Source organism: Butyrivibrio sp. X503, from assembly GCF_003625475.1.
GTDB lineage: Bacteria > Bacillota > Clostridia > Lachnospirales > Lachnospiraceae > Butyrivibrio.
This window is the reverse complement of record NZ_RAIQ01000003.1, coordinates 115,344-173,014: the sequence shown is the minus strand read 5'-3', so window position 1 is coordinate 173,014 and position 57,671 is coordinate 115,344. Positions and strand designations below refer to the sequence as shown.

The 57,671-nt window shown below is 42.4% G+C and carries 51 protein-coding genes and 1 other RNA gene (2 of these 52 cut by a window edge); 47 read left to right on the top strand and 5 right to left on the bottom strand.

From position 1 onward, the window contains the following. The 5 genes from dnaG to D6853_RS06195 all read left to right on the top strand — a co-directional run. On the top strand, nucleotides 1–354 hold the 3' end of the coding sequence (gene dnaG / locus D6853_RS06215) for a DNA primase (RefSeq protein WP_120657174.1). Its footprint begins 1,425 nt before the window's first position; only the last 354 of its 1,779 coding nucleotides appear in the window; its start codon lies beyond the left edge, outside the window; it ends in the stop codon at nucleotides 352–354. Nucleotides 355–1,088: 734 nt separating this feature from the next. Further along, a complete protein-coding gene (rpoD, locus tag D6853_RS06210; protein ID WP_120657440.1) occupies nucleotides 1,089–2,264 on the top strand; it encodes an RNA polymerase sigma factor RpoD in 1,176 nt (391 codons plus the stop codon). Then, nucleotides 2,264–3,091 (top strand): class I SAM-dependent methyltransferase, encoded by an 828-nt coding sequence (locus D6853_RS06205; RefSeq protein ID WP_120657173.1) that lies wholly within the window; start codon nucleotides 2,264–2,266, stop codon nucleotides 3,089–3,091. Before rpoD ends, D6853_RS06205 begins: the two co-directional genes overlap by 1 nt. Before the next feature lie 33 nt (nucleotides 3,092–3,124). Next, the gene (locus D6853_RS06200; RefSeq protein WP_120657172.1) at nucleotides 3,125–4,780 is read left to right on the top strand and encodes a nucleoside kinase; all 1,656 of its coding nucleotides are present in this window, start codon (nucleotides 3,125–3,127) and stop codon (nucleotides 4,778–4,780) included. A 22-nt stretch (nucleotides 4,781–4,802) separates the two neighbouring features. Beyond that, a complete protein-coding gene (locus D6853_RS06195) occupies nucleotides 4,803–5,840 on the top strand; it encodes an NAD-dependent epimerase/dehydratase family protein (RefSeq protein ID WP_120657171.1) in 1,038 nt (345 codons plus the stop codon). Between the two features lie 8 nt (nucleotides 5,841–5,848). Here D6853_RS06195 and D6853_RS06190 read toward each other — a convergent pair whose 3' ends face one another. After that, nucleotides 5,849–6,565 (bottom strand): S1 family peptidase, encoded by a 717-nt coding sequence (locus D6853_RS06190; RefSeq protein ID WP_120657170.1) that lies wholly within the window; start codon nucleotides 6,563–6,565, stop codon nucleotides 5,849–5,851. A 97-nt stretch (nucleotides 6,566–6,662) separates the two neighbouring features. Between D6853_RS06190 and D6853_RS06185 the strand changes: the two genes are divergently transcribed. From D6853_RS06185 to rnpB, 3 genes are all read left to right on the top strand, one after another. Continuing rightward, entirely contained in the window at nucleotides 6,663–7,064 is a 402-nt protein-coding gene (locus D6853_RS06185; RefSeq protein WP_120657169.1) for a hypothetical protein, read from the top strand. A gap of 156 nt (nucleotides 7,065–7,220) precedes the next feature. Next, the gene (locus D6853_RS06180; RefSeq protein WP_120657168.1) at nucleotides 7,221–8,318 is read left to right on the top strand and encodes a Fic family protein; all 1,098 of its coding nucleotides are present in this window, start codon (nucleotides 7,221–7,223) and stop codon (nucleotides 8,316–8,318) included. 82 nt (nucleotides 8,319–8,400) lie between these two features. Continuing rightward, an RNA gene (rnpB, locus tag D6853_RS06175) (RNase P RNA component class A) lies at nucleotides 8,401–8,751 on the top strand. 105 nt (nucleotides 8,752–8,856) lie between these two features. Here the strand turns inward: rnpB and D6853_RS06170 are convergent. From D6853_RS06170 to D6853_RS06160, 3 genes are read right to left on the bottom strand one after another with little or no spacing between them, the layout of a single operon-like run. Next, on the bottom strand, nucleotides 8,857–9,516 hold the full coding sequence (locus D6853_RS06170; RefSeq protein ID WP_147367717.1) for a hypothetical protein: 660 nt from the start codon (nucleotides 9,514–9,516) through the stop codon (nucleotides 8,857–8,859). After that, a complete protein-coding gene (locus D6853_RS06165; RefSeq protein ID WP_120657166.1) occupies nucleotides 9,509–9,991 on the bottom strand; it encodes an RNA polymerase sigma factor in 483 nt (160 codons plus the stop codon). Before D6853_RS06165 ends, D6853_RS06170 begins: the two co-directional genes overlap by 8 nt. A 49-nt stretch (nucleotides 9,992–10,040) precedes the next feature. After that, nucleotides 10,041–11,645, bottom strand: coding sequence for a vWA domain-containing protein (locus D6853_RS06160; protein WP_120657165.1), 1,605 nt, complete (start codon nucleotides 11,643–11,645; stop codon nucleotides 10,041–10,043). A gap of 273 nt (nucleotides 11,646–11,918) precedes the next feature. Between D6853_RS06160 and kduI the strand changes: the two genes are divergently transcribed. From kduI to D6853_RS06005, 31 genes are all read left to right on the top strand, one after another. Next, nucleotides 11,919–12,782 carry a 5-dehydro-4-deoxy-D-glucuronate isomerase gene (gene kduI / locus D6853_RS06155; RefSeq protein ID WP_120657164.1) on the top strand — a complete coding sequence of 288 codons (864 nt, stop codon included), beginning with the start codon at nucleotides 11,919–11,921 and terminating at the stop codon, nucleotides 12,780–12,782. Between the two features lie 50 nt (nucleotides 12,783–12,832). Beyond that, complete coding sequence (locus D6853_RS06150) at nucleotides 12,833–13,666, top strand: gluconate 5-dehydrogenase (RefSeq protein ID WP_199713005.1); 834 nt, start codon at nucleotides 12,833–12,835, stop codon at nucleotides 13,664–13,666. Between the two features lie 29 nt (nucleotides 13,667–13,695). Then, the gene (locus tag D6853_RS06145; RefSeq protein ID WP_120657163.1) at nucleotides 13,696–14,658 is read left to right on the top strand and encodes a bifunctional 4-hydroxy-2-oxoglutarate aldolase/2-dehydro-3-deoxy-phosphogluconate aldolase; all 963 of its coding nucleotides are present in this window, start codon (nucleotides 13,696–13,698) and stop codon (nucleotides 14,656–14,658) included. Between the two features lie 18 nt (nucleotides 14,659–14,676). Next, complete coding sequence (locus tag D6853_RS06140; protein ID WP_120657162.1) at nucleotides 14,677–15,702, top strand: sugar kinase; 1,026 nt, start codon at nucleotides 14,677–14,679, stop codon at nucleotides 15,700–15,702. Between the two features lie 210 nt (nucleotides 15,703–15,912). Continuing rightward, complete coding sequence (locus D6853_RS06135; RefSeq protein ID WP_158588679.1) at nucleotides 15,913–17,082, top strand: HD domain-containing phosphohydrolase; 1,170 nt, start codon at nucleotides 15,913–15,915, stop codon at nucleotides 17,080–17,082. Nucleotides 17,083–17,120: 38 nt separating this feature from the next. Then, entirely contained in the window at nucleotides 17,121–18,182 is a 1,062-nt protein-coding gene (locus D6853_RS06130) for an acyltransferase family protein (RefSeq protein WP_120657160.1), read from the top strand. Nucleotides 18,183–18,300: 118 nt separating this feature from the next. Then, nucleotides 18,301–18,636 carry a PadR family transcriptional regulator gene (locus tag D6853_RS06125; protein WP_120657438.1) on the top strand — a complete coding sequence of 112 codons (336 nt, stop codon included), beginning with the start codon at nucleotides 18,301–18,303 and terminating at the stop codon, nucleotides 18,634–18,636. A gap of 1 nt (nucleotide 18,637) precedes the next feature. Continuing rightward, nucleotides 18,638–19,615, top strand: a complete 978-nt coding sequence (locus tag D6853_RS06120; protein WP_120657159.1) for a permease prefix domain 1-containing protein — start codon at nucleotides 18,638–18,640, stop codon at nucleotides 19,613–19,615. 6 nt (nucleotides 19,616–19,621) lie between these two features. Next, a complete protein-coding gene (locus D6853_RS06115; protein WP_120657158.1) occupies nucleotides 19,622–20,380 on the top strand; it encodes a DUF4097 family beta strand repeat-containing protein in 759 nt (252 codons plus the stop codon). A 156-nt stretch (nucleotides 20,381–20,536) separates the two neighbouring features. After that, a complete protein-coding gene (locus tag D6853_RS06110; protein WP_120657157.1) occupies nucleotides 20,537–21,568 on the top strand; it encodes a LacI family DNA-binding transcriptional regulator in 1,032 nt (343 codons plus the stop codon). Between the two features lie 175 nt (nucleotides 21,569–21,743). Then, nucleotides 21,744–23,372, top strand: a complete 1,629-nt coding sequence (locus D6853_RS06105; RefSeq protein ID WP_120657156.1) for an ABC transporter substrate-binding protein — start codon at nucleotides 21,744–21,746, stop codon at nucleotides 23,370–23,372. 158 nt (nucleotides 23,373–23,530) lie between these two features. Further along, a complete protein-coding gene (locus D6853_RS06100; protein ID WP_120657155.1) occupies nucleotides 23,531–24,592 on the top strand; it encodes a LacI family DNA-binding transcriptional regulator in 1,062 nt (353 codons plus the stop codon). Between the two features lie 249 nt (nucleotides 24,593–24,841). Then, on the top strand, nucleotides 24,842–25,795 hold the full coding sequence (locus D6853_RS06095) for an ABC transporter permease (protein WP_120657154.1): 954 nt from the start codon (nucleotides 24,842–24,844) through the stop codon (nucleotides 25,793–25,795). 51 nt (nucleotides 25,796–25,846) lie between these two features. Then, a complete protein-coding gene (locus tag D6853_RS06090; RefSeq protein ID WP_120657153.1) occupies nucleotides 25,847–26,773 on the top strand; it encodes a carbohydrate ABC transporter permease in 927 nt (308 codons plus the stop codon). A gap of 81 nt (nucleotides 26,774–26,854) precedes the next feature. Next, a complete protein-coding gene (locus D6853_RS06085) occupies nucleotides 26,855–28,498 on the top strand; it encodes an ABC transporter substrate-binding protein (protein ID WP_120657152.1) in 1,644 nt (547 codons plus the stop codon). A gap of 98 nt (nucleotides 28,499–28,596) precedes the next feature. Next, nucleotides 28,597–30,462 (top strand): glycoside hydrolase family 35 protein, encoded by a 1,866-nt coding sequence (locus tag D6853_RS06080; protein WP_120657151.1) that lies wholly within the window; start codon nucleotides 28,597–28,599, stop codon nucleotides 30,460–30,462. 9 nt (nucleotides 30,463–30,471) lie between these two features. Continuing rightward, nucleotides 30,472–32,568: a glycoside hydrolase family 2 TIM barrel-domain containing protein gene (locus D6853_RS06075; RefSeq protein WP_120657150.1), complete on the top strand. Its 2,097-nt coding sequence runs from the start codon at nucleotides 30,472–30,474 to the stop codon at nucleotides 32,566–32,568. Between the two features lie 172 nt (nucleotides 32,569–32,740). Then, on the top strand, nucleotides 32,741–33,805 hold the full coding sequence (locus D6853_RS06070) for a hypothetical protein (RefSeq protein WP_120657149.1): 1,065 nt from the start codon (nucleotides 32,741–32,743) through the stop codon (nucleotides 33,803–33,805). A gap of 27 nt (nucleotides 33,806–33,832) precedes the next feature. Continuing rightward, a complete protein-coding gene (locus D6853_RS06065; RefSeq protein WP_120657148.1) occupies nucleotides 33,833–35,401 on the top strand; it encodes a hypothetical protein in 1,569 nt (522 codons plus the stop codon). A gap of 25 nt (nucleotides 35,402–35,426) precedes the next feature. Beyond that, nucleotides 35,427–37,544, top strand: a complete 2,118-nt coding sequence (locus tag D6853_RS06060) for an XAC2610-related protein (RefSeq protein ID WP_120657147.1) — start codon at nucleotides 35,427–35,429, stop codon at nucleotides 37,542–37,544. A 21-nt stretch (nucleotides 37,545–37,565) separates the two neighbouring features. Beyond that, nucleotides 37,566–38,159: a lysophospholipid acyltransferase family protein gene (locus D6853_RS06055; protein WP_120657146.1), complete on the top strand. Its 594-nt coding sequence runs from the start codon at nucleotides 37,566–37,568 to the stop codon at nucleotides 38,157–38,159. Beyond that, nucleotides 38,159–39,877: an AMP-binding protein gene (locus D6853_RS06050; RefSeq protein ID WP_120657145.1), complete on the top strand. Its 1,719-nt coding sequence runs from the start codon at nucleotides 38,159–38,161 to the stop codon at nucleotides 39,875–39,877. Before D6853_RS06055 ends, D6853_RS06050 begins: the two co-directional genes overlap by 1 nt. Beyond that, nucleotides 39,859–41,235 (top strand): B12-binding domain-containing radical SAM protein, encoded by a 1,377-nt coding sequence (locus D6853_RS06045; RefSeq protein WP_120657144.1) that lies wholly within the window; start codon nucleotides 39,859–39,861, stop codon nucleotides 41,233–41,235. The genes D6853_RS06050 and D6853_RS06045 overlap by 19 nt, the downstream gene beginning before the upstream one ends. After that, entirely contained in the window at nucleotides 41,222–41,914 is a 693-nt protein-coding gene (locus tag D6853_RS06040; protein ID WP_120657143.1) for a CDP-alcohol phosphatidyltransferase family protein, read from the top strand. The genes D6853_RS06045 and D6853_RS06040 overlap by 14 nt, the downstream gene beginning before the upstream one ends. Beyond that, on the top strand, nucleotides 41,901–42,545 hold the full coding sequence (locus D6853_RS06035; protein WP_120657142.1) for a hypothetical protein: 645 nt from the start codon (nucleotides 41,901–41,903) through the stop codon (nucleotides 42,543–42,545). The genes D6853_RS06040 and D6853_RS06035 overlap by 14 nt, the downstream gene beginning before the upstream one ends. 165 nt (nucleotides 42,546–42,710) lie before the next feature. Beyond that, nucleotides 42,711–43,109 (top strand): hypothetical protein, encoded by a 399-nt coding sequence (locus D6853_RS06030; protein ID WP_120657141.1) that lies wholly within the window; start codon nucleotides 42,711–42,713, stop codon nucleotides 43,107–43,109. A gap of 628 nt (nucleotides 43,110–43,737) precedes the next feature. After that, the gene (gene rlmD, locus D6853_RS06025) at nucleotides 43,738–45,081 is read left to right on the top strand and encodes a 23S rRNA (uracil(1939)-C(5))-methyltransferase RlmD (RefSeq protein WP_243108308.1); all 1,344 of its coding nucleotides are present in this window, start codon (nucleotides 43,738–43,740) and stop codon (nucleotides 45,079–45,081) included. Nucleotides 45,082–45,490: 409 nt separating this feature from the next. Further along, the gene (locus D6853_RS06020; protein ID WP_120657140.1) at nucleotides 45,491–47,287 is read left to right on the top strand and encodes a Na/Pi cotransporter family protein; all 1,797 of its coding nucleotides are present in this window, start codon (nucleotides 45,491–45,493) and stop codon (nucleotides 47,285–47,287) included. A 9-nt stretch (nucleotides 47,288–47,296) separates the two neighbouring features. Next, nucleotides 47,297–47,965, top strand: a complete 669-nt coding sequence (locus tag D6853_RS06015; RefSeq protein WP_120657139.1) for a response regulator transcription factor — start codon at nucleotides 47,297–47,299, stop codon at nucleotides 47,963–47,965. Further along, complete coding sequence (locus D6853_RS06010) at nucleotides 47,962–49,287, top strand: sensor histidine kinase (RefSeq protein ID WP_120657138.1); 1,326 nt, start codon at nucleotides 47,962–47,964, stop codon at nucleotides 49,285–49,287. Before D6853_RS06015 ends, D6853_RS06010 begins: the two co-directional genes overlap by 4 nt. 75 nt (nucleotides 49,288–49,362) lie before the next feature. After that, nucleotides 49,363–49,869: a hypothetical protein gene (locus D6853_RS06005; protein WP_243108307.1), complete on the top strand. Its 507-nt coding sequence runs from the start codon at nucleotides 49,363–49,365 to the stop codon at nucleotides 49,867–49,869. 140 nt (nucleotides 49,870–50,009) lie between these two features. Here D6853_RS06005 and D6853_RS06000 read toward each other — a convergent pair whose 3' ends face one another. After that, on the bottom strand, nucleotides 50,010–50,537 hold the full coding sequence (locus D6853_RS06000) for a DinB family protein (protein ID WP_120657137.1): 528 nt from the start codon (nucleotides 50,535–50,537) through the stop codon (nucleotides 50,010–50,012). 283 nt (nucleotides 50,538–50,820) lie between these two features. On the opposite strand from D6853_RS06000, the gene D6853_RS05995 reads away from it, so the two are divergent. From D6853_RS05995 to D6853_RS05960, 8 genes are all read left to right on the top strand, one after another. Beyond that, on the top strand, nucleotides 50,821–51,693 hold the full coding sequence (locus D6853_RS05995) for a LysR family transcriptional regulator (RefSeq protein WP_120657136.1): 873 nt from the start codon (nucleotides 50,821–50,823) through the stop codon (nucleotides 51,691–51,693). A 195-nt stretch (nucleotides 51,694–51,888) separates the two neighbouring features. Continuing rightward, entirely contained in the window at nucleotides 51,889–52,677 is a 789-nt protein-coding gene (locus tag D6853_RS05990; RefSeq protein ID WP_120657135.1) for a CPBP family intramembrane glutamic endopeptidase, read from the top strand. An 8-nt stretch (nucleotides 52,678–52,685) separates the two neighbouring features. Next, the gene (locus D6853_RS05985) at nucleotides 52,686–53,507 is read left to right on the top strand and encodes a CPBP family intramembrane glutamic endopeptidase (RefSeq protein WP_120657134.1); all 822 of its coding nucleotides are present in this window, start codon (nucleotides 52,686–52,688) and stop codon (nucleotides 53,505–53,507) included. A gap of 51 nt (nucleotides 53,508–53,558) precedes the next feature. Continuing rightward, nucleotides 53,559–54,362: a CPBP family intramembrane glutamic endopeptidase gene (locus tag D6853_RS05980; RefSeq protein WP_120657133.1), complete on the top strand. Its 804-nt coding sequence runs from the start codon at nucleotides 53,559–53,561 to the stop codon at nucleotides 54,360–54,362. A 147-nt stretch (nucleotides 54,363–54,509) separates the two neighbouring features. Continuing rightward, nucleotides 54,510–55,199, top strand: coding sequence for a response regulator transcription factor (locus tag D6853_RS05975; protein ID WP_120657132.1), 690 nt, complete (start codon nucleotides 54,510–54,512; stop codon nucleotides 55,197–55,199). Next, on the top strand, nucleotides 55,174–56,094 hold the full coding sequence (locus D6853_RS05970) for a sensor histidine kinase (RefSeq protein WP_243108306.1): 921 nt from the start codon (nucleotides 55,174–55,176) through the stop codon (nucleotides 56,092–56,094). The genes D6853_RS05975 and D6853_RS05970 overlap by 26 nt, the downstream gene beginning before the upstream one ends. A 128-nt stretch (nucleotides 56,095–56,222) precedes the next feature. Continuing rightward, complete coding sequence (locus tag D6853_RS05965; RefSeq protein WP_120657130.1) at nucleotides 56,223–56,993, top strand: ABC transporter ATP-binding protein; 771 nt, start codon at nucleotides 56,223–56,225, stop codon at nucleotides 56,991–56,993. Then, nucleotides 56,983–57,671: the 5' end (the start) of an ABC transporter permease gene (locus D6853_RS05960; protein WP_120657129.1), read on the top strand. It continues 1,345 nt past the right edge of the window; only the first 689 of its 2,034 coding nucleotides appear in the window; its start codon is at nucleotides 56,983–56,985; the stop codon falls past the right edge of the window. Before D6853_RS05965 ends, D6853_RS05960 begins: the two co-directional genes overlap by 11 nt.

Sequence of the window (57,671 nt, the reverse complement as noted above, 5' to 3'; positions counted from 1 at the left end):
AAGTGGATAACGCCCGAAGATTTTTCCGACGACCTGTACAGGAGCGTTGCGAAAGAATTGTTTGAAGGAATGTCGCAGGGAACTTTTTCACCTGCTTCGATACTCGATAGATTCACCGATGAGGAAGAACACGGCAAAGTCGCCGAGATGTTCAACACGAACCTGATCGAGATAGAGACCAAAGAGCAGAGGAGGAAGGCATTCCACGACATAATATGCGGCGTTAAGCTTGCAGGATACGAGAGGCAAAAGAGAGAGCTTAAACCCGACGATCCGAACTTTTTGCAAAAGACGATCCAGGGAAAGAAAGATCTTGAGAAGCTCACGCACGCAGACATATCGCCGGATGATTGATGACGGTGATCATAAATAACGCATTATGAACAGACTTTTTTATCAGACATAAGTACTTAAGAGTTGGGTTAGAAAAAACTATTCAAAAAGGAAAAAATACGATGGCTAAAAAAGTTGTAGAGAAAAAGGAAAAAGAAATCAAGAAGACTGCAGCTAAAAAGACTGCAGAGAAGAAAACTGTGGCAAAAAAGGTTGAGCCCAAGAAGGCGGCAGCCAAAAAAGATATTAAAAAAGATACAAAGAAAGAGACGGTTACAAAGAAAGTGGCAGCAAAGAAAGAAGAAGTAAAGAAGACAACAACCAAGAAAGAGACAGCTAAGAAGGAAGAAACAAAGAAGACAGCGGCTAAGGCTCCCGCCAAGAAGGAGACGGCGAAAGCAACAGCCAAGAAGGAAGAGACCAAGAAGGCAGCAGCTAAGAAGGAGACGGCAAAGGAAGCTCCCGCTAAGAAGGAAACTGCCAAGAAGGAAACTGCAAAGAAAACAGAGCTCAAGAAAGCGGCAGCCAAGACAGAAGCAAAGGAAACTCCTGCAAAGAAGACTACAGTAAAGAAGGAAGAGGCAGCACCCAAGAAGGAGAAAGCTGCTAAGGCAGATGCTTCCAAGGCTAAGGAAGAAAAGCCCGCAAAGGCAGGAAAGAAAGTAACAAAGAAGGATGAAAAGGGCAAAGAGCAGGACGGTAAGGATAATGACGGCGAGCTTGACGAGGCTACAAAAGAGCTTTTCGCTCAGAAGATAAAAGAGATCCTCGCACTTGCAAAGAAAAAGAAAAACGTCCTTGAGTATACAGAGATAAGCGATTTCTTCACAGATCTTAATCTCAACGAAGAGCAGCTTGATAACGTTCTCGAGGTTCTTGAGAATTCGGGAATCGACGTACTTAGAGTATCAGAGGCAGATGAGGATGAGATCCCCGATGACGACGATATGCTCCTTACAGATGAGGACGAGGTTGATATGGAGAATATCGATCTCTCCGTTCCTGACGGAATCAGCATCGAGGATCCCGTAAGAATGTACCTCAAGGAGATCGGTAAGGTTCCGCTTCTTACAGCAGATCAGGAGATCGAGCTTGCTAAGTCAATGGAAGCAGGAATCGAGGCACTTAAAGAGATCGCCGATGACAAAGATAAAGGTAAGATCACTGCATCCAAGAAAAAAGAGCTTGATCAGATAATCTACGAGGGAGAGGAAGCCAAGAAGCGCCTTGCTGAGGCAAACCTTCGTCTCGTTGTAAGTATTGCTAAGAGATATGTGGGAAGAGGAATGCTTTTCCTTGATCTTATTCAGGAAGGTAACCTCGGTCTTATCAAAGCCGTTGAGAAGTTCGATTTCCGTAAGGGATTCAAGTTCTCAACATACGCAACATGGTGGATCAGACAGGCTATCACAAGAGCCATTGCCGATCAGGCAAGAACCATCCGTATCCCCGTTCACATGGTTGAGACTATCAACAAGCTCATCCGCGTAAGCCGTCAGCTTCTCCAGGAGCTCGGACGTGAGCCTCTTCCGGAGGAAGTTGCAAAAGAGATGAACATGCCCGTTGAGCGTGTTCGCGAGATCCTCAAGATCTCACAGGAGCCTGTATCCCTCGAGACACCTATCGGTGAAGAGGAAGACAGCCATCTTGGTGATTTCATTCAGGATGATAACGTACCGGTACCCGCAGACGCTGCTGCATTCACACTTCTTAAGGAGCAGCTCGTTGAAGTACTCGGAACACTTACAGAGCGTGAGCAGAAGGTTCTTCGCCTCAGATTCGGTCTCGACGACGGAAGAGCAAGAACACTTGAAGAGGTTGGTAAGGAGTTCAACGTAACTCGTGAGCGTATCCGTCAGATCGAAGCAAAAGCGCTCAGAAAGCTCCGTCACCCCAGCCGCAGCCGCAAGCTCAAGGATTATCTTGACTGATGCGTGATAAAGATATGAATCTTGTAGAAAATAGGATGTCAAAGCGCCTTTTGACCATCTGTGAGATGCTAAGAGGCGCAGGTGACATTGCTTTTGATCATAGCAAAGAAGAGCAAGGAAAGCAGATGCTTCGCACGGCTGATGTCGGATGCGATCACGGATACATATCCATCTATCTGATGCAGAACAATATATCTGAGTCTGCCATAGCGATGGATGTTCGAAAGGGACCTCTTTCCGGAGCCGCCGACAACATAAATGAATACGGACTTTCAGACCGCATTGAGACCAGACTTTCAGATGGGTTAAAAGAGCTTAAGGAAGGCGAAGTTAATTCTGTTGTCATCGCCGGAATGGGCGGAGATCTCATGAAGCGTTTGTTGGAGGATGCCGATCTTTCCGCACTCGGGATCAAGGCGGGAGTGTTGCAGCCGCAGTCCGAGCTTGATCTTTTCAGAGCATACCTTCGAGAAAAAGGTTATGTGATCGCGGATGAAAAGATTGTTTTTGAAGACGGCAAGTATTATTTTCCGATGCTTGTGATATTCGATGCAAAGAATGAGAGCAGTGCGCTTGAAAAAGCGACCGCATTGCTTTGCGATAAGGGCGGCGTTTCCAAAGAAGATGCGCTGAATATTTGTAACGCATACGGAGAACACAATATACTCTCTTCGAATCCTCTTTTGCATGATTACCTTGTATACGGCAGGCAGGTCGATGAATCGATAATTAAGAGCCTTGATAAGGATGCACATGCGGAGAGACTTTCTGAGATAAAAAAAGAGTTATTCTATATTGATTCGATTTTAAAAGCAGCTTTTTTATAAAAAATAATTCGAAATCGCAAGGAGGAAAGAGAAGTGCCTGTAATTAAGATTAACGGAACAGCAAGAGAATACGATAAAGGTACAACCTACGAGGAGATTGCAAAAGAGTATCAGCATGAGTTCAGATACAGGATCGCAGCGGTTATTTTTAACGGCAAGATCTGTGAGCTTATGAAAAAAGTTAAAAGAGACGGCGAGCTGTCTTTTGTAACGTTTGGGGATGATATCGGTCACAAGACCATGAGAAGAACGGCCGTAATGATGCTTATCAAGGCGATAAGAGACGTTGAAGGTAAGAACAGCGCTCCGTCTGCCAAGATTGAGTTTCTTATCGGAAACAGCTATTATTGTACGCTTCGTGACGGTATGGAAGTTACGGACGAATTTGCGCAGAAGGTTGCCGAAAGATTTAAACAGCTTGTCGATATGGCTATCCCTATCGTAAAGAACGTATATCCTATCGATGAAGCCATCGAGCTTTTCAGAGAGCAGGGAATGACCGATAAGGTAGCTCTTTTGAAATACAGAAGAAGTTCTGAGATCAACATCTACAAGCTTCAGGATTTCTATGATTATTTCTACGGCTACATGCTTCCGAATACATCTTATATCGAGAACTTTATGATAACGAGAAAGGGCGAGGGACTTATGCTTACCCTTCCGCCTAAGTCAGAGCCCGACAAGCTTATTATCCTTGAGGACAGAAACAAGCTCTTCAACACCATGAAGCTTGCAAGTGACTGGGGCGCAATGATGGGAATCGACAATGTCGGTGACCTCAACAACAAAGTCTGCGAAGGCAGGATCAACGAGATGATCCTCGTTCAGGAATCACTTCAGGAAAGAAGGATCGGTGAGATCGCATGCAAGATACACGATCGTCCGGACGTTAAGTTCGTTATGATCGCAGGCCCCAGTTCTTCGGGTAAGACGAGCTTTGCCAACAGACTTTCGATACAGCTTCGTACGTACGGACTTATTCCGCACCCGATAAGCCTTGATAACTACTTCGTAAACAGAGAGGATACTCCGCTCAATGCCGACGGAAGCTACAACTTCGAGTGCCTCGGTGCGATGGACATCGAGAAGTTCAACGAGGACATGGGTAAGCTCCTTAAGGGAGAGCGTGTCGAGATGCCTGAGTTTAACTTTATTACGGGCAAAAGAGAGATGAACGGCGAGTTCCTTCAGCTCGGAGATAACGACATCCTTGTTATCGAGGGTATCCACGGACTTAATGAAAAGATGACTTATGCGCTTCCCGCAGAGTCTAAGTTCAAGATCTATATAAGCGCACTTACGACGCTTAGCATCGATTCACACAACAGGATCCCGACAACGGACGGTCGTCTCCTTCGAAGGATCGTAAGAGATGCAAGGACGAGAGGTGCTTCCGCAAAGAAGACCATCAGCATGTGGGATTCAGTGCGTGCAGGAGAAGAGGAGAATATCTTCCCGTTCCAGGAGGATGCGGATGAGATGTTCAACTCAGCTCAGATCTATGAGCTTGCCGTAATCAAACCATACGCAGAGCCGCTTCTTTTCTCGATTGAAAAGGGTGAGCCCGAGTACTACGAGGCAAAGAGACTTCTTAAGTTCCTTGATTATTTTGTAAGTGTAGACAGCTCAATGCTTCCAAGAAACTCAATTTGCAGAGAGTTCGTCGGCGGAAGCTGCTTCAAAGTATAACTAGGCTTTAGAGAGTAAGGACATGAAATATACAAAAGAATATTGGGGAGACGTTGCTTCTTGTATCGGCAACATCCCCGAGATTGAAAAATTATATAACAAGAACCTACTTATAACGGGGGCTACGGGCATGCTCGCATCCCCCGTTGTTGATATTGTTTCTTTCCTTAATAGGGAAAAGAATGCAGGTATCAAGCTTATTATCGCAGGCAGAAACAGGCAGAGAACGCTTGATAGGTTTAAAGGCGTGCTTAAGGAAGAGGAAATTAAGTTCGTTGAGTTTGACGCCAATTATATGTACAAGCTCAACGTGGATGCCGATTACATCATTCACGCCGCAAGTAATGCCGACAACGGCATGTTTTTAAAAGAGCCTGCGGAGACTCTTTTTTCCAATGTAGTCGGAGTTAAGAGCATGCTTGATCTTAATGTGAAGAACAAGGGCAGCAGACTCCTCTACGTATCTTCAAGCGAGGTATACGGTGAGCTTCCGGAAAAAAGTGATTACATAAAAGAGACCGATTACGGTTATGTCGATGTCCTTAGCACAAGGTCATGCTATCCGAACGGTAAAAGAGCCGCCGAGACCCTGTGTTCATGCTATATCACGGAGTACGACGCCGATGTTGTCATAGCGCGCCCGGGATATATCTACGGACCGACGATCAAGAAATCAGATAAAAGAGCTTCCGCCGCATTTACTTTCGATGCGGCAGCAGGCAGAAATATAGTAATGAAGAGTAAAGGAGAGCAGCTGCGGTCTTATTGCTATATGCTGGACTGCGCGACAGCTCTTTTGACCATATTGTTGGAAGGAGAGTGCGGCGAAGCCTACAACATCTCCAACAAAGACGCGATCGTATCGATCAGGGATGTGGCTGAGGCACTTGCAAAAGCGGGCGGAGTTTCCGTTGTATTTGAGAATCCGTCCGATGCGGAAAAGAGCAGCTACAACACCATGAAGAATTCGGCGCTTGATGCTTCCAAGCTCGAAGCGCTCGGCTGGAAGGGCATGTACGGACTATCTGAGGGTATAGAAAGGACGCTTAAGTATCTTTAATGACTATTTTATTTTGCGCGGAACGATATGTTGTCTGCGCCAAGGCACACGCTTCCTTCATCGGAGCCGCCAAGTAGGATTCCTAAGTAGTGGCCTTTGTTATCAAATAAGCCGCTTCCCGACATTCCGGGATCGACATCGCAAAGACAATAGATCATATTCATTTTAAAATCAGGAATATACTCATCGACCGCATCGATCGTGCCGACTGAGGCTGTTCCTGTTTTTGCGTCCATGATAAAAATATCGTCGTGAGAGAGCGGTGTGTACTTCGCGGCCCTAACGCTCTCGTAATTCATGTCAAAAGAGTTGTCTTCAGAATATCCTTGTTCTTTAGCAGCCTTCTTAAGCTCTTTTTGCTTGATCCTTATAAGAGCTATATCTTTTTCATCATTGAATCTTATAACGGAGCCCTGCGCCGTAAGACCGTCATAAAACGTGATATCCGCGTTACCTTCGTTCGCAACATGTCCCGCAGTTATGACATCGATATACGTTGGGCTAATTCTCCAAATATTTCCGCTTCCTTCAGCGCCTTCGGTTTTTACCGAGACTACCGTCTTGCACACATGATCTATGGCTGTGCCGATATCCCCTGTGGGCGCAGTGATCTCTTTTGTCATATATCTGCTCTGCGGCCTAACGGAGTAGATCCTGTAAGCAAACGGCGACAGACACAATATTATTAAAGCTGTAAGCAGCGCGATGGTTTTCTTCTGTGACATGGTTTATCCTTTTTGATAAAAATGGAATGTGGGTGGCGCGCAAACGCAAACGCCACTATAATAATAACATGTTCATATATAAGGAGGGAGTAAAGGCATGAAAAAAGGGATCATGCGTGTGATCAAAGGGATCGGCATTGCCGTTGTGGGTATCCCGCTCTTACTGATCGCACTTTTTATTGTATGTGAGGTTTTCGGAGCTGTAGTTAATCATGCGGCGACCGGTAAACAGACAAAAGAGATAAGGAATATGATCTCAGAGGAGATAGATGATGCTCAGATCATAGATGTACAGTCTGAAACCGGCAATTCATCCGGAACCGGAAATCATGTGGACTGTCTCACGAGAATATCTTTTACTTCAGGAAAGGACGAGGAGACAATAGCAGGAATTCTTGATAAGGGTTACGAATTTTTTGACCTCAGAAGTGAAAACGATATTTATACTGTTACAATAATTACCGGCGCGCCATTCCGTGATAATATTGAGGGACATTAAACGGCGCAAACCGTACAATCCCAGTGTTTATCGCTGTTAGCGAGCTCGGACATAGTGGAAAATAGTGTAAAAATAGTGAAAAATAGTGAAAAAATAGTGAAGTTTTAATGGAATTAACAGCTCTGTTTTGATATAATTATCCTGAGGTGATAAGGCATGATCAAAGCTATACTTACCAATGAGATCCTTAAGTATATAACGAAAATTGAAAAAAACAGATATAAAGTTTCTACGGTAAAGATGTCTCGGGCTGTTGCAAACAAGCTACGTAAGAATTCAAAAAAGAAGAGTTCTTATGCATCAAATAAGATCGAAGGAAATCCACTTTCTGAGAAACAGGTTGATGAAGTGATCGATCGAGATGAAAGAAAACATCTCTTAAAGCCTGAGCAAGAGGTGAGAAACTATTTTCTTGCTTTGAATTATCTGGAGGAAAAGGTAAAAAAGAAAGAGAAATTTTCTAAAAAGCTGATCCTCGATGTGCAGAAATACGTAGAAAAGGGAGCATCGAAGGAAAAGATAGGTCTTCGTGGACCTATGCCTCCGGGGGTGCTTTTTGCAGTATATGATTCACAAACGGGAAATCCGGATTATATCCCTCCGGAATATTCGGATATCCCCGGATTGCTGGATGAACTGGTGGAATATGTAAATACAACGGACGATCATCCACTTATTGTAGCTGCGGTTGTTCATTATCAGCTTGTAACAATTCACCCTTTTGAAGATGGTAATGGTAGAACTGCACGACTGCTTTCAGGTTATGTTCTTGATATCAATGGATTCGGTTTTAATGGCATTGGATCTTTGGAAGAATATTTCGCATATGATGTGAGTGAATATTACGAATCCATCCAGATGGGATTACCGGCATTATATTACTCGGGTAGGAATGAGCCACCGCACCCTGAAATATGGATAAACTATTTCCTCAGAATGGTCGAACTATATTCAAATAAGGTTTGCGAGCTGTCAGAAGATTCGAGCACCGAGGAAATAACCGGAAGTCTATCTTACTTAAAATTAAAAGAAAAAGAACTGCTATTATTCCTTATGAAGAATTATAAAAGGGAATTCACTCCGATTGAGATCAGTAAGGAATTTACGGTCTCAAATAAGACGATAATAAACAGGTTGGCAGTTCTTGTTAAGAGCGGTTTTGTTGAACCTATTATGGTAAACGAACGTATCAGATCATATAGACTCAGTGATTTCACGATAGAACATGAAAAAGAACTACAATCTAAAATATAATTCGGTTGACAAAAACCATCTTTTTCCTTAAATTAGTTAGGTACTTTCATAATGTTATAATATATTATTGACCGAGAAAATACGAGCAGGATAGATGATCGCTGCCATGCATACGAAAGGGCATGGGAGAGGAAAGTCCGGGCTTCGCAGGGCAGGATGCCAGATAACGTCTGGCGGAGGCAACTCCCGAGATAGTGCAACAGAGAGATACCGCCAAGCCTCTGGCTTGGTAAGGGTGGAAAGGCAGTGTAAGAGACTACCGTGCCGGTGGTAACACCGGTAGCCATGTAAACCTCATCCGAAGCAAGACCGAATAGAAAGCTATGAGTCGGCCCGGCTCGCTTTCAGGTGGGTCGCTTGAGACTGCCGGTGACGGCAGCCCTAGATAGATGATCATCCACGACATAACCCGGCTTACAGTCCTGCTCACAGCTTAAAACATTATATCGGGAGCGATTCCCGATATGACAGATCAAAAAAGATTCTGAACCCGAATGATTGGGAACAGAATCTTTTTTATTATCTTATTAAGTTCACGTTACTCATTTTCTGCGATAACTTCTTTTACCGCTTCCGTCATTGCTTCTTTTGATACGGGCTCTTGATAATATACAGCATAAGTTTCCTCGCCTTCATACCACATAGCGCTTGTTACGGTGTCGCCGTTTCCTCTGAAAGTAACGGTGATATCATCGATAGCTATATCTTCGACAACATCGTATTCCGCGTTATCACCGGTCAGCGTAGCGTAATCCTCTACATGATCGGTTGTCTTGATAACCTGAGGATCGTTACCGGAATCGGCTTCCTCAGTCATTGCTGCTTCTTCAGCAGAGGCCTCAAACGCTTCCTGAGGAGCTTCAAATGCTTCCTGAGCAGGAGTCTTGGCTCCTCCCACAGCACCTTCGCTCATTGTAGCGGAATCATGACGGCCGAAGCTGTCATAGATAACAGATTTTATTGCAATACCCGATATTGCAACGATAAGCAATCCTGCGGCTACGCTAAGCAATGTTTTGTATGTGGGAGAGCGGAAGAAGCTTACTATTTTATTATTTACCGTATCTGATACTTTTTCCTTGTCGTTACTCTTGGTTACTTTATCATCACCAAGCTCCTTCTCAATATTCTGAAGGATTCTTTTCTTCATGTCTTCAGTAACGACAACATTCTCCATAAGATCATTGTATTTACTCAAAGTCATATTCCTCCTTCAAAATAGTTTTGAGTTTTTCTCTTGCTCTTTTCAGATCGGATCTTACAGTAGATTCTTTTCTCTGTAAGATATTCGATATATCGACGGTGGAGTACCCTTCCTGATAGTATAGATGAACGACCTCAACATATTTCTCGGGAAGGGATTTGACAGCTTCCCAGACAAAAGAGAGTTCCTCTTTTTCTTCGGAAACCAGTCCCTCCATTAATTCGTCGGTTTCTCTGATCTTATTGTACTTTATTTTGTTTTTACTTAAGTTAATGGCTACTCTTAAAAGCCATGCCTTCTCGTGCTCCTCATTGTTGTATTCGGAGTCCGATTTAAGATATTGCAGTAGCGTATCCTGCAAAATATCCTCGGCATCTTCCATGTTGTGAAGATAAGAGTATGCCGTTCTCAATATGGTATTTCCATATTTTTCCAAAAGAGCTGCTGCGCGTTCTTGATTCTTTCCCATGCCAATCCCCATTTTTTATTTTCTGTGGTCAACACGGGTATTATAACACTTATAAGTCTCTTTTTTCCACCATTCTTACAAGTTGGATGAATTCATCCTTGTATTCATCGCGAGTTTGAATATCGGAATAAGTCTCGATCACGTGGTCGTAGCTGGCATTTCCCTTGTGATCACTGTCAGATAAGATAAGTGAAAACTCAGCAACGCTCTCAGCAAACTTCATGTTGTCACTTGCTTTTTCTTTTACATCGTTATCGGTTACAACATAGCTTGAGAGTTTGGATTCATCAGCTTCAGGCTCTTTGTATCTTACGTTTACGGTTGCGTATTCGTCACCGTAATCCTCCTGCTCGTTGTTCTGATACTTTAAGTTTACAGCCTTTTCGCTGTCAGCCATTGTTACCTCGTAAAGAGCGATAACGCTGTGGCCTGCGCCGACTTCGCCGCCGTCTTTCTTGTCGTCATTAAAGTCTGCTGCGTCCATCTGTCTGTTTTCATATCCGATGAGTCTGTAGCTGTTTACCTTGTTGGGATTAAACTCAACCTGGATCTTGGCGTCCTTTGCAACGGTTACCATTGTTGAGCTCATCTCTTCGACAAGAACTTTTCTTGCTTCAACCATGGAATCGATGTAAGAGTAGTTGCCGTTTCCGCAGTCAGCGAGTCTTTGCATGCTTGCATCCTTGTAGTTACCGTCGCCAAAGCCGAGTACTGATAAAAAGACGCCGGTTTCTTTTTTCTCTGTAATAAAGTTTTCAAGCTCATCGGGATCTGAAATACCAACATTGAGATCGCCGTCTGTTGCCATGACTACTCTGTTTACACCGCCTTCGATGTAATATTCGGAAGCAATCTCATATGCTTTTTTCATACCGCTCTCACCGTTGGTGCATCCGCTTGCCGAAAGGCTGTTGATCGCCTTCTTTATCTTTTTCTTATTGGCAAGATTTTCACCTTCGAGAAGAACCTTTTCTTCTCCCGAATATGTGACGATGGACAGTGTTCCTTCGCCTGTATAATTGTCAACGAGCTCCTTAAGACTCTTTTTTAAAAGAGGAAGCTTATTTTCCGAACTCATTGATCCCGATACATCGATAAGGAATACCAGGTTACTTGCGGGAAGCTCATTGTTGTTCATTTCGGCCGTCTTTAGGCCTACAAACATTATCTTATGATCTTCATTCCACGGGCAGTCGCCTATCTCAGTCGTTATTCCGAAGGCTTCGCCTTTGTCGGGAGAATTAAGGTCATAATGAAAATAATTGATGAACTCCTCCGGTCTTACCGCTTCGGCAGGAATATCACTAGCCGAATATCCGTCCTCGATCATTCTTCTTACGTTTGCATAGGAAGCAGTATCAACATCCATTGCAAAGGTTGAGAGAGGATTGACGCTTACAAGTGTGGCGCCGTTCTCTTCGGGCTTTTCATAAGTTTCCGTGTTTTCGGGCGGATAATTGTAAGTATATTCACCTTCCGAATATTCTGCACTTTCTGTGGCTGCACTTTCATAATAAGCATCGGAAGTCGGTGAATATTCCGCTTCTTGTGCCGCCGGTGCAGTACTTTTTGCGCCGCCGCAGCCTGCCAGCATACTGGATGCCAGCGCCATTGCTACCAATACATTAAATCCCTTCTTTAAATTCTTTTTCATATTTTTACCCTCCGAGCAGTCAAAAAAAGGTTGGATGACTGCTATTACTTTATAAACAACGGAGAAGTCGAAAATGTTGCACACTGCAACTTTTGCAATACAAAACATTTATTACTATGCTATGATATTACCGTGCAGAAGGGCTTAGATAGGTCAAGATTTGCAAGTTTTTATAACGTAAATGAACTGACGTGGAAAAATATATCTAGTATCATTACATATATCAGAGAATAAATTGCTGACTAAAATGCTATGCAATGGAACGGAGGGTATATGGAACTTAGAACAGCTTGCTCACCAATGGATGAGAAACACTATGATACACAGAGACTGCGTCGGGAATTTTTGATCGACGATCTTTTTAAGCCTGATGAGATCAAACTCGTATACAGCCATATTGACAGGATCATTACCGGATCGGCAGTTCCTGCGACCAAGGAACTTAAGCTGACCGCAGGAGATGAGCTCAGAGCGGAGTATTTTTTACAAAGACGCGAGATGGGCGTGATCAATATCGGAGGATCCGGAAGCATAACAATAGACGGCAAGAAGTACGAGGTTGACTACAAGCAGGGCATGTATATAGGAATGGGGGCAAAAGATATTTCTTTTGCAAGTACGGATTCCCGGAATCCCGCCAAATTCTATATAAACAGCGCACCTGCTCACAAGACTTATCCTACAGTGCTCATCAAAAGAGAAGGAACACCTTCGGATGATGTTGTGATCATCAAGGATGAGAACAAGAAGGAATTGGGAAGTCTGGAAGAATCCAATCACCGAGTTATCAACAAATATATTTTGCCCGGACAGGTTGAGACATGCCAGCTCGAGATGGGAATGACGGAGCTTAAGCCCGGAAGTGTATGGAATACAATGCCTTGTCACACGCATGACAGACGCATGGAGGTTTACCTCTATTTTGATATTCCTGAGGATGCGATCGTTATGCACTTCATGGGAGAACCGACCGAGACTCGCCACATTGTAATGCGCAATGAGCAGGCGGTCATCAGTCCAAGCTGGTCTATCCACTCAGGATGCGGTACGCAGGCTTATACTTTTATCTGGGGGATGGTCGGAGAAAACCAGGATTTTGACGACATGGACGATGTAGCCATGACCGATCTTATGTGATCCGATCGATAAGTAAGCGCAGTATTTGATGATATTAGGAGGTTACGGTAATGACGGACTTTTTGAAGAATTTTTCACTTGAAGGTAAGGTTGCGTGGGTAACGGGCGCTTCTTACGGACTTGGACTTGCTTATGCGACAGCTTTTGCGCAGAGCGGCGCCAAAATTGTTTTTAACGATATAAATCAGGAACTTGTGGACAAGGGAATGGCTGAGTACAACAAGCTTGGAATAGAAGCTTACGGCGCTGTTTGCGATGTCACCAAGGAAGACATGGTAAAAGAATTTGTTGCCGATGTAGAGCAAAAAGTGGGAACAATTGATATACTTGTAAACAATGCGGGTATCATCAAGAGGATTCCTATGACCGAGATGACTTTGGAAGAGTGGAATCAGGTAATAGACGTTGATCTTACGGGTCCCTTTATCTGTTCCAAGGCAGTACTTCCCGCAATGATAAAAAAAGGCAGCGGCAAGATCATCAACGCCTGCTCGATGATGTCGGAGTTCGGACGCGAGACGGTATCCGCTTATGCAGCAGCAAAGGGCGGACTTAAGATGCTCACAAGAAATATCTGTTCCGAGTACGGCCAGTATAATATTCAGTGCAACGCCATCGGCCCCGGATATATCGCGACTCCTCAGACGGCACCTCTTAGAGAGAAGCAGCCTGACGGCTCGATGCATCCCTTTGACAGATTTATTCGTTCCAAGACACCTGCGCAGAGATGGGGCAAGACGGAGGACCTCATGGGACTTGCTGTATTCCTTGCATCCCCTGCTTCCGATTTTATAAACGGACAGGTAGTCTACATAGACGGAGGTATCACAGCTTACATCGGACAAGATCCAAGCAACCTTGATCCGAGTAAGTTTGAGGATTAAGTATTATAAGTAAAAAGAAAGGCATTATAATGGATAAGATTTGCGAAGAACTTTACAAAATCGGTATAGTACCCGTAATCGCGATTGACGATGCCAAGGACGCAGCGCCTTTGGCAGAGGCTCTTATAAAGGGAGGTCTTCCCGCGGCAGAGGTTACATTCCGTACAGAAGCTGCAGAGGAAGCTATAAGGATCATTTCAAAGGAGTTCCCCGAGATGATCGTGGGCGCCGGAACTGTACTTAATGCAGAGCAGGCGGACAGAGCCAAGGCGGCCGGAGCCAAGTTTATCGTAAGCCCCGGATTCAACAGATCCAATGTTGAGTACATCAAGAGTATCGGAGTACCGGTTGTTCCCGGAACAGCTACACCCGGTGAAGTTGAGCAGGCTATTGAGCTTGGACTTGACTGCGTAAAGTTTTTTCCTGCCGAGCAAAATGGCGGAATAGCCAAGATCAAGGCTATGGCAGCGCCTTATACCAAGATGCATTTCATGCCGACAGGCGGTATAAATAAGAACAACTTGAATGATTACCTTGGGTTTAATAAGGTATTCTGCTGTGGTGGTAGCTGGATGGTCAAAAAAGATCTTATTTCAGCCGGAAAGTTTGATGAGATCGAAGCTATGACCAAAGATGCCGTAAACGCTATGCTCGGATTCACCATGAAGCATATAGGTATCAACGAGAATGACGCTGCATCGGCTGAGGCTACTGCTGATAAGTTTGTTTCTCTCTTTGGATTTACCAAGAAGGTCGGAAATTCTTCGGTGTTTGCCGGAAATGTTATAGAAGTTATGAAGGCTAAGGGCAGAGGTGCAAACGGACATATTGCCATCGGAACCAACAACGTTGACAGAGCCGTTTATCACCTTGGAAGACAGGGCGTTAAATTTGACGAGTCTTCATTTAAATATGATGCCGACAACCATCTTAAGGTCGCATACCTTGCGGATGAGCTTGGAGGTTTCGCGGTACATCTTGTAAATAACTGATAGAGAGGATAAATTATCATGGCAAAAAAAATTGTTACATTCGGAGAGATCATGCTGCGTCTGCAGCCTGATAACTATTTAAGATTTGTTCAGGTGGATCACCTTGAGGCTACATTCGGAGGCGGAGAAGCCAATGTTTCGGTTTCGCTCGCAAACTACGGCCTTCATTCCGTATACGTTACAAAGCTTCCCAAACACGAGATCGGACAGGCAGCGGTTAATTCGCTTCGCAAATACGGTGTCGATACTACAATGATCACAAGAGGCGGAGACAGAGTAGGTATCTACTTTAATGAGAAAGGTGCTTCACAGAGAGGCTCCAAGTGTATATATGACAGAGCGCATTCGGCTATTTCCGAGGCTGTTCCCGAGGACTTTAACTGGAATGAGATCTTCAAGGATGCAGAGTGGTTCCACTTTACCGGTATCACTCCCGCGGTGAGCGATTCTCTTGCGAAGATCACGCTTGAAGCTGCCAAAAAGGCCAAAGAAATGGGACTTACCGTTTCTTGCGATCTTAACTACAGAGGAAAGCTCTGGAGCAAAGAAAAGGCCGGAGAGGTTATGGGCGAGATCTGTAAATATGTAGATGTTTGCATCGCAAACGAAGAGGACGCAGGAGACGTATTCGGTATCAAGGCTTCTTCAACCGACGTTACGACAGGTAAGCTCAATACGGAAGGCTATATCGAAGTGGCGCAGAAGCTTACTGACAGATTCGGATTTAAAAAGGTAGCGATCACACTTAGAGAGTCTATCTCTGCAAATGACAACAACTGGAGTGCAATGCTCTACTCAGACGGACAGGCTTTCTTTTCCAAGAAGTATGCGCTTCGCATCGTAGACAGAGTGGGAGGCGGAGATTCTTTCGGCGGCGGACTTATCTACAGCTGCGTAAACGGATTCGATCCTCAGAAGACAATCGAGTTTGCTGTTGCGGCTTCCGCTCTTAAACATACTATAGAAGGCGACTTTAACCTTGTAAGCGTTGATGAAGTGGAAAAGCTTGCCGGCGGCGACGGATCGGGACGTATCCAGAGATAAATATATTTTATACAGTTCACAAAAATATCAAATATGGACACCGCACATTGTTTCAAATGTGCGGTGTTTTATGTATAATTAAAAAAGGATATTTTACAGTATGAGGGCTTGAAATTGAATATAAGACTGGATAAAACGGCTAATACTTTTCTTATACTATTTTCCGTTTTGGCAATGCTCTTGACGGGGGTTTTGGTTGAGAGGATAGTTATGCGGAACAACTTATCGTCGATTTACAGATGTAGGATCTCTTTAAACGGATCCAGACTATCCGACGAGTTCTATGCTAATGTCAAAAAGGTTTCAAGTGTAAGAACAGCCAATACATATGCAACGCAATATGAATTTGTGATAAATAATCTGGGAACCAATGATCTTGAGAACTGGAATATTTTTTTGGCTATGCCCAGAGGTTCTTCCGTTACGGATGTATGGAATGTTGAGCTTTCGCGCGATGACAGAGAAGATCTCGTTATCACTCCCGTTAACAACAACATGACGATCAAGGCCAGAGGAAATGTGAGCTTTGGCTTTACCATACACACAAGGAGAGCATATACACCTTCCGCACTGATGCTGAGGGGCTTTAAAACCATGCCGCCCGGAGCAACGACTGCGAGCAGGCTGATCATAGTTCTTTTGATAATATGGGGAGCTGTATTTGTAGGAGTTTTGGTTGCAAGACTCAATTCAAGAAGCTACAGAGAAAGACAGAAGACCGATATTAAGATCATCTTACAGTCGATGAATACTTTCATCAGCTTCATCGATGCCAAGGACCCTTATACAAGGGGCCATTCAAGACGTGTGGCTATGTACGCCGCAGAGATTGCCAAGAGGATGCATCTTCCGGAGAACGAGATACAGAATGTTTATTATGCGGGTCTTTTGCATGATGCGGGCAAGATCAGCATACCCGACGCGGTTCTTAATAAACCGGGTAAGCTTACGGATGAAGAGATGAGTGCTATTCGTAACCATACGGTTGCGGGCGGCAACATGCTCAAACAGCTTTCGATTTCCGGCGTGCGAGAGACGGCTCTTTATCATCATGAACGCTTCGACGGACTTGGCTATCCCGAGGGGCTTAGAGGAGATGAGATTCCGCTTTACGCAAGGATTGTCGGAGTTGCCGATTCATATGATGCAATGTCCAGTAACCGTGTATACAGAAGACACCTCAACAAGGATGAGATCATTGAGGAGATTCAGAAGGGATCGGGTAATCAGTTTGATCCCGCGATTGTTGTGTACATGGTAGATATGATAAATGATGGATACGTTAACGTTGTTAAGATGGAGACTGCCGATTCTGATGACGGATCCGACAGACTTCACCTAAGGGAAGAGGATATTCCGGGGCTCTATATGGGCTTTTAACAGCAGGTTTTTACGAAAGGGGATTTCTATAGGTGCCTATGGATAGTAATAAGAAGCAGGATGGGAAGCTTTTGCATCTTGAACTTCTTAGGATTATTGCATGTTTTTTGGTAATACTTAATCATACCTCAGGGTATATCAATTGTTTTGTTTATGATAAAGACTATATTACATTAGAGCTTATTCTGAAGCTTTTTGTCGGGATGCTGGTAAAGATCAACGTCCCGTTATTCTTTATGATAACCGGAAGTGTGCTTCTTTATAAGGACAGGGATTACGGTTATGTCTGTAAGAAGGTTCTTAAGACTTTCGGTATTCTTCTCTTGTTCAGTATAGTCGCTAATTTTTGTAATCAGGGGCATATCTATGTCACCGGATTTATCAGGTGCTTTATCACGGAAAGTGTCGACGGAGCGGGACCTTATTGGTACCTCTATGCATATTTGGGCTTACTATTGATACTGCCGTTTATGCGTTCGGTAGCGGCAAGGCTTACGGTTAAAGATTTAAAATACATCATAATCGCCAGGACTCTGATAACCGGCATTATTCCTATGGCTTTTTTATTCGTTAATAAGATCATGGATTCCAATATTCAATATGGACAGGACTTTAATCCGGTTTTATTTACCTTTGACTGTGTCTTTTATCCCATAATCGGCTTCGGCCTTGACAGGCTCTTGGAAAAAGAAAAAGTGGATAAATTAAATCCGTTTTCTTTTATATTGCTGTTCCTTGGAGCCAATGTGACGGAGATCTTCCTTACATGGATAGGAGGACTTGATAAAGTATACAGGGGCTATGATTTCCTGATGGCGATCGGCATCTTTATGCTTATCAAGATTTTATACAGCAAAAGAGAAGAAAAAGAGCCGGGGAAGATCGGCAGCTTTATCGCTACGGTCGGAGGTCTTACCTTCGGAATATATTTGCTTGATCCGATACTTGATAATTACATCGATCCTTTGATAGTAGGACCAAAGACCAATAATCTGCTTTTTTTGAGGTCTGTTGTATATTGCATAGTATCGATGATAATAGGCGGTTTAATTACCTTTGTATTCAAAAAAATAAAGAAAAATATTTTTTTTAAAAAATAATATTGACTTACCTCATCCATCGTAGTATATTTACTACGACAGCAATAGTACGATAGATGAGGTGATAAAAATATGACAAATGACAAATGATGAATGAGGAGAGGATATGACAAACAATATGATAGAAATTAGTAGTGACGTCATTAGGGGGTATAATGACACGATGATTTTATATATATTGATGGAAGCGCCTTCCTACGGCTATGAGATAGCCAAAAAGATAAGAGCGCTTACCGAAGATAAGTACATCATTAAGGAGACAACCCTCTATTCGGCTTTCACTAGAATGGAAAAGAATGGCTATGTTGTTTCATATAGCCAGAACGCCGATAACGGTAAGAAGAGAACATATTATAAGATGACGGATGCCGGTAAGGCATATTACAAGGAGAAGTGCGCCGAGTGGCAGCTTACCAAGGAAGTTGTAGAGCACTTTATCAGAGGAGACGAGTGATATGGAAACGATAAGAAACTATTTGGAGACTATGTTTGCTAATCTTCCGAATACTATGGATGTTCTGAAGGCTAAGAATGAGCTTTATCAGATGATGGAAGATAAATATGAAGAATTGATCGCTGAGGGTAAGCATGAGAATGAGGCTGTAGGTATCATCATCTCAGAATTCGGTAATCTTGAAGAACTTGCCGATACTTTAGGAATCGGCGGTGTTATAAATAACAACGTGGACCTTGATACCAGACTTGTTACAGATGACGAGGCAATGGAGTATGTGTTTGAAGCATCTCAGCACAAGCTTCTTATAGGTGTGGGTGTTATGTTGTTTATCATTTCACCTATATTCCCTATCCTTATTACCGGTAGTACCGGTAGTTTAGGGGGAGTGGTAGGATTTTTCATAACCATAGCTGTGGGAGTGGCTATTCTCATTCTTTCATCCGCTCGTATGGGAAAGTGGAGCTTTTTGGATAACCTCAACTGCGTTATTGAGTATGCTACGGCAAATGCTCTTTATGCAGAGCTTAGAAACAATATGCTTAGTAAAGCACTTATGAAGACAATAGGTATTATGTGCATCATTTTGTCATTTATTCCTGTGATCATTCTGGATGAACTCACAGCCAAGTCATTTTTTGGCCCGAATATGGCGCCTGCATCTTTGTTTATCATGGTGGGTATAGGAGTGCTCCTTATTATTGCTTCTACAGCAAAAGATGGAGCTTACAACAAGCTTCTTTCGCTAAATGATTCCAAGAAAGTTGCAGGAAACTATGATTCCATCAGATCAACACAGCATGACTACGGCAATGAGGTTTTCAATAAGATCATGCCTGTTTATTGGAAGACTGTGACATGTGTTTACCTCATATGGAGCTTTTTGACTTTCCATTGGCACAGATCATGGGTGATCTGGCCGATCGCATGGATCATCCACAGAGTTATTTCAACATCATATAGTGATAAAAGGAGATAATAGAAATTGAAAAAATATATTACTGTATTAACTATCGTCACGGTAATAGCCATTATTGTGGGATCCGTTATACATCTTCAATCATGTAGGGAGTGCGGAAATTTTAGCTACGATATCAACGTCGGCGAAGGTGATGACAACAAAATGGGTGAAGTCTATACCAAAGACTTCGATAATATTGAAATCGGAATGGCACTTGTAGAAGTTGAGGTCAAGGAAGGCAGTGCTTTCAAGGTTGATTATAACGGAAAAGAAAAATACAAGCCTGATATCGAATCAGACGGCGATACACTGGTAATCTCAAACGGTGACAGAAATTTCCCGATTAGTTCTTTAGGTGCTCAAAGTAAAAACAAGCTCACAGTTACCATTCCCAAAGGAAAGGTATTTGAGAACGCTAAACTTGAGTCAGTTATGGCGGATTTCAAAATAGAGACATTGAACGCCAAAAACCTTGATATAGAGGTTCCTACAGGCGAGATTGAGATCAATAACGCAAAGGGTGAGAATCTTAAGGCAGAGGTTGTTAAAGGGGATCTTAAACTTACAGGTGATTTCACCGATCTTGATATCTCAGCTGTTCTTGGTAATGTTGAGATCGATCTTGCTCAGGATGTGAACAAGTACAATGTTGAGGCTAATTCTGAACTGGGTAGTATAGAATGTGGAGATGTCCATGCCAAGGGTGCTTCCACTTCAAGTCAGAACGGTGATCTCGGAAACATCAAGGCTGAATGTTCGATGGGTAACATAACGATTAAATAATTAAAAGGTAAATATGATCGGGTGGGAATGGAATGTTCTTACCCGATTTTTTCTTGTTAGAACTTGCGAAAAGAATCGCGAACCGATACAATTAATAAAACGTTTAACGGTGGGCAGCTAATAGTATTAGCGGGGGTATGAAAGGAAATAGGTAAATTGGTAACCATAAAAGAGATCGCAAAAGAGTGCGGTGTATCGACTGCTACGGTCTCAAACATTCTTAACGGGAAAAAGAATGTAGGAGAAGAGACCAAGGCCAGAGTTATGGCCGTAGTTGAGAGAACGGGGTACAAACTCAACTATATCGCACAGGGACTTAGGAAACAAAAGACACAGACTATCGGTATCATAGCAGAAGATATCGGTCAGTTTACTACACCCGAGATGATCGAGGGTGTTATGGAAGTATGTGAGGATAACGGATATCGCACGATCGTGCAGAATCTTCGTTTTTATTCAAGATGGAATGATATATGGTTCGATAACGAGACCATGTGTAATTCCGTGATGGAGCCTGCTGTTCAGGAGATGGCCTCGATCCGAGTTGACGGTATCGTCTATATCGCGGGACATGCAAGAAATATCAGCAGATTTCCAAGTGAATACAATATTCCTTCTGTTCTTGCTTATGCTTATTCGCAGGATGATAAGGTACCTTCTGTAGTTATTGACGACGAAGACGCAGCAAGAGTTTTAGTGAAGTATCTGATAGATCACGGACACAGAAGGATAGGAGTTCTTGCGGGAGAGAGGGATAACCTTCATGCACAGCTGCGTATCTTGGGCTATCAGAAGGCTCTCTATGATGCAGGAATCCTATATGACCCCGAGCTTGTGGTATATACGGGATGGGGCAAGGAGTTTGGATACAGAGATTCTGCAAAGATACTGGATAAAGGAGTTACCGCAGTTTTCTGTATGAGTGATCAGATCGCGGGAGGACTTTATCAATATCTTTTCGAGCACAATATGCAGGCGGGCAAAGATATTTCGGTAGTCGGCTTTGACAATCAGGTAATATCCGATTATTTCATGCCGGGGCTTACGACCACCAAGATCGATCTTATCGGAATCGGCAGAACCGCTATGAATATGCTTCTTGATAAACTCGACGGAAAAGAGACAGAGCAGCTTGTGAGAGTTCCGTGTAAAATGATCAAGCGACAGTCTGTAAGCAAAATAAAATAAGTTAAACGATAAATACTGTGCATAATCCACAAATATTACCTGACGAAATTTGGTGAAAATTATGGATAATGCACAGTATTTTGTTAGGAGTATTGACAACATGGCGTAGATGGAATATATTCAGTTTATGTTAGGTTAATCGTTTAATTAACCTGATTTTTAATCGGAGGTGGAGATGAGAGGTAAGTTTACATCATTACTTCTTACCGGCGCTTTATTAACAACACTTCTTACAGGATGTGGCATGGAGTTTGGCTCCGAAGCTGAAGAATATGAGTCGGACGCAGTTATTCCCAAGTCGGGGGGCTTGGAGAAAGACATTGATTTTGAACGAGCTGCGAAAGCGATCACAGAGCGAAAGGCTCTGGCTCGTCAGACCGGCGAATACCAAAAGGTAGTAGTGGCATTTTTTGACTGGACAGGAAGACCTGTCGGTACAGATAGGATTAGTGCTGCGATTTCAGCTCACACTGAAGAGACACTTGGACTTGACGTGGAACTTAAGATCTTCGATTCGTCCGAATACGGCGATGATATGAAGGTTCTTTTATCTTCGGGAGGACAGGTTGATCTTTTTACCAGCGCTTTCCTTGGGTACAATGCTTGTATCAATGACGGATATGTGCTTGATCTTGAACAAAACGGATTGTTTGATGATTATTGCGCGGGACTTAAGAGCAAAGTCAGAGATGAATATTTGGACGCATGCCGCGTTGGAGGTACACTTTACGGAACGCCTCCGATCAAAGATTACGCAATAGAGACTTGTGCCGTATGTATCGGTAAAGAATACCTGGACGGCATTGGATATAACGCAGACGGGCTCCCTAAGGGTGAGCTCGGCTATCCAAAGGCCACCTGGTCTGAAATTAACGATATTTACGCACAGCTCCATGAAAAATATCCCGATAAATATGTGATCGCCACTCAGGATAACATTTTAACCCAGGGTAGTACGGTCGATAATCTCGGGGGAGATTATTTCGGAACGCTTCTTGATCCGCAGAATTCACTTGTGGTCAAGGATGTATATTCATCGGATATTTTCAAGGAGTGGTGTCTGCGAACTTATGAGTGGAACAATGAGGGGTATATTGCTGAGGACGCGCTAACCAATAATACGGCGGCCTCAGCGAAGGTCAGATCCGGGGAGTACATGTCCATGATGGCTGCATGTAAACCCGGATACAAGACACAGATTTCAGGTGAATGTGGGAGAGAGATGGTTGTTTTTGATGTAGGCGAGAGCTTCATGAGTTCTTCGGCTGTATCAAGCTTTCCCTGGTGCGTTAACAGGGACTCTCAAGACCCCATTGCCGCAATGCAAGTACTCGACGCTCTTTACACGGATTCTTACATAGAGAATCTTATATGTTGGGGCGAAGAAGATGTTGATTATAAGTTAAGTCACAAGGGTACCATAACATTTGCGGACGGTGTCGATGCAAACACTTCCGAATATTATCCGAATGTTATGTGGCTTATGCCCAATCCATATATTGCATATGTTTGGAAAGGAGATTCACCTGACCTTGGTCAGGAGATTTCCGATTTTAACGATAACTGTGAATGCAGATCCCTGGCCATAGGTTTTACATGGGATAACACAGGATACGCCGAAGAGTGCAGAGATCTTCAGAATGCCTATGATGAATTCGCACCACAGCTTATACACGGATTTATCGAACCCGAAGAGGGAATAGAAAGGCTTGAGACAGCTTTAAAGGCAGCCGGACTTGATGAATATATGGCAGCCAAACAAAGAGCCCTTAATGTGTGGGCGAATGAAAACAATATATATTAATATGCTTTTTACCTAATTCCCATTTTTGAATTCCCGGAGCACCCCCACTTTCCCCGCTCCGGGAATTCGTTTGCATCGGAATCTTGACAATACGTTTTTCATTCCGTAATATAAAATTGAAATCGGTTTCATACGATAAAATTTTGGAGCGTATATTTATGGAAAACGTTAGAACGGGAACCGGAAAGACAATAACCATATACGATATCGCCAAGGAAGCGGGAGTTTCTGCTTCCACCGTTTCGCGCGTTCTTACCGGCAACGCAGCTGTTCGCCAGGATAAAAAAGAACGCATTCAGAGCATAATCCAAAAATACAATTTCAGACCAAACGCTCTTGCCAAGGGGCTCTCGGATACGTCTACAAAGACTATCGGTATCATTGCCGCAGATGTAAGAAACCCGTATTATTCCGCGCTTTTTGTCGCATGCGAGGTCGCTGCGGAGGAGGCCGGATACAGTGTCAGCCTTGCCAATTCTCTCGGAGAAAAAGAAAGAGAGCAGGCGCAGCTGGATCTTTTGTTGCAGCAGAGAGTTGATGCGATCATACAGATGGGCGGAAGAGTAGATGACCTTATAACCGACGATGCTTACGCGGAGAAGGTCAGAAGCGTTTGCAGAACGACTCCTGTGGTTGTGACGGGTAAGCTTGATAAGGCGCCCGTTCACAGCGTTGTCATCGACGAAGCGATGGGTATGAATCTTGTAATGGAGCACCTTATAGGCCTAGGGCACAAGAAGATAGCGCTTGTCGGCGGAGAGATGAGAGTTAATTCAACTTATCTCAAATATCAGAAATACCGCGAGATACTTGCTAAGTACGGAATACAGGAAAACGGCGAGTATGTCGTTAACGGAACCTACGATCCCGAGACAGGATACGAGGCGACCAACAAGATCCTGGAGCTTAAGGACAGACCGACTGCGATAATCGCGATAAATGACTTCGCAGCAAGCGGAGCGCTTCGCAGTATCAGAGAGCATAGGCTCCATGTTCCTGAGGATATATCTGTAATAAGCTTTGATAACACATATATCGCAGACCTTGTTATGCCCAAGCTTACGAGTGTCGACTATAATTACGAGGATTACGGTAAGCTGCTTATAGAGACGGCCACAAGCGCCGCAGAGGGCAAGGATACTGCAAATGTCAGAATGGTACAGCCGGAGATCGTAGAGAGAGACAGCACGGGACCGGCTCCGAGATCAAGCAGAAAATAAAATAATAATCGTCATATTCCACAAAAAAGAGAGGGTATCAAAAGGATACCTTCTCTTTTTGTTTGCTTGGATATATGCGTACGAAAACGTGTAAGTTAATCAGTGGCGATTTGTTGCTTTTTCACAAATCTGAAATCGGTTTCAAAAATCTATTGACGAGCTGTTGTTGATTATGTTTAAATAATTATATGAAATCGGTTGCAGAAAGTTCAAAATGCACAACAATAAAGTGATTACGCGGAGGGAGTAATGAGTAAAAACAAGAAAACCTCATCCGAAGGAATAAAGAAAAGGGGAATCCTAGAGACCATATGGAGATACCGAGTACTTGAGCTTATGTGTCTTCCCGCTGTTTTATTCTTCTTTATGTTCAGTTACATGCCGATGCCCGGAATTTATGTGGCATTCGTCAAATACAACTATAGAAAGGGCATATTCGGAAGTAAGTTCATTGGACTTGATAATTTCAAGTTCCTCGCCGAATCCGGTAAGCTCTTTGATCTTACCAAGAACACCATTCTTTACAATCTGGCTTTTATCATACTTGGTAATTTCCTTGCAATACTGGTAGCGATACTTCTCAACGAGATGAGAAGCAAGATGTTCAAGAAGGTTTCGCAGACACTTATGTTCCTGCCTTACTTCATTTCGCAGGTTCTGGTAGGACTTCTTGTTTACAGCTTACTTAATTACGATACGGGATTTATAAATGAGATCCTCGTTGCACTTGGAAAAGCAAAGTGGCAACCTTATTCGAACCCGTCGGTATGGCCGGTTATCATAGTTCTCATCCATCTGTGGCAACAGACGGGATATAACTCGGTTGTATATTTTGCGGCGATATGCGGAATCGATGCAGAGATAATCGAAGCGGCCAAGGTTGACGGAGCCAATGCCTTCCAGAGGATCAGATACATCATCTTACCTTCGCTCAAGCCTACGATCGTAATCCTTCTTCTGTTTGCACTCGGAGGAATCGTAAGAGGTAACTTCGGACTCTTCTGGAACGTAATAGGATCCAACTCGGTACTGTATCCTACAACGGATATCATCGAGACATTCGTGTACAGAGCAACAATGTCAGACTTTAATTTCTCCACTGCTTCGGCAGTTGGTTTCTATCAGTCATTGGTAGGATTTGTGATAGTTATGTTGGCCAATCTTGCAGTTAAGAAGATCGACCCCGACTACTCACTGTTCTGATGACAGATCTTTTACCTGATAAGTAATTGCTACGGAAATGGAGAAATAAAGATGGCTAAGAAAAAAGATATAGATTTTGAACCCAGCAATACCAAGATAAAAATAGGAGCGTCGGATTACATAGTAAGAGGCTTTGGATATGTTCTCATAACCCTTTACTCTCTTGCATGTGTATTTCCTTTCCTCATAATACTGGGAACATCATTTACAGATGAAACTTATATTAGAACACACGGCGTGCAGCTTATCCCCGTTGAGTTTTCAACAAAGGGATACGACATGGTAATAGGAAGTGGCAATATCTGGAAGTCATACGGACTTACGATAGCGCTTACTCTTATCGGAACCACTTTGGGACTGCTTATCATAGCGATGACGGGATATGCACTTCAGAGAAAAGACTTTCCGCTTAGGAACGTGATCTCTTTTTACATCTACTTCACGAGTCTTTTCAGCGCAGGACTTGCACCTTACTACCTGCTTATGGCCAAGACATACAAGCTACTTGATAACTACCTTGCGGTACTTCTTCCTCTTATGATGTCGCCATGGCTCATCATCCTGATGAAGAACTTTATCAAGCAGATACCTCACGAGATCACTGAATCAGGCAAGATCGACGGAGCGGGAGATATGACGGTTTTCATACATCTTATCCTTCCCATGATCAAGCCCGCGCTTGCTACGATAGGTCTTTTCCTCGCACTCGGTTATTGGAATGAGTGGTATCAGTCATCTCTTTTCCTTACGACCAAGGTTGCAGTAAAGCCTCTTCAGTACACATTGTACGAGGTTGTTAATAAGCTCGATGCTCTCAGAAATTCAGTTGCCGGACAGTTCGTAACACTGACGGATATTCCGGAGCAGAGCGTTAAGATGGCCAACGCGGTTTTGGCGACGGGACCCATCGTACTTCTGTATCCTTTCGTACAGAAATACTTCATCGGCGGTATCACAGTAGGAGCCGTTAAAGGTTGAATGATGCTCATGTTACCTCTATAGAGGTAAGAGAAATGAGTTCAGGTTTTTTATTTTTTCATTTAAAGAAGGAGGATTCAAATGAAGAAAAAGTTACTGGCAGCCCTGCTTAGCGTAAGCATGGTAATTGGGTTAGCAGCTTGCGGCTCATCAGGATCAAGTGCCGGAACAGGCTCTGCACCTGCATCAAGCGGAGATGAGAGCGGCGCATCTGCAAATGAAGCTGCTGCGGAGATCGACACTTCTGAGCACGTTGTGATCAACTATCTTACCACGGGAGATCCCCCGGAGGCAGGAACAGAGAAGGAAGCCAATCTCAACGAGATGCTCGGCGAACTTAATAAGATCCTTACAGAGAAATGTAATGCAGAGATTCAGATCTATTACATTCCTTGGACAGATTATCTTTCAAACTATAACCTTACACTTGCAAGAATGGACGGCAGCGTAGACCTTATAGGAACAGCTTCAGACTGGCTCGATGCTTGGCCTAATGCCAAGAACGGTGCTTTCCTCGAGCTTTCAGAGGATATGCTCAAGACATACGCACCCAAGACTTGGGAGAGCGTTCCCGCAGATCACTGGGAGCTTTGCAAATACAACGGCGAGATCTATCTCATGCCTGAGGACAACTTCGCACAGTGGACCAACCACGGCTGGATCTACAGACTTGACTGGGCTAAGGAAGCCGGACTTGAGAACGGCGTTCACAGCTGGGAAGACATGTCTAAGTACGTTCTTTGGGTAAAAGAGAACAAGAAAGACCTTAAGTATGTTTGGGATTCTGACGGAACAGAGTACGCTCAGATGTCAAACGGATGGATCGCATCACATACAGATTTTGTAGCTATCGACGGTATCTGCTCAGGCGCTCTTTGGGGCGGCACAAAGTCAGACCTCTACAAGGTTACAACACCTGTTATGACAGAGACAGAGTCACTTGTTGAGTACGCTAAGCTCATGAAGGAATGGTCACAGGCAGGTATCTGGCCTACAGACGTTCTTAACAATACATCAGGAAGCAACAGAGACGAGTTCAGAGTTGGACAGGTTGGCGTTGAGCAGCACCACACACAGACATGGACAGACCTTTGCTCAGCTACAGCACAGAACACGATCTATAAGGATGACCCTAAGGCAGAGACAGGCTTCTTCTACTTCGGTGAGGAGACCAAGAACGTAGTAGCACTTTCAATCACACACGGTGCTATGGCAGTATCTGCAGGAAGTGCTAATCCCGAGAGAGCACTTATGGTTTACGACCTTATCAGAAACGACAAGGATTGCTACATGCTCTTCAACTACGGTATCGAAGGAAAGTCATGGGAGCTCGATGAGAACGGACTTAGAAAGACTCCCGACAGCTACAACCCCGATACAGAGAACATCAACGGTATGACTAACTACTGGTGGGGCAGAAACGACGACCTTGAAGTTAAGGATGCTACAAGAAACTGGGATGCAATCGACAAGCTCTATGCAGAGTATGACAAGATCAAGATCGACTATCCTTACGGACAGTTCGTTCCCGAGGTTGACAGCATTCAGGCTAAGATCGACAACTGTAACGAGCAGTACACTAACTACATGAAGCAGATCTCTTACGGTATCTACAACGGAAGTGCCGAGGACATCGTAGCAGAGATGCAGGCAGCTCTTAAGTCTGCCGGTATCGACGATGTTACCGCAGAGCTTCAGAAGCAGTTTGACGAGCTTTATAAGTAATAAGACACAATAATAAAAAGGGAATACTTTTCTTTGGGATTAGTATTCCCTTTTTTAAAAAGACTTTTTTATGAGGGATATTCTAGAAAGACACTATCATGGCGAAATTTGAGATCAAAGATAAATTCTATCTTAACGACGAACCCTTTAAGATCATATCCGGAGTTTTCCACTATTTCAGGACAGTTCCCGAATATTGGAAGGACAGACTCCTTAAATTAAAAGCTCTCGGATGCAACACGGTTGAGACATACATACCGTGGAATCTCGTGCAGCCGGGGAGAGACGTATTTTGTTTTGAAGGCTTTTGCGACATCGAGAAGTTCATAGAAACTGCGACTGAGATCGGCCTTTACATCATAATAAGACCGTCACCTTATATCTGCGCAGAGTGGGAATTCGGAGGACTTCCGGCGTGGCTTCTCAAGGACAGAGGAATGCGCCTCAGGGTAAGCTACAAGCCCTTTATGGATGCTGTAGAGGATTATTATCAGGTTCTTTTGCCTAAGCTTGCTAAATATCAGATCACAAAAGGCGGAAACATCATCCTGATGCAGGTCGAGAACGAGTACGGATACTACGCGAACGACAAGGAGTACCTCACTGCGATGCGCGACATCATGAGAAAGTACGGCATCGAGGTTCCGCTCATCACTTCGGACGGCCCCTATCACGACAGCTACAGGGGAGGAAGCATTGAAGGCGTGCTGCCTTCCGGTAATTTCGGATCCAAGACCAAAGAGAGATTCGACGTTCTTAAACACTACACGGGCGATGGCCCATTGATGTGCGCTGAGTTCTGGGTGGGCTGGTTTGACCACTGGGGCAACGGCGGACACATAAAAGGAAATCTCGCTAAGAGCGCAGAGGACCTTAAGACCATGCTTGAGATGGGAAACGTGAACATTTACATGTTTGAGGGAGGAACCAATTTCGGCTTCATGAACGGCTCCAACTACTACGACGAGCTGACTCCCGACGTCACAAGCTACGACTACGACGGCCTGCTTACTGAGGACGGCCGCATTACCGAGAAATACAGAGTTTATAAGGAAATAATCGGCAGATACAACGCCGTTTCGGAAGAGATCCTTCCCAAGATAAAAAGAGCCGGCTACGGAAAAATAAGGTGCAGCGAGAAGGTGAGTCTTTTCTCCGCGCTAGATGACATCAGCACCAAGACGCATCTTCCGTACACGGTAAACATGGAAGAGCTTGATCAAAGCTACGGCTACATCCTATACAGATCAAGACTTCATTCAGAGGCGGGAATAGAGAGGATAAGGCTTTGGGAGACTTTCGACAGAGCCAACATCTTTGTTGATGAGAAGCCTCTTTTGACCTTGTATGATCATGAACTGGAAAAAGAGCATGAGATACCGATCGAGAAATACCTGTCGGTAAGCGCTCCCGCAAAAGAGCTTGCGAATAAGATCATGGAAGAAAACGGCGCTACGCTTGAAGCCGTTGATGAGAATCTCGGAGATCCCGGACTTTGTACGGGAAGCTTTGACGGCTTTAACGAGCGATTTGACGTGCTTGTCGAGAACATGGGACGCGTTAATTTCGGGCCCAGGATGGAGACGCAGCGCAAGGGGATCGGAAGGTGCGTGCAGATAAACGGCCACATCCACAACGACTGGGACATCTATCCGCTTCCGCTTGATAACATTGATAAGCTTGATTTTGATAAAGACTACATTGAGGGCACACCCTCTTTTTACAAATTTAAATTTGATGTGAGCGAAAAAGGCGACACCTTCCTTGACCTCGAAGGTTGGGGCAAGGGCGTGGCATTTATCAACGGCTTTAATCTCGGACGTTTCTGGGAGATCGGGCCGCAAAAGAGATTGTACATCCCCGCGCCTCTTTTGAAGGATGGGGAGAATGAGCTTGTCATCTTCGAGACGGAGGGCAAGGTCACAGATTTTATAGAATTAAAGGACGAGCCGGATATCGGCTGAGGTTTTGCTATGGATACTGTTAAAAAGATACTGACAGGCGGCTGGAAATTTCATTACGGGGAGTGCGAAGAAGCGTGGTACAAGGGCTTTGACGACAGCTCCTGGGAGGCGGTCACGGTGCCGCACGACTTTGCCGTCACAGCGCCGTTTTCGGAGGAATATTCAAGCGGAACGGGCTATCTTCGCGGCGGTATCGCGTGGTACAGGCTCTCGGTGAAGATCCCGGAGGAGTATAAGGGAAAGCGCATCAGTCTTGTTTTTGACGGCATCTATAAGAACAGCTACGTGTGGGTCAACAGCTATTTCATGGGCAAAAGACCTTACGGCTACTCGGAGATCGTCTATGACATTTCAGACAGGGCTTCGTTTGGCGATGAGCCGACTGTCATCTGCGTTAAGGTTGTGCATACGGACATCTCGGATTCGAGGTGGTTTACGGGAAGCGGCATTACTAGGAAGGTTTCGCTTGTCGTTTCGGAGAAGATTGCTCCCGTGATGCACGGACTTTCTTTTAACACGGTTATCATCGGAAGCTCGGGCGACAAGAGCGTTGCGGAAGTTAACGTGAGCCAGAAGATATTTACAGGCGTAAGCTGTGATTCCAGGGTGCATGCTAAGTGCGTTGTATATGATAATAAGGGCTTATCTGTTCTTTCGATGGAAAAAGAGCTTGAGAAGAGCGAAGACGGCCTCTGCACTGTAAACTTCTGGGGAACTATAGAGTATCCAAAGCTCTGGTCTGTGGATGAGCCAAATCTCTATACGCTCGATACTTTTATAAAGATCGGATTGGAGGAGTACCTCGCCGATTCGCAGAAGGTTGGAATAAGAACAATTTCTTTTGACCCCGACAAGGGCTTTTTCTTGAATGGTAAGAATATGAAGCTTAAGGGTGTCTGCGTGCATCACGACGGTGGCTGTCTCGGCGCTGCGATGAAGAAAGAGGTCTGGAGGCGTAGGCTAGAGCTACTCAAAAAGTCGGGCTGCAACGCGATAAGATGCAGTCACAATCCTCATATGCCTGAGCTCTATGAGCTTTGTGACGAGCTAGGTTTTCTTGTGATAGATGAGGCTTTTGATGAGTGGGAGAATCCCAAGAATAAGTGGCATCGGGGACACAACGTGTATCCGCCGAAGCACCAGGGCTATTACGAGGATTTCCCTGCGTGGCATGAAGAGGATCTTCGCACGATGATAAGGCGCGACAAGAATCATCCGAGCGTCATTATGTACAGCATCGGAAATGAGATAGATTATCCGAACGATCCGTACTGTCATCCGATATTTACGAAGATGACGGGCAACAACGACAATAATAAGCCCGCCAAAGAGATGGAGTACGATGTCAATAAGCCAAATATGGAGCGGCTTGTGGCGATAGCAAGGGAGCTTGCGGACATCGTAAGGGACGAGGATCCGACGAAGCCAGTTACGGCTGCTGCGGCTTTTCCCGAACTCTCATCAAAGCTTGGATTTAACGATGTCATGGACGTCGTCGGCTACAACTACAAGGAGCACCTCTACGCTGCGGACCACAAGCGCTTTCCCGGAAAGCCCTTTGTCGGCAGTGAGAACAGCCACAGCATTGAAGCATGGAATGCGGTAAAAGACAATGATTATATCTGTGGGCAGTTCCTCTGGACGGGCATCGACTATCTCGGCGAAGCACATGGCTGGCCGATTCACGGCTCCGGCGCGGGATTTATCACGACTGCCGGCTTCCCTAAGGCAGAGTTTGGCGAAAGAGCGAAGCTCTGGGGCGGAAGAGGCGTGAGCGTGCAGGGCGGCGTTAAGTTGTGGCAGCCTGAGATTTCTGTTGACGGCGATACCATGGAGAGCGCAGGCGATATCGGCTATCTTTACCAGCTTCTTATAACCGGCGCGGGCAACGCCGAGTATAGAGTTGAGGTATCGGGAGCGGGTGAGCTTGCCGGAATTGACAACGGCGACCTCTCGGACAACACCTCTTTTTCATCCGATTCCAGGAAATGTTACGAAGGCAATCTTGCTGTTTATGTGAGACGCACCGGAGTTGGTGAGATCAATGTGACGATATATGATGTAATATCTTCTGAAGAAAAAGCTAATATGATACTAGAGGCCTAAAGTGATAATAAATCAAGTGCCTCAGAGTATGAAACCGGCTAAGTGTAATGGTCACGGAAAATCAGTATTTTCCGTGATCTTTTTATTGATTTAAAATGTTAAGGAGTGTAATATAACTTTGTGACATATAATGTAAAGATATTAAATTATCGTGGCATATAAAGAGGAGAAGATGAAAAATAAAAAAGTATTGTTGCTTATGTTGGCTCTTTTAGCTATACCACTGTCACTGTGCGGTTGCATGGGGAATTATACAAGCGTAGATGTGAAAAAATATTTGGCGGAAAGAGGATTGGGGTATTGTCATGTTTCAGCGTCGCCGGCGGGTGAGATTGACGGTGAGAAGTATTGGAACGTAACAGATACCAAATACAATGTTGATTTTACTGTGACAGAAGAACTTCGTGTTGGATTGTTTGGCAGCAGAGTCCTTGTTGATAATTATGATGCCAAATTTGTTGAGCGCTATTTGGATGAGCTTCCCGATCATGAAGGCGTTGAACTGTCTATTCCGGATGATATGCACGAAGAATGGGCTTCTTTTAGATTTGAATATACCAATCTCGATGAACTGAAGAGGAAATTTGAGGGCATAGAAGCGTGTGCAGATAAACTGGATTCTATAAAGAAGAATATCAAAATTGTTATAGGTCCCAAATACAAAAGTGAAAGAATGAATTTCTATGAAGAAAACTTACTCGGAGATATTTCGGATTACATCAATAATGGGTATATATGCCGTTGTGAAGAAGTAAAAGTAGGTGATCAACTAAAGAGTAGTATAAAGCGTTATTTTGACCTGGGATACCAATATCATTTTCCGGAAATAGAATCCGAGATGACGGAGGATGATATTAAAACATATTGGAACGAGCATGAAGATGAGTATGTCGCAGTGTATCTTTCCGGGGATCCGGAAGATGAGAATAATAAAGATTATAGAGTACATAAAGACATTCTTTTTAGTGGATATATAAATTTTGGTAATCTCTATTATCTTTTGATCGCGGAGGGATTTGACGTCGAAGGTACGGTTGATGATTTTTCGGTATACAACAAAGACGGAAAGCTATGCAGGTTCTCGTATGAGTTTGTCGGAAAAGGAGAATATAACACCTATTACCTGGTTGATGATGAGGTTGTTTCATGTGATGCCAATTATTTTGAATTATATAAAACAAGCGTAAAGGACCTGTTTGGGCTGACCATAGATTGTTATAAATATTTAGGTAAATAATCAAATAAAGAAGTATTAAGGGGAAAGATGAAAAAAAGAATTAAAAGACTGCTGGTTTTGACCGGCGTTTGTATATATTTAACCGGGTGCACCGGCAATAATAAAACCACCGAAAGACTTGTTGAGGAAACAGTGGCAGATAGTAGCACAACTACGTCAGAGGAATCAGCGGCGGATAGTAGCACAACAACGTCATATGAAACATATGCAAACAGATACAGCGTGGATAACAAGGTATTTATTTCCAAGGAAACGGATTTCTATGCCAATATGGAGTTAGCTACTGTGGATACGGTGATTGCAGTTGAAAATGAAGATGAATCTCCTGAGGCTGTACGTAAAATATGGGACGAAAGAATAAAAAACGTTGCCGATAACATCAAGAGCGGCAACGTGTCAAAAGAGACCCAAGAAAAACTGGACGAGGTCCTTATAGCCTGGGAAAAATATGATGAAGAAATAATACTTTTGGATAAAGGACTGTACGGAACAAACGGCATAGTACCCGGCAGTATGTACAAGGATATGCTTACCGATCATGTAATGACTGAGTATGAGATGATCGGCGGAGCGTTCCTGTCATGGGAGTATGAACTTCTCGGAGCAAATTCCATGAAGCTCAATGTTTTATCAGAAGGATCAGATCTGTCAAATGTACATTGGAGCGATTTTAGTGATAAAAGCGTAGTTATGGAATATGACAGTGATTTCGAGGCTATGCTGGGGGAATATGATCCCGAAAGTGCGGATACTGAAGACTATTATTCTTTTTCAAAAGAGTTGTGTTCACAGCTTGATGAGAAGACAGACTCCGAGCTTGGGTATGAGCAGTACGTAGATGATTATTATACATTGATCTGTTCTATGGCGAACCTTGAGAAGAGCATTTCTGATGATGAAACGGCTGAATATATCAAAACGATCAGGATGAAAGTTCTTTTTCTTAAGCTTTTAAATGCGAAGTTTTTAATGAATATAGGACAGGATAATTACGGAGCGATACTAGAAGATAAGATTAAAGCGCAATTAAGTCGGGATCTGACTGATTGCAAAACCGATATTTCATACTCGGAGATTGATTGTGGAAACGATGGTAAAAAAGAAATTCTGGCCACTGTTTCTTATGATCATGATGGCGTATATCATGAAGTCTTTTGCGTGTTATCACAGGATTACCGGCTTGAGTTTTCCATTGATTCAGCAGGGACGGATGAAGTAGCTATTGATGAAAAAGGAATGGTTGAAACAAGCAGAAACGTACAGGCAAATGTGCGTAATTATGAGTTTGGATATCTGGACTGCGAAGGAAATTACAACTTTAAATATGGCAAAAATTATTATCTTACCGCTTCGGCTTTTGAAAAGCTGGAAGGAATCGATGAATCCTGGAATGACGTACAAATAGAGGAGTATTACTTCACCGAGGATGACAGCTCAAAAGAGTATAAGTATTGCATCTTTAAACTTTATGAGAATTTCGAAAAGGTAGATGATGAAGTATTGTATGATCCCACCGGAAAATACTGTAAGGCATTTAATGACGCCGGCTTAGAGCTTATTTCATTAAAAGAGATAGAAGAAAAAATAAACGTGTGAATAATATATAAGGAGAGAGAAAAGTATGAAAAACAAATTTTTAAAACCGATTATTGTGGCGGGTATCTGCACCTTTTTAATGGGATGTTCAGGCATTGGGGACAATAACGATACCAATAAAGATGCCAATGAAAATCTTGGCATAGTTACCGAAGATGCTGAGATAAACAAAGAGCTTTCAAAGGTATTTCAGTTTGATGATGAAAAGATGATTGAGTCCGCGGAGTGGGTAGATGACGAGCATAGCTTGTATCATGTAGCGGTTGGGCGAACAGAAGAAGATCCCGACGAATACATGCATTTGGAGGATTACTTTTTTGCCAAAGAAAACGACAAGATAATCTCATTAAAGGTAGATTATCCTTCGAAAAAAGCTTCCATGGACAGTGATCGATATGTATTTGAGGCGTGCGATTTTGATGTCGAATATGTGGATGTAAGTTTTGACGGACATAAAGACATTGTTATCTCACTTGGCAGTCAGAGCTCAAGCGGAATGAGCGTGTATTGTGCATATGTTTATGAAGACGGTGAGTATGTATATAAGAAAACATTCGAGGAAATCTCCAATTATAGGGTAGATGAAAATGAAAAAGTAATCATCGGAACCTACAGGCACAGTAATGATGAACATAACGAAGTTAAGTACGAGTATAAAGACAAAGATTTTGTCATGTTAGAAGAGGAAACAAAGTCTAATTTCAGCACTAATGATTATTTCTTTGAAGAAAAAGATTCCGAGTACACATACGATGTAAAGCTGTTTTTTGAGGAAGATATAAAAACGGTTGATTTATCGGTAAAGAAAATAGCTTCTTATGAGAATGGCAATGTTTATTCTCTGTGCATTCAGCATGAGGACTGCCCGGGAAGAATGTATTGGGGAACGGGAGACAGATTCAGCATCGGCCCCGTCTATGTAACCGCGGATAAGATTTATTTGATACCTTGGGAAACTGAAGTTCCTTCCGAAGAAGATTTTTTGAATGAAGGAATGGTAATATGCTCAGGAAGTGATTCGGGAAAAGTCCGTGATGACGATGGATGGGTAACAGAGCTTGAAAACAGCGGTGACGTATGTAAATGCAGTATATATAATCCGTCGGAAGGAAGCACCTTCTATTGGAATTATGAATGGACAAAAGGCAAGGGGCTTACCTTCTTCAGATCCGGATACGGTGCTGAGGGAGACCCTATAGAAATCACTTTGCAGACAGATGATAGTACCGAAAAAAACAGTGACGACGGGGAAACAAATGAGAATACCAAAAAGAGCGGTAACGGCCAAGCTATAGAACCGGATGAGGCGGAGAATGATTTTACCAAGGCTGTCAAAGAAGATTTGGAGAAGGGTAGTAAGCTTGGAAGCTATGTCGTAGATCTTGATGACGATGGAAAGAAAGAAGCTTTTGTAATCCAGGGAAGACCTGAAGATGAATATGCGAAATATAACAATGGTAAGCCTGTATTTTGGGAAGTGTCCGATGTATGGTTTGTGGATGAATCGAGTAAAGCTGAGCATATAGATGAAATAACGGATAAGGGGCATATTGATTTTTACGTGACGCAAAGCACAGCTTCTTTTGATAATAACACGTTCATAGCCCTTAACGGAGGAATGGCCGCTGATGGTCTTGGATTTGTTTATACGGTTAAAGATGACAAATTGGTAAATGCTACTCCGACCGCGTGGGCGCAAGGGAAAAAGTTTTTTACGCAAGACGGCTTACAGTGGGACCTTGAAATGTACGGTAATTTCATAGAACCTGATAAAGGAGAAACCTTGTCCAATGCTATGATGAGAACCGGACGATGCGATGTCCCGTATCAAATGTATATGGAAGATGGAGTGTTCAAGCTTTATGATGCCAAGGAGTTAACTGAAAAAGAGGCTGAAAACTACAAGGGAGTGAATTTATCATTTGTAAGTAATCCCGAGGCGGTTCAGTATATCCTAAGAGACAATAATGAGCTTGATGTAAACTATGTGACCAAAAACAAAAATGAATACGAATTCAATGCGGAGAGATATACAATATCAGAGGATGGAAAAAACTGTGAATATAAAGATACAGTAAATGGTTACTTTGCTGTGGATGTAAGCAATTACGATGCATGGGATTTTTTGCAGACTGAACACTAAATAATAGAAAAAGAGTTTGAAATGAAAGAGAAAGCATATTTATATAAAATAATGCGGCCGGTAAGTTATTGGCTGTTTCGCATAGTTTATAACCCAACGATCGTAAATGAGCGGAATATCCCGGCTGAAGGAAGATGCGTTATAGCCGGAAATCACAAGCATGCATTGGATCCTATTCTTGTCGATTGTTGCACAAAAAGGGTGGTACATACTCTGGCAAAGAAGGATCTGCATGATGGGATATTCGGTTGGTTTTTCAGAGCTATCGGTACGATTCCCGTAGATCTTCATGCAGAGCATAATAGAGATGCCCTGGAGCAGGCAGTGGATTATTTAAATAATGATGCGCTCATCAATCTTTCACCGGAAGCTAAGCGCAATTATACGGACGAGATCTTGCTTCCGTTTAAATACGGTGCGGTTGTTATGGCCAAACGTACAGGGAGCATGATAGTTCCATATTCCATCACGGGAGATTATAAGTTTGGGAAAAATAATCTCAAGATCGTATTCGGAGACCCCATCGATGTTTCCAAGCTCGATGTAGAGGAAGCAAATAAATTGCTTTTTGATAAGGTAAAAAAATTGATTATTGAAAACAGAGAGAATGTGTAATGAATAATAACGTTAAAACTCCTTGGTACAGTTTCTATGACGGAGTTCGGGAACATCTGGATTATCCTGATAATTCTCTTTATGAACTTCTAAAAGAGAGTGCCGACAGGCACCCGGAATATACAAGCTATAACTATTTCGGAACAAAGAATACCTATAAGGGTCTTTTGGACCGGATAGACAAATGTGCAAGGGCTTTCAAAAGCTTGGGTGTAGCCGCCGGAGACAAAGTCAGTATATGTATGCCGAATACACCGGAAGCTATCATCAGCTTTTATGCCATAAACATGATCGGGGCTGTTGCAAATATGATCCATCCCCTGTCAGCGGAACCGGAGATAAAGACATTCTTAAATTTATCGGAGAGTAAATTTATTGTTGCGATAGATCTTGCTTATAATAAGATCGATCATATCTTTTCCGAGACAGGACTTAGATCGGCAATCCTTGTTTCCGTTGCGGATTCAATGCCTATTCATATGAAATGTCTTTACAAGCTTACTAAGGGAAGAAAAGTCAGCATTCCAAAAAGTGATCGTATCATCATGTGGAATGATTTTATCGGGCTTGGTGATAAGTTTACCGGTAAGATCGATCATTGCCATAAAGGAGCTGAAGTAGCCGCAATACTTTACAGCGGAGGAACTTCGGGAGATCCGAAGGGAATAGAACTTACTAATTTGAATTTCAATGCCTTGGCAATGCAGGGAATAGAAGCGTGCGCGTGTCTCAACGAGAAGGACAAGATCCTTTCCATTATGCCGATCTTTCACGGCTTTGGCCTTGGAATATGCATACATACAGCGCTTTATAAAGGAATGGAAGCAATAATACTTCCGCAGTTTAGTATTAATACTTTTCACACTCTTATTAAGAAGTATAAGCCGAACGTTATCGCAGGAGTGCCGACTTTGTATGAGGCACTTTTGAAAAACAAAAAACTTGACGGATACGATCTTTCTTTTTTAAGATGTGTCATTTCGGGCGGAGATTCGCTCTCCATAAGTTTGAAAAATAAGATCGATGATTTCCTCCACAGTCACGGAGCCAATACGCAGGTTCGCGAGGGGTACGGTCTTACCGAGTGCGTCACGGGAAGCTGTCTGACACCGATCAACTATTATCGCGAGGGAAGCATAGGCATTCCTTATCCTGATACTTATTACAAGATAGTCAGTCCACAGACAACCAAGGAGCTTCCATATGGTGAAGAAGGTGAGATTGTCATTAACGGTCCGACTGTTATGAAGGGATATCTGAAGGACGAAGAGGAGACTACAAAAGCGCTCAGACTCCATGAAGACGGGCTCATCTGGCTTCATACGGGAGACCTTGGATATATGGATGAAGATGGCTTTGTTTATTTCAAACAGAGGTTAAAAAGAGTCATAGTCAGCTCAGGTTATAACATTTATCCGCAGTATATAGAAAATATAATTGACTCGCATCCGGATGTTCTCATGTCTTGCGTTATAGGAATAGATCATCCTTATAAGACACAGGTTGCAAAAGCATTTATTGTTTTGAAAAACGGTATATCTCCCGATGTGGGAAAACTGAATTCGATAAAGGCTCATTGTGAAAAGAATCTGGCTAAGTATTCATGGCCGTTCGAATATGAATTCAGAGAAGAGCTGCCCAAAACTTTGGTCGGAAAAGTGGCATACAATGAACTCGTTAAGGAGGAAACACAAAAGAAATGGAGAGAAATAAGCTGACTTTTTTGCTTATTCATCCTGAAATTTCACGTACAAGATATAACTTTGTAGGTGTTATTGAAAATGAATGTTTGGAACTTGAGTACATTTCAAGCGGTTTGCAAAATAAAGGACATGAAGTATTTATATATGACGGTCAGGTGGAGACCATGGGTGTTCCGATGGCTTTGGACAGATACAAGCCTGATGTGGTATATGTTTGCGGCAGGACCCGTCAGGAAAACTTCATGTTGGAGTACTGTAAAGAAGCAAAAGATTTTAATGAAAATACAATAACCATAATCGGCGGACTTCACGCCCAGCGCTGCTTTGAGAGGATGTATAAAGATTATGTGGACTACATTCTCACAAGCTTTGATATTTTTAATATCACGGAAATTGCAGATCATGCATATGGGAAATCGGCAGCAGATATTTCCGGGCTTGACGGAGTTTGCTATAAGAAAGACGGAAAATGGTACAGCAATCCCGCAAAGCCTTTTGATATAAAAAGACTTCCAAGACCCGACAGAAGTTATTTTTACAGCCATCCGAAGAATTACAGATATCTGGAGCTTGAACATTCGGCATGGGTCAGGACCGCGTATTGTTGTCCGTATCACTGTAAGTTCTGTGAGCGCAACAGGATGAATTCGGGGAAATACAGTCCGCGTGACATAGAAGATGTAGTTGATGAGATAGCGCAGATTCAAGCGGATAATATTTACATAGTGGATGATGATTTTCTTTTTGATGAGGAAAGAGTCGGAAGATTTATCGGGCTTCTCAAAGAAAAGGGCATCAACAAAAAATACATTTGCTACGGAAGATCGGATTTTATTGCGACTCATCCTGAGTTAATAAAAGACTTTAAGGAGGTCGGACTTTATTATTTACTGGTCGGTCTTGAGTCGGTTGATGATGCGCACCTTGAAATATATGATAAAAAATCAAGTGTCGGATATAACGAGAAGACGGTGGAGATATGCAACAATCTGGGCGTTAATATCATGGGTCTTTTTATTGTTGATCTTGATTACAGGAGAAAAGATTTTAAGAATCTGTACAAGTGGATAGTGGCTCATAAACTTAAGCATGTGGCGGTTTCGATATTTGTTCCGGAGTTTGGACTTGAGACCTACAAACAGTACAAGGACAGGATAATTACAGATAATCCGTCTCATTTTGATTATCTTCATGTGGTGGCAAAGCCAACATATTTAAGTGTCAGGAAGTATTATTTTTATTATTATATACTACTGATCAAATTATTCTTGAAGGCGAAAAGAGAAGGAGTCTACGACTTTATAGACTACGGAGATTACATCAGATCCTTCGTATCAAATATGTTTAGGAAGAGAAAAAATGACGACGAATAACTGTGATAATAAGAAAGATAATGTAAAGAAAATTGTACCGAGCAAGCTGGAGAATGCTTTTTATCCGATAGTCTACGGCACATTCGGAAAAATGATCCCGGAAAAAATGACGCCGAATCAGATGACTTTGCTCGGTGCGCTCGGAGGACTGTTTGGAATAATCTGCGCTTTTCTCGCAAAGCTCAATATCTTTTTCCTGATAGGAACTATTATCGGGCTGTTCATACATATAATCTGTGACGATCTTGACGGATATATCGCCAGAAAGAGAAATATGTCATCGGATGCGGGAGCGTTTTTTGACCTGCTGACTGACATTTTGCATATTACATATTTGCTTATAGGGCTTACTTTTTCGGAAGTTGCAAGCTTTCACGTTACGATTTTTCTTGTGCCGGTGTATGGGCTTTTAATGTTTACGGCAATGAATTACATCAGGTATTTGAATGAGTTTTTGTTTCCGAGACTTGGTCCCATAGAGACGCATCTTTTGTTTGCGGGAATATGCATAGTTGCTATGGTGTTTGGCTGTGAGCCTGTTATCACACTCGGCGGATATGGATTTACAGCTGCGGATATTATTTTTGTTCTGGGTGCAATTCCGATGTATTACGAGATGATACGTCTCCAGATTCAACTTTTCAATAGATTGAGTGATAAAGAAAATGCAAAAGAATGATGAATATATTTATGTGGTATTAGTCAGGGCGCTCACGGGCCTGGGGCAGTTTGCACGGAAATTATCGGGCTATGAATACACTCACATAGCAGTGTGCTTTGATGAGAAGCTTGATGATTTTATTACTTTTTCAAGGAAAAGACATTTCGCTCCGTTTGATTCCGGATTCATGCATGAGACCTTGGACTGCTACGCTTTTGGCAAAAATGAAAAAGTTAAACTGAAGGTTTTTAAAATACCGGTTAATGCGGAAAACATGCAGCGTATACGGCTGTTTGTTGATGAGATCGCGGGCGATAAAGATTATCTTTTTAATCTTTTGTCTATGGCGACGATGGGTCTTTTTCATGGCTTCAGAATTTACAAAGCTCATAACTGCATGTCTTTTGTAGGCAAGATAATTAGTCTTTCCGGTGCGGTTCCCATGGATAAAAAGTACTATAAATATGATATTCGCAGTATGGATGAGCTGCTTTCGTATTTTATATATAAAGAAGACTTTTTTTATAAGACAGATATTAAGAGACCGGATTACATGGACAGATGCTCGGTATTTAAGAATGCCGGAATGTTTTTGGCGCTGCTTGTGCGTCTGGTTTATAGGATGATTTTTAAGAGTATAGAGGAGTAGGGTGAAAAAACAAATCTCCCATGTTCAAATTTGACGAGCGTGGGAGTGTAATGTTAGTATATTTGTGCGGGGTTTTTAACACAGATACTTCCCGCGTTTGTTTTTTTGTTGAGGATAATTCTTTTTTTACGAGATAGAAAATATATTAGTTTTGAGAGGTTAGTTATGTCATCAATTATACAGAACAGTCAGGTTTTTAATAACGAGATTTCATTTTGCAGAGTTTACAGCATTGAGAGCAAGAAACTCCTTGAGGAGAGATTCCTTGCGCACAGAATTTCTTATTTCATCGAGTGGCAGGATAAGTCTTTTTTCCAGAAACTCTTTGACAGAAGCGGCAACAAGATCGTTTGCACCTTCAGGATCAACAGAAGTGACGCACCCAAGGCAAGAGAGCTTTGTCAGGGAATCGAGGGAATCAAGTTCAAGGACAACGGTGACCTCGACCTTGAAAATCGCATCAGGAGAAGAAGCGAGGCAGTTAAGGAGAAGGAAGACACCAGCTCCGATATGGATGTTCCTAAGATCAAAGTCGAAGAGATCTCAGGAAGCGATTCCGAGTGATTGTAGCTGCCCGGCGGCTGCTTTGTGAATTATGAGCGTTTGAAAGGTAGGGGATGTTCTTCTACCTTTTTTATTTCGGCTTTTGGCATGTCGCGGCCGGGATTTTTTTTCGGCTCGTTAGGCATGCCTATGTTGAGATTTGTCCTGTATGCATGTCGCTTTTGGATTATGGCGGAAGCAAATTTGATGATGTCGGCATGCAAATAAGGTTTTTTGTCTGGTATGCATGTCAATTTCGGATTATGCCGAGAGCAAATTTGATGATGTAGGCATGTAAATGTGAAGATACTTTCTATATGCATGTCGCTTTTGGGTGGCACATGAATCAAAATTGATGATTGTGGCATGTATATGTGGAATATAAGAGAATATGCATGTCAAGCAGCTTTGCGGCATGACATGTCAATAATGGAATAGATGTGATATGCATGCTGGGCTTGGATGAGGGTGGCATGTATATAGATGATAATTATCGTTTTACATGCCGAGCGAAAAAATCGAAGGCATGTATTTCGGAGAAAAATGCTGTTATGCATGCCGCGAGGTAGAATCGTCGGCATGTAAAAAGGCATGAATTGTTTAAATACATGCCTGAGTGATAGTTGTAGATATATTTTAGGAGTTTTTTATGGCAAAAGAGATCAAGAAGACCGCGCAAAGAAAGAATACATCGGCAAAGAAAGTGGCCGGGCAGGGAAAGAAGGCGCCTGCGTCTGCAAAGAAAGCATTCGCACAGGGAAAGAAGCCCGCGAATACAGCAAGTCGCAAACCTGTAAAGAGCGCCGGACGCAGCTTTAAGCGTGGTGAAGAAGCGAACGCAGTTTCAAAGAACAGTCGCTGCCCGTATTCCAAGAAGTGTGGCGCTTGTCAGATGATCGACACGCCTTACAACAAGCAGCTTAACCTCAAGCATGGCAAGGTGGCTAAGCTCCTCGAGCCCTACACCAAGCTTGCTTCTTTTATCGGAATGGAAGAGCCCGAGCACTACAGATGTAAGGTTCATGCGGTATTTACTCATGATAAAAAGGGAAGACCCCTTTCAGGAATATATAAAGAGGGAAGCCATGAAGTCGTTCCCGTTGAGAGCTGCCTGCTTGAAGATAAGAAGGCCGATGCGATCATTGCGACGATCAGAAACCTTCTTCCTTCGTTTAAGATAAAGACTTATGATGAGGACAACGGCTACGGACTTCTTCGCCATGTGCTCATAAGAATAGGTAAATATACAGGCGAGATCATGGTGGTACTCGTCACCGTTTCGCCCATTTTCCCGTCGAAGAACAACTTTGTGAAGGCTCTTTTGAAAGAGCATCCCGAGATCACTACGATCGTGCTCAATGTAAATGACAAGCAGACCAGCATGGTCCTCGGCGATAAGGAGAAGCCCATGTACGGCCCCGGATTTATCTACGACACATGCTGTGGCATGAAGTTTAAGATAAGCCCCAAGTCCTTCTATCAGGTAAATCCCGTGCAGACTGAGCTCCTTTATAAGACTGCGATCGACATGGCAGAGCTTTCCGGGAAAGAAACAGTGCTTGATTGTTACTGCGGTGTCGGAACGATCGGTATCATAATGAGTCCTCACGTAAAAGAGGTTATTTCGGTAGAGCTCAACAAGGATGCGGTAAAAGACGCTATTCTTAATGCCAAGATAAATGAAGTCAAGAACATCACCGTATATCAGAACGACGCGACCAGATTCATGCAGCAGATGGCCGATTCCGGCGACAAGGTAGACATCGTGTTTATGGATCCGCCAAGAGCCGGCTCCACGCCTGAGTTTATTTCATCAATGATCAGCCTGGCTCCCGCCAAGGTTGTGTATATATCCTGCAGCCCCGATTCTCTCGCGCGAGATCTGGGTCTCATCACCAAAGGCGGCTACAAAGTAAAGAAAGCCGTTCCGGTAGACATGTTCCCGTTTACCAGGGGAGTTGAGACCGTTGTTCTTCTAGCAAAGGTCGAATGACCTTTGCTAGAAGTTACAACGGTCCATGCGATAGCTGTCCAAGAAGTGGAGCCTTAGGCGAACACTGATTGGAGACAGCGAACCGCTGAGACGGTATGCTTATTGTCCAAACTTCATGAGGCGTAGCACCATATCAATGTAAAAGTGGATATGGATGAACTTGATCTAACAAGTGCCGAAGCCAAGGCTACATACAAGGAGATTGAAGAGGCTTTTAGACATTTTCAGATGATATAAATAAAAACTCATGACTATCGGTATTTGGTGGTCACGAGTTTTTTTACGTACATTTTTACCAATGTTGATAATAGATTTTACATGGATTTTACATAAAGCTGTCTATACATTTTACTTTCAAGAGATATTCTGATAAGCGGTTAAGTTGAAGATAGTAAAGAAAGGAATTTGTATGGATATTTTTAATGTTCTAAATATGATAGGTGGGCTATCCCTGTTTCTATATGGAATGAGCATGATGGGGAATGAACTGTCAAAGATGGCAGGCGGAAAGTTGGAAATAATTCTTGAGAAGCTTACTTCAAAGAGGATATTTGCGGTGTTGCTTGGCGCAGGAGTTACGGCAGTTATTCAATCATCATCTGCAACTACTGTCATGGTAGTTGGATTTGTAAATTCAGGAATTATGAAGCTAAATCAGGCTGTAGGTATTATTATGGGGGCAAATGTGGGTACAACTATTACATCCTGGATGCTTTCACTTACAGGAATCGAGGGAAGTACCATTTGGCTTAAGATGCTAAAGCCTTCATCATTTTCGCCTATATTAGCGGCGATAGGTATTATTTTAGTTATGTCAAACAAAGAAGAATCTAAGAAAAAGGATGTAGGTGGAATCTTACTTGGATTTGCGATTCTCATGTTTGGAATGGAAACAATGAGTGGAGCTGTGTCTGGGCTAGCAGACAATACTTCTTTTACAAGAATGATGACAGCTTTTAGGAATCCTATACTTGGAATGGCTGTTGGTGCAATTCTAACGGCAGTGATTCAGAGTTCATCTGCATCTGTTGGTATTTTGCAGGCACTTTGTTCTACCGGAGCTGTTCATTATGCAGTAGCACTTCCGATTATTATGGGGCAGAATATTGGAACCTGTGTAACCTCAATTATTTCATCTGTCGGGGCAAGCAAAAACGCACGCCGCTCGGCGATGATACATTTATATTTTAATCTTATAGGAACTATTGTTTTTATGGTTGTATTCTATTCATTGAATACAGTTATAGATTTTGTTTTTCTAGATAAAGCTGCCAATGCAGCAGGGATAGCTGTGATTCATAGTTTATTTAATATTGGCGCGGCAATACTCCTTTTTCCATTTGCAGATAAGCTCGTAAAGCTGGCTGAAATTACTATACCAAATGGAGTTGAGGAGCCGGAGGTTAAAAGGGATTCTATCATTATTGACGAGAGATTCTTGGATAGGCCGGCATTTGCAATGGAACTATGCCGTGGAAAAGTAAGAGAAATGGCGGAGCTTTGTCAGAAATCTATCGCCTTATCACTTGAAGCTCTATTAGAATATGACAAGAAAAAGGTTAAGGAAGTTACAAGACTTGAAGCTGTAGTCGATAAGTATGAGGATGCAATTGGCTCATATTTGGTAAAAGTATCAAGTAAGAATATTTCTAAATCGGATAGTCAAAGTATGTCGATTATTCTGCATAGTATCAGTAATCTTGAAAGAATTTCAGATCATGCTTTAGAGATTGTTAAATCAGCAGAAGAAATAAAAGATAAGGGCTTAGAGTTCAAGAAGAGGCAGCTTAGGGAAATGGAAGCTCTTTGCAGAGCGGTTAATGATATATGTGCACTAACTATTGATAGTTTTTGTAGAAATGATGTAAACGCTGCTGTTCATGTAGAGCCTCTTGAAGAAGTTATTGATACACTCTGCAAGACGATTAAGGAAAATCATATCAAGAGACTGAAGAAGGGCAAGTCTACTATTGAAATGGGATTTATTTTGGATGATGTATTGACCGGTTTGGAGCGAGTGTCTGATCATTGTTCAAATATTGCAGTTGAAATGATAACTATTTTAGATGATGATTATAATACGCATGAGTATTTTGAAAGCTTATCCAGTGAAGATAGAAAGAGCTTCAACAAAGAGTATGAAGAACTGATTAAGCATTACCCCATCAGTAAGAAAGAGATAGGACAGTCTAAGGACGCACAATAGGAGAGATGAATGGCGCTTATTTATATAATTGAAGATGATGACAGCATAAGGGAAATCGAAGAGCTGGCCCTCATAAATGCGGGACATAAGGTATTAGGATTTTCATGTGCAAAAGATTTTTACGACAAGATGAATGATGTGATTCCGGATTTATGCTTAGTGGATATTATGCTTCCGGATGAAAGTGGCAATGAAATAGTAAAGAAGCTTAGAAAAAATCCAGAGACAAAGAAACTCCCTGTGATTATGGTTACTGCTAAAACAACAGAGCTTGATTTAGTTAGAGGAATTGAGGATGGGGCTGATGATTATATCAAGAAGCCATTTTCGGTTATGGAACTAGTCTCAAGGGTGAAAGCCCTGCTTCGTAGAACTCAGGCTGAGGATATAAAAGAACTTAGGCTGGACGAACTGGTTATAAATAATGAAAAGCATGAGGTTACTATCAGTGGAAATCATGTTGAGCTAACCTATAAGGAGTATGAGTTTTTGTCTTTTCTTGTATTAAACAAAGGAATCGTACTGAACCGTGACACTATCATGGAGCAGGTATGGGGAGCGGATTACGAGGGGGAATCAAGAACTATAGACATGCATGTAAAAACTCTTCGCCAAAAATTAGGGGATTATGGTAGTAGAATCAAGACCGTGAGAAATGTAGGATATGTAATCGAATGAAAATAAGAATAAATATAAGACTGGTTGGAATTGCGATATTAGCAATTATCGCAACAGTTATTGGAATTACAATTATATATTACAATCTCTTTGAGGGTCAGGTGCGATCAGATCTATCTGTCAGTGCGAAACTTCTAAAGGATACCCAATATTTTGAATCAGTAGATATTGATGTAGATCAGATAGATTTATCTACTGATTTAGATGAGCTGCGTGTAACTTGGATTGATAAAGATGGAACTGTTTTATATGACAATGATGCCTCAGCGGAGCTATTGCAAAATCATTTTGACAGACCAGAGATACAGGCGGCTTTTGAACATGGTGAAGGGGAAGCAGTTAGAAGATCTGACACTATGAATGAGGATACGTTTTATTATGCGTTGCGTTTAGATAATGGAACGGTTCTTCGTGTTGCTACCAATGCACAGAGCATTTGGGCTGTATTCATATCAGCGATACCAATTATTCTATTAATTATTCTCTTGATCATTTCAATTTGCGTAGCGATTTCTCATCTGCTTACAAAACAGCTTTTAAAACCAATAGAGATGATGGCGGAAAATTTGGAGAATGCAGATTATGAATCGCCGTACAGGGAATTAGATCCTTTGGCAGAAATGCTTCGCACACAGCATACAGATATTTTATCAGCGGCAAAGGCTAGACAGGATTTTACAGCTAATGTTTCACATGAGCTTAAGACACCGCTTACTGCTATCTCCGGTTATGCTGAATTGTTAGAGGGAGGAATGGTAGGCGCTGAGAAGCAGAATCATTTTTATCAGGAAATCAGAAAGAATGCCGACAGATTACTTGCATTGATAAATGATATTTTGAGACTCTCGGATTTGGATAGAAAAGATTCTGAGTTACATTTTGCAGAGGTTGACTTATACGAGACTGCCTCAGAATGTATGGAAGTCTTATCAGTTAATGCGAAACAAAGAAATGTGACAATTGAGCTAGAGGGGAAAACGAGTATTGTTCGCGGAAACAAAGATATGCTCAAAGAGTTGGTTGAAAATCTGGGGCAGAATGCTATCAGATATAATAATTCCGGCGGCAAAGTAAAAGTTTCTGTGGGGAAAATAGATGGGCAGACGGCGCTTACAGTTAAGGACAACGGAATAGGAATACCTGCTTCAGAGCAGCAGCGAATCTTTGAACGATTTTACCGCGTGGATAAAAGTAGATCTAAAGCTACAGGTGGTACAGGCCTTGGCCTTGCAATCGTAAAACACATAGTTGAGATTCATGATGCTAAAATAGAGGTAGATAGTGCACCTGGTGTGGGCACTACTATATCTGTGCTGTTTTAGAAGGAAAAAGAGGTATGCCTGAAAGATCCCCTTCAAACCAATCACGGGTGACATTTGTGCATCCCTGTTCGTACGTTGGAAGACTGGGAAGCGGGAAGAAGAACACCTCCGGATTATATTCCAAGGTTAATTGCCTATCAGATTAAGTTTGAGAAAAAAACAAAAAGAAATGTGTCGGTAATAGAAGATGCAGAGGGTAATAAGATTGTTGTTATTAACGATATTATTTTTAAAGGCAGACGTTCAATCCAGTGGGAGGATGTTGAAAAATACTTAAAACAATATGTAGGGGATATTTTCTCTATAGCTGAAGATAATGAGATGATTTATATAGGTTCAGAACTTCCTAATGAATATGCTGGTTCTATTTATACTAAAAAATTGAAGGGGGCAGATGCTAAAAATGGATGGTATCGCTATGATACAAGATTTGCTTTGCCAGTATACGGGGATGATGAAAGTGTAGAAAGATACAATATTTTTCGAGGTCGTCTTCTTATAAGACACGCTTCAAGTGGGAAGAAGTATCTATACGATGTTTTGGAAATAAAAAAAGAAACAGGCAAGTCCTGTCAGACATAAGTCCTACCCGGTGAAAACCCATTTCCTAATCAAAAAGTAACAGAAAAAGCGGAATTTGTCAATAATATTGGATTAGTGATCTGCGTGATTGTTTAAATGACAAAAAAGAGGGGCGAGCTTTGGTGCTCGCCCCTTTGTGATCACTTCGTACTGATCTGGCCTTTGCGGTAGCGGCCGAAGAAGATGCCGTCATCGACGTATTTGTCGGTTTGGGAAACCCACATAGGGAATTGTCCGGTCGCGATGGCAGTCTGACCGTTCAGCATGCCGGTGTGGAATGAGATGTGCCTGTATTGGCGAAGGACAAGTTCCAAGCGCGTGTAGATACATTTCTCCGGCTTTTCATACAGATCTTCATCAGTAAGTGAATCCAAATAATCCATGGTTTTCTTTTCTATTCGGTCAAGATAAGACAAGAGCTGCTCATCAGAGAGCACAACGCTTGTGGGATTATCCGGATTATCCATTCCTGCCTCATGAAATGAAGGTTCTTCGTAAACGAACGGATTGAAAAACCATTTGTCGGCTGAGTGGAGAGCGTGATACACCCATCTCCAACATGGAGCGCCGCAGCAGATAGCATCTCTGTCATAGGTTTGTATGGAAGTTCGGATATTTAAGAAGTTAGGTTTAACGGTGTCTTTAATGATCTTACATAGTTCGTTCATGTGAAGTCCTCCTTGCGTTTGATTGGATTTGATCGTATAATAACACCAAACATAATATCAGTAAAATTGAAATAAACTATTATTTGATTCAATTTTACTGAATGCAGGAGATTGTTTTTATGACGTGATAGACATAAAAAAGAAACGTAGTACCCCGCATAGGTAAAACCGTACGGCACAAAACCACGTTTCTTGAGTGAATTCTATGACGATAATAGTAGTTGTGTCAAGCTTTTTATTTCACGCGGATATGGATTTATAACTGAACTATATGGAGGATGTTATGACAATCACACAGCTAAACACTTTTTTGAAAATCGCTGAACTGGGAAGTTTTTCTGCTGCGGCCGATAATCTGGGTTATGCGCAGTCGACTGTTACGACGCAGATCAAGCAGCTTGAGGATGAACTGGGGTGCGTGCTGTTTGAGCGCCTTGGCAAAACTATTTCGGTAACATCACAAGGCGATAGACTTATAGCATATGCTGAGAAGATGCTGCAATTAGAGCGGGATATTCGCCTCGATGTAGCAGATGAAGCAAATTCCTCGGGCGTATTGAAATTGGGCGTATCTGAGTCACTTTGTATTACCGGGTTTCCGCGAATCTTGATGGAGTATAACAAGGATAACCCGAGGACAGAGATCAGAATACAGTTTGTCACGCACGAAAGTATTCCGGATCTTCTGCAAAAGGGTGAGCTTGACATGGTCTATACACTTAATCCGCTCATCGAGGATGAGAGGGTTAAGATCCTGCACAAGAAAAGGGAAAAACTCGGCTTCTACGTATCTCCGGAGCATCCGATTGCAGGAAAGAGCATTAAGGAAAAAGAGCTTGGAGAGTTGCCGCTTCTTTTGACAGGACATAAATGTAATTTCAGGAATATGTTGATTGCTGACCTCGAGAAGCATGGAATCTTACCTAAAATAGTGCTGGAAACAAGCAGTAAAGAAATACTGAAACAGTTTGCCATAAACGGCTTAGGAGTAGCGTTTATCCCGGATATCACGGCGGAAACAGAAGTAAAGGACGGAAAACTTAAGCGTCTTACCTGGAAGGGGGATGATTTCCCCATTTATTCGCAGGTACTGATCCATAAGGATAAGCATCAAAACAAAGCAATCAATGGTTTGGTTGATATCATAAAGAAATAATAGTCAGGCAAAAATGTCGCCCCGATGATACTCACGGGGCGGCATTTTTTTATTTTTTCCATACCAACAGTGTGTGGATTTGTTTTACAGCATAGCGTACCATGTCAATAGTAGTACGACAGATGTGGTATATAAAAGGCCTTATATACAAAGTAACAAACCACGTTTTTTATTTAATTCAAAAGGAGATTAGAAATGGAAAAAAGGAAAACAGTAGCGGGTTTTTTGGTCGCGATAATTATGTTTGTCCTCTATAACATTGCAAGCACTATATTTGGCGGAGCCGAGAATTTCGGCTTAGGATTCACGTCAGTTCGTGTAATCATAAGTTTTGGCGGAATCATTGCTGCCGCCAAGCTGTTTGGAATTGACATTAAATTCAGAGGAAAAGATGTGCTTAGAGGGCTTATTTCCGCCGGATCACTGCTCTTTCTGGCTGAATGTGTGCATAACCTATTTGATGCATGGCAAACACCGGAATATGGATTTTTGCAGGCGCTCCCCGCAGTTATCATTATTCTGATATGGGGAATGGGTGTAGGTCTTTTTGAAGAGGCCCTTTGCAGAGCCGTGTTGTTTAATACATTCAGAAATCGTATGGGTGAAAGCCGTAGCAGCATAGTAAAGTCGATAGTTTTTTCTTCGCTCATATTTGGATGCATGCATTTTATCAATCTTATGGATTGTCCCAATCTTGTGGTTACAACATTTAATCAGGTTGCATATGCGACATTGATCGGAATTTCTTTGGCGTGCATTTATTACATTACAGACAATATCTGGGTGGTTTCCATCCTACATGGGCTTTTTGACATAGCAGCTACCGTTATGGGATGTTTTGTGACTTCAGGATCACATATTTATGCCGATCAGGATATCACCGTATTGGAAGCAATCAAAACATCAGGTTTATTTGCAATTACTGCAGTAATATTCTTTATTCTGCTGTTTAGAGAATTTAAGAAAAGAGGAATTGAGGAGTAAAAGAGATTATGAATAAAACAAAGTATTGGATAGGAATAATTCTGTTTATTGTGTCATATTTTGCCACCGCTATACTTGTACCAATGATCCCCAGTACCGGTGACGGTGTGGTGGATTACATGATCCATTCCATTATAGAAGTGGCGATATATATAGTTTTCTTACTTGCATTTGGGTTAAAAAAAGCACTTCGTTTCAATATAAAAAGCTGTGGAAAAGGTATTGTAGTAGGCGGAGCTTTCACTGCGTGGACTGTTTTTAATATTGTCTTTTACTTGATCAAAGGAATAAAAGAATACGGAACTCCTCTTATGGGAACCAAAGACATAATTATCTTTGTGGTAGCAATAACTATCGGAGCAGGTATGGGAGAGGAGTTCCTTACGCGAGGAGTCCTTTTTAACTTTATCAGATCTGCGATCGGGAACACCAAGACAGGTATCATTACTGCCATGACTATTCCGTCCATAGCGTTTGGATTGATACATCTTTTTAATCTTAATGGTTGTAGTGATCCGACACCTATCTATACACAGGTCATTTACGCTATCGGAATAGGCTTCTTTTTCAATGCACTTTATGTGCGCTGCGGTAATATCTGGGTATGCTCTATACTCCATGCAGTTTTTGATCTTTCGCTCATGCTTTATTTCTGCATCTTTAGAAATACCGGACTTAGTGGAATAGGAAGTACAGTTGCGGAGTGGCTTGGATATGATGCACTCATCCTTAAGGGAATAGCTATTACTGTTGTGAGCGTTGCCATAGGCCTTTTCCTTATAAGAGATTCCAAGCTTCAGAAGTGTATAGAAAGATATGAGAATGAATGATGAAGGACATGGCCCATGGACTTTTATTGGTAATTTTTTAAGGAGAAAAATATGGAAAAAAGAAGTTCTGCACCGGGACTGGTGCTTTTTATCATTTTGCTTTTAGTATCGACAGTAGTAATGTCGCTTTTAGGTGACGGAGCCTTGGGGATTCCGGGTTCGATAATACGATATGTTATAGGCATAATTGGAGTTGTTTCTATGATTAAGCTGTATGGGATTGAATTTAAATTCAGAGGCTTTTCAAAAGGACTCTTTAGTGTTGCAGGATTGCTGGGAATAGCTTGTTGCATACGCGGTTTTATAGGTGGTATGTCTCCGACTGATATAGGATTTATGGAGGGACTTCCAAGTGCAATCTTTATGCTGATACTTATGTTTGGAGTTGGATTATATGAAGAGACTCTTTTTAGAGGTGTACTTTTCAATACATTAAGAAATAGGTTTGGTGAAAGCAAGAGAGGGATAATCTTGGCAGTAGTTATGTCTGCGATTCCATTTGCTCTTATTCATTTTACAAATCTTATGATGTATCCAAATCTTGTAGTAACTACAACTTTCCAGGTCGTATATGTATTTTTTGCCGGAATTTTATTGGCTAGTATCTACTATATTTCTAACAATTTTTGGGTGGTTGTTTTCATACACGGAGTTTATGATTTCGTTGAAAGTGTTTGGGCTTGCTATTCAAGTCAATTGGATGGAATCGGTATGCCTACAATGGATAAAACAATTTTAGAAGGAATCATGTCTGCAATTCCCGACACAATCTTCGGAGTGGTTGCATTTATCTTATTGATAGTAGTTCTCAATAAAAGAAAAAATGTCAGATGTGAACTTCATGAAGAAAAATAAGTTTGTGTTTATAGCTCTCCTTTTGGATTATTTTCACCATTAAGCTTAAAAGGCAACTGATCGAATCCTATGATCAGCTGCCTTTTATTTACATTTTTATGTTATTATGATACGTGAAGTTTAAACGACGACAGCAAGGGGAGGCATGTGGTGAAAGTATTTATAGTAGAAGATGATGATGTAATAGCAAAAATGATCGAGAAACATCTTAGCTCCTGGCAGATGGAAGCCAAGATTGTTGAAGATTTTCATAATGTAACGGAAGAAGCACTGGGTTACGAACCCGATATCATTCTGATGGATCTTAAGCTCCCTGTGTGCAACGGATTCTTTTGGTGCAGTGAGATAAGAAAGACTTCAAACGTGCCGATAGTTTTTCTCTCATCTGCAGATGACAATATGAATATAGTAATGGCGATGAACATGGGCGCAGATGATTTCATATCTAAGCCATTTGATCTGCAGGTCCTTACAGCCAAGATACAGGCGATACTAAGGCGCAGCAGTGCTCATCCGGAGACAGCACATTTTCTTTCATGCGGAGGCGTTAAGCTCAATCTTGACGATACGACAGCAATGGTGGGTGATGAGAAGCTTGAGCTTACCAAGAATGAATTCCTTATTCTTAAGACCCTGATGGAATCTCCCGGCAAGGTCATTTCAAGAGAGACCATAATGGAGAGACTCTGGGGCGACGAGGAGTTTGTTGATGACAACACGCTTACCGTCAACGTCACCAGGATCAGGAAAAAGATAGAAAACGCGGGACTTAATAACTATATTGTTACCAAGAGAGGAATGGGGTACATCGTTGGCGAAGAAGCAATTTCTGAATAATAACAAGAATCTCATTTACGGAGATCTGATAATTACAGTGACACTTCTTATCGTGTCCAATCTGTATGAAATATCCAAAGAGTACCTTATTTATCTGGTTCTTTTTATGATGATAAAGAGTGCTCTGGTACTGTTTGTAAATTACTATCAGCAGGTAGTAAAGGTCAAAGACAATAATGTGGAAAAAGAGTCTGAGAGAAGAGCGGACGTCGATAACTGGGAGGAACTTAGGGAAAAAGAGGACTTCTACGTGCTCTGGGTGCACCAGATAAAAACACCTATTGCCGCGCTCAATCTTCTTTTGCAGGACCCCGATAAGAATGAAGCGCTCTGCAGACAGGAGCTCTTTAAAATAGAAAACTATGTAGAGATGAGCCTTAATTATCTGAGGTTTGAAGCGATGTCCAACGATCTCGGACTTAAGAGCTACAACCTTGAGAACATAGTCAAGCAGGTCGTTAAGAAGTACTCATCTGTATTTATCTATAACCACATCGCAGTCAACATGGAGAACCTTGATTGCAATATCCTAACGGATGAGAAGTGGTTTTGCTTTGTACTTGAGCAGATACTGTCCAACGCTCTTAAATACACCAAGAAAGGTAGCGTTACTTTCTACGCGGAGCAGGACGGCGGAAGCATTATATTAAAAGTAAAAGACACAGGAATCGGAATCAGAAAAGAGGACATACCAAGACTTTTCCAAAAGGGCTTTACCGGTTACAACGGCAGGATCGACAAGAAGGCAAGCGGACTAGGACTCTATCTTTGCAAGAACATCTGCGATAAGCTCGGGCACAAGCTGAGCATTGATTCCAAGGAAGGCGAAGGAACCGAGGTCAGCATCACTGTTTCCAAGGAAAACGTACACACATCGGACCTTACAAAAATGTAAGAATAACAAGAAGAAATGTAAGCCAATAACAAGGTTTTACATTTCTTTTTTTGCTACTATAGTTTCATCGAAAAGGAAGCGGAGTAATCCGTCTCATCATAAATAATGTCTATAAAAGGAGAAATATCATGTCATTATTGGAAGTCAGCCATATCAAAAAAATCTACACAACCCGCATGGGAATAGAACAGGTTACAGCACTTAAGGACGTTCACTTCAGCGTTGAAGATGGGGAATTCGTTGCGATCATGGGTGAGTCCGGAAGCGGAAAGACAACTCTTTTGAACATACTTGCAAGTCTTGATGTTCCCACAGCCGGAAAAGCATTTATCGACGGCAAGGACTTTTCCAAGTTAAAAGACAATGAGAGAGCAATCTTCAGAAGACAGAATCTCGGATTCGTTTTCCAGGATTTCAACCTTCTTGATAATTTCACTATAGAAGACAACATCAAGCTTCCGCTTGTACTTGCGGGAGAAAACCATAAGACCATGGATTCCAAGGTAAAAGACGTTGCTAAGAGGCTCGGCATTGAAGACCTCCTTGGCAAGTATCCTTACGAGGTATCCGGTGGACAGAAGCAGAGAACAGCAGTTGCAAGAGCTCTTATCACGAATCCCAGGATCCTTCTTGCGGATGAACCTACGGGAGCGCTTGATTCCAAGGCAGCAACTAATCTTATGAGACTCTTTAGAGAGATCAACAAGAGCGGCCAGACAATCCTTATGGTTACTCACAGTAACGTTGCCGCAAGCTATGCAAGCAGAGTTATGTTCATAAAGGACGGAGAAGTTTTCCATCAGCTTTATCGCGGAGAAAAGACAAGAAGCGAGATGCTTGATGATATTTGCGATGCAGTTACCGTTCTTATGAGAGGAGGAGACGAAAGTGAATCCTAAGTTCATTTTAAAAATGGCTTTTACGAGCATGAAAAAGAATATCAGGACTTTGGTTCCTTTCATTATTTCAAGTTCCATCATGATCATGCTCTTTTACATTATGGACTCTCTCTCAAGGACAGGTTTTCTTGTTACCGCAAACGGAGAAGTCTTTTACGGAGCAGCAACTATAGCAGCTCTTCTTTCTATCGGAAAAGGAATAGTGATCCTCTTTGCCTTCGGCTTTATTTTATATGCCAACAGATTCGTTATGCGAAGCAGGAAAAGAGAGATGGGACTCTACGGGATACTGGGGCTTAGCAAAAAGCACATAGCCGCGATCCTTTTTGTCGAGAACGTTATTACATCAACACTTGCGATCGGCCTCGGTATCATAGTAGGGACCTTCCTCAATAAGCTCATGCTTCTTGTTCTTTATAAGCTTGTTGGCCAGAAACCTTTGGACGGACTTGTTTTTTCAACGAATGCTCTTTTATTTACGCTGATAGCATTTGAAATCTGGTTTTTTATATGCTTCATATACAACGCGCTTTCGGTCAATTTCGGAAAGCCGATAGCTCTTTTGAAAAGTGAGAATATGGGAGAAAAAGAGCCTAAGACAAGATATATTCTTCTCATTGCCGGAACTATATGCCTTGGCATAGGATATGTTCTTGCCCTTAGGACAAAAAACACTTT

Coding starts and splice junctions, on each gene's coding strand:
- D6853_RS06205 (WP_120657173.1), top strand. CDS start 2,264: ATGCGTGATAAAGATATGAATCTTGTAGAAAATAGGATGTCAAAGCGC.
- D6853_RS06195 (WP_120657171.1), top strand. CDS start 4,803: ATGAAATATACAAAAGAATATTGGGGAGACGTTGCTTCTTGTATCGGC.
- D6853_RS06190 (WP_120657170.1), bottom strand. CDS start 6,565: ATGTCACAGAAGAAAACCATCGCGCTGCTTACAGCTTTAATAATATTG.
- D6853_RS06185 (WP_120657169.1), top strand. CDS start 6,663: ATGAAAAAAGGGATCATGCGTGTGATCAAAGGGATCGGCATTGCCGTT.
- D6853_RS06180 (WP_120657168.1), top strand. CDS start 7,221: ATGATCAAAGCTATACTTACCAATGAGATCCTTAAGTATATAACGAAA.
- D6853_RS06165 (WP_120657166.1), bottom strand. CDS start 9,991: ATGGGAAAGAATCAAGAACGCGCAGCAGCTCTTTTGGAAAAATATGGA.
- D6853_RS06160 (WP_120657165.1), bottom strand. CDS start 11,645: ATGAAAAAGAATTTAAAGAAGGGATTTAATGTATTGGTAGCAATGGCG.
- kduI (WP_120657164.1), top strand. CDS start 11,919: ATGGAACTTAGAACAGCTTGCTCACCAATGGATGAGAAACACTATGAT.
- D6853_RS06150 (WP_199713005.1), top strand. CDS start 12,833: ATGACGGACTTTTTGAAGAATTTTTCACTTGAAGGTAAGGTTGCGTGG.
- D6853_RS06145 (WP_120657163.1), top strand. CDS start 13,696: ATGGATAAGATTTGCGAAGAACTTTACAAAATCGGTATAGTACCCGTA.
- D6853_RS06140 (WP_120657162.1), top strand. CDS start 14,677: ATGGCAAAAAAAATTGTTACATTCGGAGAGATCATGCTGCGTCTGCAG.
- D6853_RS06135 (WP_158588679.1), top strand. CDS start 15,913: ATGCGGAACAACTTATCGTCGATTTACAGATGTAGGATCTCTTTAAAC.
- D6853_RS06130 (WP_120657160.1), top strand. CDS start 17,121: ATGGATAGTAATAAGAAGCAGGATGGGAAGCTTTTGCATCTTGAACTT.
- D6853_RS06125 (WP_120657438.1), top strand. CDS start 18,301: ATGATAGAAATTAGTAGTGACGTCATTAGGGGGTATAATGACACGATG.
- D6853_RS06120 (WP_120657159.1), top strand. CDS start 18,638: ATGGAAACGATAAGAAACTATTTGGAGACTATGTTTGCTAATCTTCCG.
- D6853_RS06105 (WP_120657156.1), top strand. CDS start 21,744: ATGAGAGGTAAGTTTACATCATTACTTCTTACCGGCGCTTTATTAACA.
- D6853_RS06100 (WP_120657155.1), top strand. CDS start 23,531: ATGGAAAACGTTAGAACGGGAACCGGAAAGACAATAACCATATACGAT.
- D6853_RS06095 (WP_120657154.1), top strand. CDS start 24,842: ATGAGTAAAAACAAGAAAACCTCATCCGAAGGAATAAAGAAAAGGGGA.
- D6853_RS06090 (WP_120657153.1), top strand. CDS start 25,847: ATGGCTAAGAAAAAAGATATAGATTTTGAACCCAGCAATACCAAGATA.
- D6853_RS06085 (WP_120657152.1), top strand. CDS start 26,855: ATGAAGAAAAAGTTACTGGCAGCCCTGCTTAGCGTAAGCATGGTAATT.
- D6853_RS06080 (WP_120657151.1), top strand. CDS start 28,597: ATGGCGAAATTTGAGATCAAAGATAAATTCTATCTTAACGACGAACCC.
- D6853_RS06075 (WP_120657150.1), top strand. CDS start 30,472: ATGGATACTGTTAAAAAGATACTGACAGGCGGCTGGAAATTTCATTAC.
- D6853_RS06070 (WP_120657149.1), top strand. CDS start 32,741: ATGAAAAATAAAAAAGTATTGTTGCTTATGTTGGCTCTTTTAGCTATA.
- D6853_RS06065 (WP_120657148.1), top strand. CDS start 33,833: ATGAAAAAAAGAATTAAAAGACTGCTGGTTTTGACCGGCGTTTGTATA.
- D6853_RS06060 (WP_120657147.1), top strand. CDS start 35,427: ATGAAAAACAAATTTTTAAAACCGATTATTGTGGCGGGTATCTGCACC.
- D6853_RS06055 (WP_120657146.1), top strand. CDS start 37,566: ATGAAAGAGAAAGCATATTTATATAAAATAATGCGGCCGGTAAGTTAT.
- D6853_RS06050 (WP_120657145.1), top strand. CDS start 38,159: ATGAATAATAACGTTAAAACTCCTTGGTACAGTTTCTATGACGGAGTT.
- D6853_RS06045 (WP_120657144.1), top strand. CDS start 39,859: ATGGAGAGAAATAAGCTGACTTTTTTGCTTATTCATCCTGAAATTTCA.
- D6853_RS06040 (WP_120657143.1), top strand. CDS start 41,222: ATGACGACGAATAACTGTGATAATAAGAAAGATAATGTAAAGAAAATT.
- D6853_RS06035 (WP_120657142.1), top strand. CDS start 41,901: ATGCAAAAGAATGATGAATATATTTATGTGGTATTAGTCAGGGCGCTC.
- D6853_RS06030 (WP_120657141.1), top strand. CDS start 42,711: ATGTCATCAATTATACAGAACAGTCAGGTTTTTAATAACGAGATTTCA.
- rlmD (WP_243108308.1), top strand. CDS start 43,738: ATGGCAAAAGAGATCAAGAAGACCGCGCAAAGAAAGAATACATCGGCA.
- D6853_RS06020 (WP_120657140.1), top strand. CDS start 45,491: ATGGATATTTTTAATGTTCTAAATATGATAGGTGGGCTATCCCTGTTT.
- D6853_RS06015 (WP_120657139.1), top strand. CDS start 47,297: ATGGCGCTTATTTATATAATTGAAGATGATGACAGCATAAGGGAAATC.
- D6853_RS06010 (WP_120657138.1), top strand. CDS start 47,962: ATGAAAATAAGAATAAATATAAGACTGGTTGGAATTGCGATATTAGCA.
- D6853_RS06000 (WP_120657137.1), bottom strand. CDS start 50,537: ATGAACGAACTATGTAAGATCATTAAAGACACCGTTAAACCTAACTTC.
- D6853_RS05995 (WP_120657136.1), top strand. CDS start 50,821: ATGACAATCACACAGCTAAACACTTTTTTGAAAATCGCTGAACTGGGA.
- D6853_RS05990 (WP_120657135.1), top strand. CDS start 51,889: ATGGAAAAAAGGAAAACAGTAGCGGGTTTTTTGGTCGCGATAATTATG.
- D6853_RS05985 (WP_120657134.1), top strand. CDS start 52,686: ATGAATAAAACAAAGTATTGGATAGGAATAATTCTGTTTATTGTGTCA.
- D6853_RS05980 (WP_120657133.1), top strand. CDS start 53,559: ATGGAAAAAAGAAGTTCTGCACCGGGACTGGTGCTTTTTATCATTTTG.
- D6853_RS05965 (WP_120657130.1), top strand. CDS start 56,223: ATGTCATTATTGGAAGTCAGCCATATCAAAAAAATCTACACAACCCGC.